At 71.9% G+C, this 42,932-nt stretch carries 45 protein-coding genes (1 of these 45 cut by a window edge); 24 read left to right on the top strand and 21 right to left on the bottom strand.

The features are described 5' to 3' along the window. Positions 1-391: 391 nt before the first annotated feature. Both ACFY3N_RS13825 and ACFY3N_RS13820 read right to left on the bottom strand, forming a co-directional pair. Positions 392-1,117, bottom strand: a complete 726-nt coding sequence (locus tag ACFY3N_RS13825; protein WP_390816857.1) for a class I SAM-dependent methyltransferase — start codon at positions 1,115-1,117, stop codon at positions 392-394. Positions 1,118-1,220: 103 nt separating this feature from the next. Continuing rightward, positions 1,221-1,832 (bottom strand): DNA-3-methyladenine glycosylase, encoded by a 612-nt coding sequence (locus ACFY3N_RS13820; protein ID WP_390816856.1) that lies wholly within the window; start codon positions 1,830-1,832, stop codon positions 1,221-1,223. Positions 1,833-2,105: 273 nt separating this feature from the next. Here ACFY3N_RS13820 and ACFY3N_RS13815 point away from each other — a divergent pair, with 273 nt between their 5' ends. The 3 genes from ACFY3N_RS13815 to ACFY3N_RS13805 all read left to right on the top strand — a co-directional run bounded on the left by ACFY3N_RS13815 (position 2,106) and on the right by ACFY3N_RS13805 (position 4,176). After that, a complete protein-coding gene (locus tag ACFY3N_RS13815) occupies positions 2,106-2,888 on the top strand; it encodes a sporulation protein (protein ID WP_390816855.1) in 783 nt (260 codons plus the stop codon). A 42-nt stretch (positions 2,889-2,930) separates the two neighbouring features. Continuing rightward, complete coding sequence (locus ACFY3N_RS13810; protein ID WP_390816854.1) at positions 2,931-3,470, top strand: YbhB/YbcL family Raf kinase inhibitor-like protein; 540 nt, start codon at positions 2,931-2,933, stop codon at positions 3,468-3,470. Positions 3,471-3,669: 199 nt separating this feature from the next. After that, positions 3,670-4,176: an HNH endonuclease gene (locus ACFY3N_RS13805; protein WP_390816853.1), complete on the top strand. Its 507-nt coding sequence runs from the start codon at positions 3,670-3,672 to the stop codon at positions 4,174-4,176. A 137-nt stretch (positions 4,177-4,313) separates the two neighbouring features. Here ACFY3N_RS13805 and ACFY3N_RS13800 read toward each other — a convergent pair whose 3' ends face one another. The 3 genes from ACFY3N_RS13800 to ACFY3N_RS13790 form a co-directional block, all read right to left on the bottom strand. Continuing rightward, positions 4,314-5,261, bottom strand: coding sequence for an SPFH domain-containing protein (locus tag ACFY3N_RS13800; protein WP_390816852.1), 948 nt, complete (start codon positions 5,259-5,261; stop codon positions 4,314-4,316). A 148-nt stretch (positions 5,262-5,409) separates the two neighbouring features. After that, the gene (locus ACFY3N_RS13795) at positions 5,410-5,841 is read right to left on the bottom strand and encodes an NfeD family protein (RefSeq protein WP_390816851.1); all 432 of its coding nucleotides are present in this window, start codon (positions 5,839-5,841) and stop codon (positions 5,410-5,412) included. A gap of 93 nt (positions 5,842-5,934) precedes the next feature. Continuing rightward, entirely contained in the window at positions 5,935-6,732 is a 798-nt protein-coding gene (locus ACFY3N_RS13790; RefSeq protein WP_390816850.1) for an ABC transporter ATP-binding protein, read from the bottom strand. Between the two features lie 162 nt (positions 6,733-6,894). Here ACFY3N_RS13790 and ACFY3N_RS13785 point away from each other — a divergent pair, with 162 nt between their 5' ends. Continuing rightward, the gene (locus ACFY3N_RS13785; RefSeq protein WP_390816849.1) at positions 6,895-7,683 is read left to right on the top strand and encodes a hypothetical protein; all 789 of its coding nucleotides are present in this window, start codon (positions 6,895-6,897) and stop codon (positions 7,681-7,683) included. Positions 7,684-7,972: 289 nt separating this feature from the next. Here the strand turns inward: ACFY3N_RS13785 and ACFY3N_RS13780 are convergent, their stop codons facing one another. From ACFY3N_RS13780 to ACFY3N_RS13770, 3 genes are all read right to left on the bottom strand, one after another. Continuing rightward, entirely contained in the window at positions 7,973-8,218 is a 246-nt protein-coding gene (locus ACFY3N_RS13780; RefSeq protein WP_390816848.1) for a chaplin, read from the bottom strand. Positions 8,219-8,376: 158 nt separating this feature from the next. Beyond that, on the bottom strand, positions 8,377-9,018 hold the full coding sequence (locus ACFY3N_RS13775) for a response regulator (RefSeq protein ID WP_390816847.1): 642 nt from the start codon (positions 9,016-9,018) through the stop codon (positions 8,377-8,379). Beyond that, entirely contained in the window at positions 9,011-10,156 is a 1,146-nt protein-coding gene (locus ACFY3N_RS13770) for a GAF domain-containing sensor histidine kinase (protein WP_390816846.1), read from the bottom strand. Before ACFY3N_RS13770 ends, ACFY3N_RS13775 begins: the two co-directional genes overlap by 8 nt. 251 nt (positions 10,157-10,407) lie before the next feature. Between ACFY3N_RS13770 and ACFY3N_RS13765 the strand changes: the two genes are divergently transcribed. The 3 genes from ACFY3N_RS13765 to ACFY3N_RS13755 all read left to right on the top strand — a co-directional run bounded on the left by ACFY3N_RS13765 (position 10,408) and on the right by ACFY3N_RS13755 (position 13,221). Beyond that, positions 10,408-11,106, top strand: a complete 699-nt coding sequence (locus tag ACFY3N_RS13765) for an SDR family NAD(P)-dependent oxidoreductase (RefSeq protein ID WP_390816845.1) — start codon at positions 10,408-10,410, stop codon at positions 11,104-11,106. Beyond that, positions 11,103-12,146 (top strand): S-adenosylmethionine:tRNA ribosyltransferase-isomerase, encoded by a 1,044-nt coding sequence (locus ACFY3N_RS13760; RefSeq protein WP_390816844.1) that lies wholly within the window; start codon positions 11,103-11,105, stop codon positions 12,144-12,146. The genes ACFY3N_RS13765 and ACFY3N_RS13760 overlap by 4 nt, the downstream gene beginning before the upstream one ends. 340 nt (positions 12,147-12,486) lie before the next feature. Further along, complete coding sequence (locus ACFY3N_RS13755) at positions 12,487-13,221, top strand: transglycosylase SLT domain-containing protein (protein ID WP_390816843.1); 735 nt, start codon at positions 12,487-12,489, stop codon at positions 13,219-13,221. Positions 13,222-13,311: 90 nt separating this feature from the next. On the opposite strand, the gene ACFY3N_RS13750 is transcribed toward ACFY3N_RS13755, so the two are convergent. Then, positions 13,312-15,867 carry an FHA domain-containing protein gene (locus ACFY3N_RS13750; protein WP_390816842.1) on the bottom strand — a complete coding sequence of 852 codons (2,556 nt, stop codon included), beginning with the start codon at positions 15,865-15,867 and terminating at the stop codon, positions 13,312-13,314. A gap of 240 nt (positions 15,868-16,107) precedes the next feature. On the opposite strand from ACFY3N_RS13750, the gene ACFY3N_RS13745 reads away from it, so the two are divergent. Both ACFY3N_RS13745 and serB read left to right on the top strand, forming a co-directional pair. Continuing rightward, positions 16,108-17,454, top strand: coding sequence for a streptophobe family protein (locus tag ACFY3N_RS13745; RefSeq protein ID WP_390816841.1), 1,347 nt, complete (start codon positions 16,108-16,110; stop codon positions 17,452-17,454). A gap of 94 nt (positions 17,455-17,548) precedes the next feature. Next, positions 17,549-18,757, top strand: coding sequence for a phosphoserine phosphatase SerB (serB, locus tag ACFY3N_RS13740; protein ID WP_390816840.1), 1,209 nt, complete (start codon positions 17,549-17,551; stop codon positions 18,755-18,757). 78 nt (positions 18,758-18,835) lie between these two features. On the opposite strand, the gene ACFY3N_RS13735 is transcribed toward serB, so the two are convergent. The 4 genes from ACFY3N_RS13735 to ACFY3N_RS13720 all read right to left on the bottom strand — a co-directional run bounded on the left by ACFY3N_RS13735 (position 18,836) and on the right by ACFY3N_RS13720 (position 21,611). Beyond that, positions 18,836-19,354, bottom strand: a complete 519-nt coding sequence (locus ACFY3N_RS13735; RefSeq protein WP_390816839.1) for a SixA phosphatase family protein — start codon at positions 19,352-19,354, stop codon at positions 18,836-18,838. Positions 19,355-19,418: 64 nt separating this feature from the next. Beyond that, on the bottom strand, positions 19,419-19,625 hold the full coding sequence (locus ACFY3N_RS13730) for a hypothetical protein (protein WP_390816838.1): 207 nt from the start codon (positions 19,623-19,625) through the stop codon (positions 19,419-19,421). Positions 19,626-19,779: 154 nt separating this feature from the next. Next, positions 19,780-19,896 carry an SGM_5486 family transporter-associated protein gene (locus ACFY3N_RS13725; protein ID WP_006132620.1) on the bottom strand — a complete coding sequence of 39 codons (117 nt, stop codon included), beginning with the start codon at positions 19,894-19,896 and terminating at the stop codon, positions 19,780-19,782. Between the two features lie 416 nt (positions 19,897-20,312). Further along, positions 20,313-21,611 carry a CynX/NimT family MFS transporter gene (locus ACFY3N_RS13720; protein WP_390816837.1) on the bottom strand — a complete coding sequence of 433 codons (1,299 nt, stop codon included), beginning with the start codon at positions 21,609-21,611 and terminating at the stop codon, positions 20,313-20,315. A gap of 82 nt (positions 21,612-21,693) precedes the next feature. On the opposite strand from ACFY3N_RS13720, the gene ACFY3N_RS13715 reads away from it, so the two are divergent. Further along, positions 21,694-22,386, top strand: coding sequence for a FadR/GntR family transcriptional regulator (locus ACFY3N_RS13715; RefSeq protein ID WP_390816836.1), 693 nt, complete (start codon positions 21,694-21,696; stop codon positions 22,384-22,386). Positions 22,387-22,489: 103 nt separating this feature from the next. Here the strand turns inward: ACFY3N_RS13715 and fabI are convergent, their stop codons facing one another. The 4 genes from fabI to ACFY3N_RS13695 form a co-directional block, all read right to left on the bottom strand. Beyond that, positions 22,490-23,257 carry an enoyl-ACP reductase FabI gene (gene fabI / locus ACFY3N_RS13710; RefSeq protein WP_390816835.1) on the bottom strand — a complete coding sequence of 256 codons (768 nt, stop codon included), beginning with the start codon at positions 23,255-23,257 and terminating at the stop codon, positions 22,490-22,492. A gap of 6 nt (positions 23,258-23,263) precedes the next feature. Beyond that, a complete protein-coding gene (fabG, locus tag ACFY3N_RS13705; RefSeq protein ID WP_390816834.1) occupies positions 23,264-23,968 on the bottom strand; it encodes a 3-oxoacyl-[acyl-carrier-protein] reductase in 705 nt (234 codons plus the stop codon). A 220-nt stretch (positions 23,969-24,188) separates the two neighbouring features. Then, on the bottom strand, positions 24,189-24,320 hold the full coding sequence (locus ACFY3N_RS13700) for a hypothetical protein (RefSeq protein ID WP_390816833.1): 132 nt from the start codon (positions 24,318-24,320) through the stop codon (positions 24,189-24,191). 84 nt (positions 24,321-24,404) lie between these two features. Further along, a complete protein-coding gene (locus ACFY3N_RS13695; RefSeq protein WP_390816832.1) occupies positions 24,405-24,878 on the bottom strand; it encodes an ATP-binding protein in 474 nt (157 codons plus the stop codon). 167 nt (positions 24,879-25,045) lie between these two features. Between ACFY3N_RS13695 and ACFY3N_RS13690 the strand changes: the two genes are divergently transcribed. The 5 genes from ACFY3N_RS13690 (at position 25,046) to tyrS (ending at position 30,601) form a co-directional block, all read left to right on the top strand. Further along, the gene (locus ACFY3N_RS13690; RefSeq protein ID WP_390816831.1) at positions 25,046-25,906 is read left to right on the top strand and encodes a helix-turn-helix domain-containing protein; all 861 of its coding nucleotides are present in this window, start codon (positions 25,046-25,048) and stop codon (positions 25,904-25,906) included. Then, the gene (locus ACFY3N_RS13685; protein ID WP_390816830.1) at positions 25,903-26,103 is read left to right on the top strand and encodes a DUF397 domain-containing protein; all 201 of its coding nucleotides are present in this window, start codon (positions 25,903-25,905) and stop codon (positions 26,101-26,103) included. Before ACFY3N_RS13690 ends, ACFY3N_RS13685 begins: the two co-directional genes overlap by 4 nt. A 162-nt stretch (positions 26,104-26,265) precedes the next feature. After that, the gene (locus ACFY3N_RS13680) at positions 26,266-27,789 is read left to right on the top strand and encodes a TldD/PmbA family protein (protein ID WP_390816829.1); all 1,524 of its coding nucleotides are present in this window, start codon (positions 26,266-26,268) and stop codon (positions 27,787-27,789) included. Between the two features lie 82 nt (positions 27,790-27,871). Further along, the gene (locus ACFY3N_RS13675; RefSeq protein ID WP_390816828.1) at positions 27,872-29,266 is read left to right on the top strand and encodes a metallopeptidase TldD-related protein; all 1,395 of its coding nucleotides are present in this window, start codon (positions 27,872-27,874) and stop codon (positions 29,264-29,266) included. Positions 29,267-29,332: 66 nt separating this feature from the next. After that, positions 29,333-30,601, top strand: a complete 1,269-nt coding sequence (tyrS, locus tag ACFY3N_RS13670) for a tyrosine--tRNA ligase (RefSeq protein ID WP_390816827.1) — start codon at positions 29,333-29,335, stop codon at positions 30,599-30,601. 66 nt (positions 30,602-30,667) lie between these two features. On the opposite strand, the gene ACFY3N_RS13665 is transcribed toward tyrS, so the two are convergent. Beyond that, the gene (locus tag ACFY3N_RS13665) at positions 30,668-30,949 is read right to left on the bottom strand and encodes a GlsB/YeaQ/YmgE family stress response membrane protein (RefSeq protein WP_390816826.1); all 282 of its coding nucleotides are present in this window, start codon (positions 30,947-30,949) and stop codon (positions 30,668-30,670) included. Between the two features lie 228 nt (positions 30,950-31,177). Here ACFY3N_RS13665 and ACFY3N_RS13660 point away from each other — a divergent pair, with 228 nt between their 5' ends. Together ACFY3N_RS13660 and ACFY3N_RS13655 are read left to right on the top strand one after the other, a co-directional pair. Next, entirely contained in the window at positions 31,178-31,576 is a 399-nt protein-coding gene (locus tag ACFY3N_RS13660) for a DUF3099 domain-containing protein (RefSeq protein ID WP_390816825.1), read from the top strand. A 224-nt stretch (positions 31,577-31,800) separates the two neighbouring features. Further along, the gene (locus ACFY3N_RS13655) at positions 31,801-32,025 is read left to right on the top strand and encodes a hypothetical protein (protein WP_390816872.1); all 225 of its coding nucleotides are present in this window, start codon (positions 31,801-31,803) and stop codon (positions 32,023-32,025) included. A gap of 5 nt (positions 32,026-32,030) precedes the next feature. Here the strand turns inward: ACFY3N_RS13655 and moaA are convergent, their stop codons facing one another. The 3 genes from moaA to ACFY3N_RS13640 form a co-directional block, all read right to left on the bottom strand. Then, a complete protein-coding gene (gene moaA, locus ACFY3N_RS13650; RefSeq protein ID WP_390816824.1) occupies positions 32,031-33,020 on the bottom strand; it encodes a GTP 3',8-cyclase MoaA in 990 nt (329 codons plus the stop codon). Positions 33,021-33,179: 159 nt separating this feature from the next. Next, positions 33,180-34,808, bottom strand: coding sequence for a cation acetate symporter (locus ACFY3N_RS13645; protein ID WP_390816823.1), 1,629 nt, complete (start codon positions 34,806-34,808; stop codon positions 33,180-33,182). Next, positions 34,805-35,161: a DUF485 domain-containing protein gene (locus ACFY3N_RS13640; protein ID WP_390816822.1), complete on the bottom strand. Its 357-nt coding sequence runs from the start codon at positions 35,159-35,161 to the stop codon at positions 34,805-34,807. Before ACFY3N_RS13640 ends, ACFY3N_RS13645 begins: the two co-directional genes overlap by 4 nt. Before the next feature lie 268 nt (positions 35,162-35,429). Here ACFY3N_RS13640 and ACFY3N_RS13635 point away from each other — a divergent pair, with 268 nt between their 5' ends. From ACFY3N_RS13635 to ACFY3N_RS13605, 7 genes are all read left to right on the top strand, one after another. After that, complete coding sequence (locus tag ACFY3N_RS13635) at positions 35,430-36,959, top strand: S8 family serine peptidase (protein WP_390816821.1); 1,530 nt, start codon at positions 35,430-35,432, stop codon at positions 36,957-36,959. A gap of 60 nt (positions 36,960-37,019) precedes the next feature. Continuing rightward, positions 37,020-38,552, top strand: coding sequence for a S8 family serine peptidase (locus ACFY3N_RS13630; RefSeq protein ID WP_390816820.1), 1,533 nt, complete (start codon positions 37,020-37,022; stop codon positions 38,550-38,552). 69 nt (positions 38,553-38,621) lie between these two features. Then, complete coding sequence (locus tag ACFY3N_RS13625) at positions 38,622-40,007, top strand: CoA transferase (RefSeq protein WP_390816819.1); 1,386 nt, start codon at positions 38,622-38,624, stop codon at positions 40,005-40,007. Between the two features lie 289 nt (positions 40,008-40,296). Then, positions 40,297-41,283 (top strand): CopD family protein, encoded by a 987-nt coding sequence (locus ACFY3N_RS13620; protein ID WP_390816818.1) that lies wholly within the window; start codon positions 40,297-40,299, stop codon positions 41,281-41,283. Positions 41,284-41,390: 107 nt separating this feature from the next. Beyond that, positions 41,391-42,374: a DEDDh family exonuclease gene (locus tag ACFY3N_RS13615; protein ID WP_390816817.1), complete on the top strand. Its 984-nt coding sequence runs from the start codon at positions 41,391-41,393 to the stop codon at positions 42,372-42,374. Between the two features lie 97 nt (positions 42,375-42,471). Beyond that, positions 42,472-42,705, top strand: a complete 234-nt coding sequence (locus ACFY3N_RS13610) for a hypothetical protein (protein ID WP_145825068.1) — start codon at positions 42,472-42,474, stop codon at positions 42,703-42,705. A gap of 51 nt (positions 42,706-42,756) precedes the next feature. Beyond that, positions 42,757-42,932 carry the start of an SURF1 family protein gene (locus ACFY3N_RS13605; RefSeq protein ID WP_390816816.1) on the top strand. The gene runs 676 nt beyond the window's last position, so the window shows 176 of its 852 coding nt (coding positions 1-176); its start codon is at positions 42,757-42,759; its stop codon lies off the right edge, out of view.

Raw genomic sequence — 42,932 nt, 5'->3', positions numbered from 1 at the left:
CCCGATTTCCTCGGTGCTTTCCGGGTTCCCGCTTCCGCGTTTCCCTTTCCGGCGGTTCCGACTCTATCAGATCCTTTCGGGCCTGATTCCCAGTCGACGGGATTCGCCGTTGGCCTTCGGCTTTCGCCTGTCGGCCTTTCGACATTCACTACGTTAACCGATTCCCCCGCTCGATTCATAATCGGGCTCCGCGGTTCGGAATTCAGGCATGCGGACATGACGAATTCGGCCCCGCTGAGGGGTGATCGTAGGTAGTGGGTTGGCCGCTTCCGGCTGCAGGCGATCGCCGTACCCGGTTCAAGCGGCTCGGACTACCTTACGCACCTCCCAGGGGCGAGTCAACTTCGGCGGCGGCGCAGGCGGCCGCGCCGTCGACGCCGGGAGTCGACGATCAGGGACGTCGTGCCAGGAAGACGAACTCCTTTCCCGGACGGTCGGGCGCATCGCGAACGTCATCCACCACGTACCCGTGCGCGACCAGGTCCTGCTCGACTTCCTCCCGCTCGCGGAAACGCAGGGTCGAATCCGACGTCAGCACCTGTCCGTCCGCCGCGAACCCGTAGGTCCAGCGGAACGTCACCAGGGGCCGGCTCACCTCGATCAGCTGGACCCAGGTCTCGACGGAGCCGGCACCGGGGATCTCCGTCACGCGGTAGGAGTTCTCGCGGGTCCACTCCTCCCAGGCGCGTCGGGCCGGATCGCGTGTCTCGAAGACCAGATGTCCGCCGGGCCGCAGCGCCTCGAAGGCTCCCCGTAACGTCCTCCGCCACGTCCGCGGATCGGCGATGGCCTGGGCGACGTTCGCCGTCATCGTCGCAAGGTCGACCCGCAGCGGCGGGAGGTCCGTCGCGTCACCGCGGATCCAGCGCACTCGCTCACCGCCCGGTTTGGCCCGGGCGACCTCGATAGACGCCGACGCGGGATCGACACCGACGACCTCGATCCCGCGGTCGGCCAGGAGAAGTGCGAACACCCCTGTTCCGCAGCCGATGTCCAGCACTCGGCGTGCCCCGAACTCCTCCGCGATCCGAAGGTAGGCATCGAGATCGCTGCGGTCGGGGTCGAGCGGATCGTAGATCGCGGCGAGCCGTGGATGCGCGAAGCAGTCGTCAGTCATGCGGTCGAACGTAGGCAGGGCCGGGCCCGAGCGGGTACTGGGTTCTGCCGACGATTCCCCCGCGCCGACTCGCCGGTGGGCCGTGAGCGGGGTGCGCAGCGGCTCAGGCTCCGGTGGGCGGCTTGGCTCTCGGGCTCAGCCGGTACGCCGAGACCGTGGGATCACCGGCGAGGTAGAAGCGGTGCTGCCAGTCGTGGGCTTTGCTCACGCCGACCCGAGGACCGACCCTGATGAGGGCGGCGGGTACCGGCTCACCCTCGGACAGCACGACCGAGGTGCCTGCCAGGAGCTCTGTGCCGTTGTGCTCCGCCGTGATGCCGAGCGCCCGGCAGAAGTTCCCCGGACCCCGCGCAAGGCGTGCGCTCTCGACCTTCTCCCCTCGCCGCTTGCGTGCCAGGTCCTCCCCTTCGACGACCCTGCCCGCCCGGATGAGGACGGCCGAAGCGGTGCCGTCCGTCCCGGTGACGACGTTGGCGCACCAGTGGAGACCGTGGGACCGGTACACGTACAGGCGCCCCGCCGGTCCGAACATGACGGCGTTGCGGGGTGTCTCGCCTCGGTAGGCGTGGGAAGCGGGGTCGGCCGCACCGGAGTACGCCTCGGTCTCCGTGATGCTGATGCTCACGGTTCCCTCGGGGGTCTCGTGGGTGAGGACGGCACCGAGCAGCTTGGGGGCGACCTCTTCAGCGGTGTGCGCGAGCTTCTCGATGTTCACGCCGCCCGCCTGGACATGCCGCGGGGGCCGGGGCGGTCGAAGGACTCTCCGGGCAGGGGCGTACGGTCGGGGGTCGCGATCATGCCGTCCGAGGGTACTGGAGACGGACGGTGCCACGAGGTGGTCGGCGGGCTCCGCGGTTGTCGGGGTGGGGGGACGCGGAACCGGCCACGGCCGGATCGCGTTGATAGGGATCAAGGGTCCATACGTACGACTCGACGCAGGACGACGGATCAGGTGTGGCCCACGGGGGTCGCCTGGAGAGGGAGAGACATGGCGTTCAAGAAGCTGCTGGCGAGTCTGGGTGCCGGCGGGGCCTCGGTCGAGACGGTGCTGCACGAGGTCAACGTGGTTCCGGGCGGTGTCGTCCAGGGCGAGGTGCGGATCCAGGGCGGGTCCGTCAACCAGCAGATCGAGGGGCTGTCGGTCGGGCTGCAGGCCAAGGTCGAGGTGGAGAGCGGCGACCAGGAGTACAAGCAGGACATCGAGTTCACGAAGTCGTCGCTGGGCGGTGCCTTCGAGCTCCAGGCGGGCGCGGTGCACACGGTGCCGTTCGGGCTGGAGATCCCGTGGGAGACGCCGATCACGATGATCGACGGGCAGGCGCTGCGGGGCATGAACATCGGGGTGTCCACCGAGCTGGCGATCGCCCGGGCCGTGGACTCCAGTGACCTGGACCCGGTCAACGTGCACCCGCTGCCGGCGCAGAAGGCGATCCTGGACGCGTTCGTCCAGCTGGGCTTCCGGTTCAAGAACGCGGACATGGAACGGGGCCACATCCGCGGAACCCGGCAGAAGCTGCCGTTCTACCAGGAGATCGAGTTCCTCCCGCCGCAGCAGTACCGGGGACTGCACCAGGTCGAGCTGAGCTTCGTGGCCGATGAGCAGGCCATGGACGTCGTGCTGGAGATGGACAAGAAGCCGGGTCTGTTCAGCGAGGGCAGCGACACCTTCCGTTCCTTCAAGGTGGGGCTGAACGACTACCAGGGCACCGATTGGGCGGCGTACCTCAACCAGTGGCTGTCGGAGGTCGGCAGCAGGCGCAACTGGTTCTAGGCTCGGCCTGCGACTGAACGCAATCGATCAGGAGGTACCGAGGTGACCGAGCTCAAGCGGCGGCCGCTCCCCCACGACTTCCATCCGCCCGTGCCGTCGTTCACGGTGTCGAGCGAGGACGTGCAGGAGGGGGCGACGCTCAAGGAGACTCAGGTCCACGCGGCCGGCAACACCTCGCCACACCTGCGGTGGGAGGGGTTCCCGCCGGAGACCAGGAGCTTCGCCGTGACCTGCTACGACCCCGACGCCCCGACGGGCAGCGGGTTCTGGCACTGGGTGCTGTTCGACATCCCGGCCACGGTGACCGAACTGCCGGCCGGTGCGGGGAGCGGCACGTTCGAGGGGTTGCCCGAGGGCGCGGTCCACGCGCGCAACGACTACGGCAGCAAGGACTTCGGCGGTGCGGCGCCGCCGCCCGGGGACGGGCCGCACCGGTATGTGTTCACGGTGTACGCCGTGGACCAGGAGAAGCTCGGTCCGGACGCGGACGCGTCTCCCGCCGCGGTGGGCTTCAACCTGCGGTTCCACACGCTGGCGCGTGCCCAGCTGATCGGTGAGTACGAGGTGCCCGCGGGATCCTGAGCGGTCTCGGGGATTCACGGAACGTTTGCCCGCCCCTGGTCTTGGAATTGATCAGGGGCGGGCATTTTTGTTGCCGGGGGTCGCGGGGGTCACCTCCCGCAGGAGCAGCAGATATTGCGTTGTCCATCCCGGCGTGCCCGGCCAGAGTTGATCCCAGCCCGCCGAGGGGTGGGCCGGTGCACACGGGAGGTGGGCTGGTATGCGGGACACGCTGGTACTGAACGCGAGCTTCGAGCCGTTGTCGACGGTGACGCTGAACCGAGCCGTCGTTCTGGTGCTTCAGGACAAGGCCGTCGTCGAGCAGGCCCACCCCGAACTGCGGATGCGCGGAGCCGCGGTCGACATACCGGCGCCCCGGGTGATCAGGCTCTGCCAGTACGTGAGGGTGCCGTTCCGAAGACAAGCGCCGTGGTCGAGGCGGGGTGTCCTGGTGCGGGACCGGCACCGGTGCGCGTACTGCGGGCGGCGGGCGACGACCGTGGACCACGTGGTGCCGCGGTCGCACGGTGGGCAGGACACGTGGCTGAACACGGTGGCGTCCTGCGCGGAGGACAATCACCGGAAGGCGAACCGGACGCCCGAGCAGGCGGGGATGCCGCTGTTGCGGCGGCCCTTCGAGCCGACGCCGGCCGATGCGATGCTACTGGCGCTGGGCTCCGAGGAGTTCGAGGCGTTGCCCGAGTGGCTGACGCTGGACGCGGCGTGAGGGCTTCGCCGTAGGGACGTGGGCCGCTGCCCGGTCGCGGGTGCGTCGTGGCGTGTCGCGCCCACGCGGCGGAGCCGCACATCGCCAGGGCCCCGCGCCCCTGAGGGGGTGCGGGGAACCCGTGTTCCAAGAGGCTCTCAGTCGATCGAGGGCTTTTCGCGGCGTTCCTGGGAGGGGACGTTGGCGGTTCCCGAGGTGCCGTTGCCGCCCATCGCGCCGAAGTTGCCCATCGCGCCGGAGAGGCCCTTGAGGGCGTCGCCGATTTCGCTGGGGACGATCCAGAGCTTGTTGGCGTCGCCCTCGGCGATCTTGGGGAGCATCTGGAGGTACTGGTAGGAGAGGAGCTTCTGGTCGGGGTCGCCGGCGTGGATGGCCTCGAAGACCGTACGGACGGCCTGGGCCTCGCCCTCGGCGCGCAGGGCCGCTGCCTTGGCCTCACCTTCGGCGCGCAGGATCTGGGACTGCTTCTCGCCCTCGGCGCGCAGGATCTCGGACTGCCGGACGCCTTCGGCCTGGAGGATCGCGGCGCGCTTGTCGCGGTCGGCGCGCATCTGCTTCTCCATCGAGTCCTGGATGGAGGTGGGCGGTTCGATGGCCTTGAGTTCGACGCGGTTGACGCGGATGCCCCACTTGCCGGTGGCCTCGTCGAGGACGCCGCGCAGGGCCGCGTTGATCTCCTCGCGGGAGGTGAGGGTCCGCTCCAGGTCCATGCCGCCGATGATGTTGCGCAGGGTGGTGACGGTGAGCTGTTCGATGGCCTGGATGTAGCTGGCCACCTCATAGGTGGCGGCCCGGGCGTCGGTCACCTGGTAGTAGATGACGGTGTCGATGTTGACGACCAGGTTGTCCTGGGTGATCACCGGCTGCGGCGGGAACGGGACGACCTGTTCGCGCAGGTCGATGCGGTTGCGGATGGTGTCGATGAACGGGACGACGATGTTGAGGCCCGCGTTGAGCGTCCGCGTGTAGCGGCCGAAGCGCTCGACGATCGCGGCGCTGGCCTGTGGGATGACTTGGATCGTCTTGATCAGGGCGATGAAGACCAACACCACCAGGATGATCAGGACGATGATGATCGGTTGCATCGTCGGTTCCCCGAACCCTTCTTCGCCTCGGCGCCTACGGCAGGCACGGTGCCTGCGGAAGATCTTGCGGTTGAAGATCTTTCTGGTCGAGTCTGACAGACCATCGGTGTAACTGGGGGGTTGTTCGCCCCAGTTGCGTCGTGCGCGGTCACATGATGATGGCGGTGGCTCCCTCGATGTCCACGACGTCCACTTCCTGGCCTACGTCATAGGTGTGGCCGGCGTCGAGTGCGCGTGCCGACCAGACCTCGCCTGCCAGCTTGATCCGGCCGCCGGAGCCGTCGACGCGCTCCAGCACGACGGCCTGTTTCCCTTTGAGGGCGTCCACGCCGGTGGCGAATGGGGGCCGCTGGGCCCGGTGTCTGTTCGCGATGGGCCGTACGACTGCGATGAGGGCGGTCGAGACGACGGCGAAGACCGCGACCTGGGCGACGGCGCCGCCGCCGAAGATGCCGGAGACCACTGCCGCGGCGACGGCACCCACCGCGAGCATGCCGAGTTCGGGCATCGCGGTGATCACGAGCCCGATGCCGAGTGCCGCCGCGCCGATCAGCCACCACAGCCATGCGTCGATGTCCACGTGGTCATGGTAGGACCGTGCACCCGGTCGCCGACAGGGCGCCGATCAGTTTGAACGCGCCTTTCGGCTCCGGGTCTTGGGCTGCGGGAGGGGTCAGGACATCGGGAGGCCCTGGGCGGTGAAGCGGTCGCCGACCTGTTCGACGACGAGCGGCAGGCCGAAGCAGAGGGAGAGGTTGCGGGAGGTGAGTTCGAGCTCCAGCGGGCCGGCTGCCAGGACCCTGCCCTGACGGATCATCAGGACGTGGGTGAAGCCCGGGGCGATCTCCTCGACGTGGTGCGTGACCATGATCATGGAGGGGGCGATCGGGTCGCGGGCGAGCCGGCCGAGACGGCGTACGAGGTCCTCGCGGCCGCCGAGGTCGAGTCCGGCGGCGGGCTCGTCGAGGAGCAGCAGTTCGGGGTCGGTCATCAGGGCGCGGGCGATGAGGGTGCGCTTGCGCTCGCCCTCGGAGAGCGTGCCGAACCTGCGGTCCAGGTACTCGGACATGCCGAGGCGGTCGAGGAAGGCGCGGGCGCGCTGCTCGTCGATGTCCTCGTACTGCTCCTGCCAGCCGGCGGTCATGCCGTAGGCGGCGGTGAGCACGGTCTGCAGGACGGTCTGGCGCCTGGGGAGCTTGTCGGCCATGGCGATGCCGGCCATGCCGATGCGGGGGCGCAGTTCGAAGACGTCGGTGCCGGGGGTTCCGAGGGTCTCGCCGAGGATGCCGACGGTGCCCTTGCTGGGGTACAGGTAGCTGGACGCGATGTTGAGGAGGGTGGTCTTGCCGGCGCCGTTGGGGCCGAGGATGACCCAGCGCTCGCCCTCCTTGACCGACCAGGAGACCTGGTCCACCAGAGCCCGGCCCTCACGGACCACGGATACGTCCTGAAGCTCCAGAACATCGCTCATGAGCGCGTTGTCTCCCCTTGCAGTGTGGCCGGTCTCGGCTGTCGCGTACGCCTGTGGGTCGGTCCGCCGCACCCGTGGGCGCAGCCCATCATGAAATCTACGCCACCGGTCGACCCGGACATTCCTCCGGTCCGGTTCTTGGGCTCTGTCTAGGGTGTACGCATGCTCTCGGAACCTCGCTCTGGACGCCTCGCCGCTTGGGGAAACGCCCTTCTCGCCGGACTTGTCTCACCGGACGACGCCGTGCTCGCGATCGTCGGGGAGGACGCGGTGCACCGGGTGGAGGGGTTGCCGGGTGAGCCGGCGCCCGTGGGGCTCACGCTGGCGCTGGGGCGGCTGCGGGCGCTCGGGGTGACCGGGCTGCGGGTGGCGCTGCCGGCGCCGGGGCATCCGCTGGGGCTGAGCGGGCCGCCGGAGTTCAACGCGCGGGCGCTGGAGGCCGAGGAGGCGGTGGTCTGTTCCGGGGCCGCGCTGGGGCTGGTGCCGGAGACGTACGAGGCCGGGCCCTCGGGTGACGTGCACGTGGAGGTGGTCTGGCACTGTCTGCCGGTGCGGGAGGCTCCGCCCGCGGATGTGCCGTCGCTCGGGGAGGCGGAGCGGGAACTGGCGGAGGCGCTGCGGGAGGCCACCGAGGTGCTGACACGGCTGGATGTGGCCGGGTCGGGGCCGGTGGCGGAGGCGGCGATCGACGCGTACCGGGCGCGGGCCTCGGGCTCGCGGGGGCGGGATGTGCTGGCGCCGGGGTATCCGCCTCGGGCGGCGCGGGTGTTGGAGCTGGCCCAGCGGGTGGGGGTGCTGGTGTCGCTGGCGGGGGCCGGGGGGCACGGGGGTGCGGTGAGCGCGTCGGAGATGTCGGGGCGGGCTGCCGCGTTGCGGCCCGTGGAGCGGACGGCTCGGCGGGCGCAGGTGGCGGCGTACAACTCCGTTGTGGAGGAGCGGGGGGTGGGGTGAGGTCTGTTCGCTCGGTGCCGGGGTGGGTGTTGAGCGGGGGTGGCCTGTGTGATCCGGCGTTGGTGCCGACCGGGGGTGGATGGCGCAGCCCGGCGCCGACGGGGTGCCTCCCCCAGAGGGGGTACCCCCAGCGCCCACCCTCCCCCACTCTCGGCTTCGCTCGAGCGGGGGGACCCCCATCGCCCCAGCGGCACGACTGCCCGCGGTGGGCGAGGCACCACTGCGCGGCAGTGCTGAGCCCCGGGCGCCTGGGTGGGGGCCGGGCGGCCGGGGCTTGGCGGTGGGGGCGTCAGTGGTTGACGGCGGTGTTGCCGAAGGCCGGGTTCAGGACGCCGATGACGTTGACGCTGTTGCCGGACACGTTGACCGGGACGTCGACCGGGACCTGGACGACGTTGCCGGAGACGACGCCCGGGGAGCCCGCGGCCGTGCCGTCGGCGTGGCTGCCGTCGGTGGCGGAGGCCATTCCCGTACCGGCCGCGAGCAGACCGCCGGCCACCATCGTCACGGCCGCTGCCCTCTTCAGGTTCTTCACTTTCCGAGCCCTCCTCGCGATGACCGCGGCAGGCGCCGCGGTACGCACTGGAGAACGGCGGACACCGACCAGGGATACGGCCATCCGGGGGACATTCCCCCTACGGTATGAATCTCGCATCGGACGGGAACCTTCCGTGGGGCCCGCGGCGTCGCGGGTCAGCCGCTCAGGCCATGGCGTACGGCCCACAGGGCGGCCTGGGTGCGGTCCGCGAGGTCGAGTTTCATCAGGATGTTCGAGACGTGGGTCTTCACGGTCTTCTCGGAGAGCACCAGGGCGCGGGCGATCTCCCGGTTGGCGCGGCCGTCCGCTATGAGCCCGAGGACTTCGCGCTCCCGTTCGGTGAGGGAGCCGGCGCGTCCCTGCCCCGATCCGGTCTCCTCCTGGGAGAGCAGCGCGCCGGCCACCTCCGCCTGGAGCAGGACGTGCCCGGCGTGCACGGAGCGGATGGCTCCGGCGAGCGCGTCGGGGTCGACGTCCTTGTACACGTAACCGGCGGCGCCCGCGCGGAGGGCGGGGACGACCGTGCGCTGCTCGGTGAAGCTGGTGACGATCAGCACGCGCGCGGGGTGGTCCAGTTCGCGGAGCCGGCGCAGGGCGTCCACGCCGTCCATGCCCGGCATCTTGACGTCCATGAGGATGACGTCGGGCCCCAGCTCCCCCGCCCGGGCGACGCCCTCGGCACCGTCCGCGGCCTCGCCGACCACCTCGATGTCGTCCTGCACCTCGAGGAAGGTGCGCAGACCCCGGCGTACCACCTGGTGATCGTCGACCAGCAGCACCTTGATTGCGTCAGCCACCGGGGACCTCCATCTCGATCGTGGTGCCCTTGCCGGGCGCCGATTCCACGGTCAGCCGGCCGCCGACCCCGCTCGCCCGGTCCCGCATGGAGACCAGGCCCAGATGGCGGCCCGCGCGGCGGACGGCCTGCGGGTCGAAGCCGCCGCCGTCGTCACTGACCCGCAGGACCGCCCCGCCGCCGCGGCGGTCCAGGGTGACGTCGACGTGGTCACCGCCGGAGTGCCGCAGCGCGTTGTGCAGCGCCTCCTGGGCGACGCGCAGCACCGCCTCCTCCTGGGCGGCCGGGAGGGCGCGCACGCCGTGCCCGGTGAAGGTCACGCGCGCGGTGTGGGCACGGTCGAGGACCTGGATCTGCGTGCGCAGCGTGGCGACGAGGCCGTCCTCGTCGAGGGCCGCGGGGCGCAGCTCGACGACCGCCGCGCGCAGTTCGTCGGCGGCCTCGGCGGCCAGGGCGGCGACCTGCTGGAGTTCGCCCTTGGCGCGGGAGGGGTCGCGGTCCACGAGGCGGGCGGCGGCCTGGGCGGTGAGCCGGAGGGAGAAGAGTTTCTGGCTGACGGCGTCGTGGAGCTCGTGGGCGAGACGGGAGCGTTCCTCGGCGATGGTCAGTTCACGGCTGCGTTCGTAGAGCCGGGCGTTGGTCAGGGCGATCGCCGCGTGCTGGGCGAGGATGCCGAGCAGTTCCTCGTCGTCCTCGGTGAAGCCGCAGGTGCCCTCGGGTTTGGGGCACTTCTTGTTGGCGAGGAACAGGGCGCCGATGACCTCGTCGCCGTCACGGATGGGCAGGCCCAGGAAGTCGGCCAGGTCGGGGTGGGCACTGGGCCAGCCCTCGAAGCGGGGGTCCCGGCGCACGTCGGCGAGGCGCTGCGGGGCGGCCTCGTCGAGCATCGCGGCGAGGATGCCGTGCCGGCGCGGGAGGGGGCCGATGGCCTTCCACTCCTCGTCGCTGACGCCGTCGACCACGAACTGGGCGAAGCCGCCGTGGTCGTCGGGCACGCCGAGGGCGGCGTACTGCGCGTCGAGGAGTTCGCGGGCCGAGGCGACGATCGTCTTGAGGACGTCGCGCACCTCGAGGTGCCTGCTCATGGCCAGCAACGCGGAGCTCACCGCGGCGAGGCCGGACCGGGGGCCGTGGCTCATGTCCTCACCGTACCGGCGGGCCGTGACAGCGGGATCGGACGTGTGTCGGCCGTCGGCCGGGCCGGTGGTCCTAGGTCGGAGGTCCCCCGGTTCCCGTCGGTGGCCCAGGTCCCCGGGCCCGGTGACCGCGGCGTAGGACGAAGGGCCCCGGGGCGCTGCGTCCCGGGCCCGAGGCGGTGGCGGTGGGCCGGTCCCTAGGTTGAGGGCACGCCGATCGAGCGGCGTCGACGACGACGAGGGGACGGGTCAGCATGCCGGTTGCGATCATCACGGGGGCTTCGAAGGGGCTCGGGGAGGCGCTCGCCCGGGCGCTGGCGGCGCGCGGCTGGGACCTGGTGCTCGACGCGCGGGGGCCGGTGCCCCTGGCGGAGGCGGCCGGGCTGGTGGCGGCGCACGGCACGCGTGTGACGGCGCTGCCCGGGGACGTCGCGGACGCCGCGCACCGCGCGGAGCTGGTGGCGGCGGCGTGGCGGCTGGGCGGGGTCGATCTGGTGGTGCACAACGCGAGCGCGCTGGGCGCCGAGCCGCTCGTCAGGCTGGAGGAGCTGCCGCTGGAGGGGCTGCGGCGGGCGCTGGAGGTGAACCTGGTGGCGGCACTGGGCCTGGTGCAGGAGGCCCTGCCGCTGCTGCGGTCCGCGGCGGCCGGGGCGGTGCTGGTGGTCAGCTCGGACGCCGCGGCGGAGGCGTATCCGACGTGGGGCGGGTACGGGGCGTCCAAGGCGGCCCTGGACCAGCTGGCGGCGGTGCTGGCGGTGGAGGAGCCGGGGCTGCGGGTGTGGGCGGTCGATCCCGGCGACATGGCGACGGACCTGTACGCGGCGGCCGTACCGGACGACGACGGTCCGCGGCCGGAGCCGGCCGGTGTGGTGCCCGCCTTCCTGCGGCTGCTGGACGAGCGGCCGGCGAGCGGCCGCTACGGCGCCGCGGAGCTGCTGGAGGAGCGGCGATGACCGTGGTCGTCAAGGTTCCGGAGGAGTTGTCCGCGCGGGTGCCGGTGGAGCAGCGGGGCCCGGGGCTGGAACGGGACTCGGTGCGGCTGCTGGTGTCACGGGGCACGGCGGTGTCGCATCACGCCTTCGTGGAGCTGCCGCGGCTGCTGCGGGCCGGGGACCTGCTGGTGGTGAACACCTCGCCGACGCTGGCGGCGGCCGTCGGGGGGTGGATCGGGCCCGCGCGCGTGGTGGTGCACTTCTCCACGCGCGGTGACGACGGCCGCTGGGCGGTCGAGCTGCGGGATCCCGATGGACGCGGCACCACGCGTGCGCGCGCGGGTGCGCCCGCGGGTACAGAGGTGCGGCTGGCCGGTGGTGCGCGGCTGGTGCTGGAGGAGCCGCTGAGCGCGCGGGGCGAGCGGCTGTGGTGGGCGCGGGTGTCGCGGGACGTGTTCGGGGTGCTGCGGGAGCACGGGCGGGCCATCCGGTACGCGTACACGGAGCGGGACCAGCCGTTGTCGGCGTACCAGACGGTGTTCGCGCTGCCGTCGCCGGACGGGGCGGGGAGTGCGGAGATGCCGAGTGCGGGGCGCCCGTTCACCACGCGGATGGTGGCCGAGCTGGTGAGCCGGGGGGTGCAGTTCGCCCCGGTCACACTGCACACCGGGGTGGCGTCGGGTGAGGCGCACGAGCCGCCGTATCCGGAGCGGTTCGTGGTGCCGGAGGCGTCGGCGCGGCTGATCGGGGCGGTGCGGGCGGGGGGCGGCCGGGTGATCGCGGTGGGGACGACGGCCGTACGGGCGGTGGAGTCGGCGGCCGGTGCGGACGGTGCGGTGCGGGCCCGCGCGGGGTGGACCGATCTGGTGGTGACCCCTGAGCGGGGGGTGCGGGTGGTGGACGGGCTGCTGACCGGGCTGCACGAGCCGGAGGCCTCGCATCTGCTGATGCTGGAGGCGGTCGCGGGGCGGGCGGCGATCGACCGGGGGTACGAGGAGGCGCTGCGCGGGCGCTATCTGTGGCACGAGTTCGGTGATGTGCACCTGGTTCTCCCGGAGTGACCGAACCCCCTCACGCAGGGCATTGCTCCAGCAACTTTCGGTGAGGCCGGGAGGTGGTGGATGTGAGGCCGGACATAGGGCGCACATCACGTACGAAGAGGATTAGGAGAGACATACCGTCCACGTGAGCGGGACATATGACCCTCTCTGCCCCGATTCACCCCTCCCTGATCCACTACCCGGCTTCGTACGTCACACCTTTGCCCCGCCATTTTGCGGCCGCTAAGAATGGCTGCGTCGCTCAGCGCCGCGGGTCTCTCCCCGCGGCGTTTGTGCCGAAAGCACCTGTCCCCACCGGACGTTGAGCGACCTCCGCGCTATTCGAAGAGGTCCGTCACGCATGTCCAAGAACATCTTCACCCGTGGCCACAGTCGTGCCCTGACCCGTCACCACAAGATCGCCGCCGCCGGTGTCGCGGCCCTCGGCGCCGCCGCCATCGGTTTCTCGGCCATCCCGAGCAACGCGTCGACGACCACCACGACCGAGACTGCCGCCCCGACGGCGAAGGTGGCGTACAGCACCGAGCAGATCGCGGACGTCCACGCCGGCATCACCGACCAGCTGGCCGGCGCCAGCCTCAAGGCCGAGCAGATCGCGGCGAGGAAGCAGGCCGCCGCGGAGGCCGCCGCCGAGAAGAAGGCGGCCGCTGCCGCCGCGAAGGCCGAGGCGGAGAGGGCCCGCCAGGCCGAGGAGGCCGCCGGCCGCGCCGCCGAGCGCGCCGAGGTGAAGAAGGCCGCCCCGCAGAAGACCTACAGCGACACCCTGGACGGCTGGATCCGCGAGTCCCTGGACATCATGCGGAAGCACGGCATCCCGGGTTCCTACGAGGGCATCCACCGCAACATCATGCGGGAGTCCTCGGGCAACCCGAAGGCGATCAACCTCTGGGACATCAACGCCCAGAACGGCATCCCGTCCAAGGGCCTGCTGCAGGTGATCCCGCCGACGTTCGAGGCCTACCACGTCCCGGGCACCCCGAAGGACATCTACGACCCGGTCGCCAACATCACCGCCGCCTGCAACTACGCGGCCGACAAGTACGGCACCATGGACAACGTCGACAGCGCGTACTGAGGTCGGCGCGGACCTCTTCTCGCGGACACGGACGCCGAAGGGCGGCACCCTCCTGACGGGGTGCCGCCCTTCGGGGCCGTACGGCGCGGACTACTTGCGCATGACCTCGGGCTCGTGGCGGCGCAGGAAGCGGGCCACGAAGAAGCCGCAGATCACGCCGAGCACGATCAGCGCGCCCATGTCCAGCGCCCAGGCCCCGACCGTGTGCTCCCACAGCGGGTCGGTGTCACCGGCCGTCTCCGGCGGGCTGATCCTGTTGAAGTCCAGCGTGGCGCCCGCCGCGGCGACCGCCCAGCGCGAGGGCATCAGGAACGAGAACTGGTTGACGCCGATCGAGCCGTGCAGGGCGAACAGGCAGCCGGTGAAGACGACCTGGATGATCGCGAACATCACCAGCAGCGGCATGGTCTTCTCCGCGGTCTTCACCAGCGAGGAGATGATCAGACCGAACATCATGGAGGTGAAGCCGAGCGCCATGATCGGCACGGAGAGCTCCAGCAGCGTGAAGCCGCCGAAGACCAGACCCTCCTCCGGGATCTCCCGGCTGGAGAAGCCGATCACGCCGACCAGCAGGCCCTGCAGCACGGTGATCATGCCGAGCACGAACACCTTGGACATCAGGTACGCCGAGCGGGACAGGCCGGTGGCGCGCTCCCGCTCGTAGATGACCCGTTCCTTGATCAGCTCACGCACGGAGTTCGCCGCGCCCGCGAAGCAGGCGCCCACCGCGAGTATCAGCAGGACCGTGGTCGCCGTGCCGTTCGGGATGATCCGGCCGGTCTGCGGGTTCGGCGGGTTGGGCAGCAGGCCCCGGTCCGCGTCGATGAGCAGGCTGACCGCGCCGAGGACGGCCGGCAGGATCACCATCAGGGCGAGGAAGCCCTTGTCGGAGACGATCACCGAGACGTAGCGCCGCACCAGTGTGACGAACTGTGACATCCAGCCCTGCGGCTTCGGCGGTTTCATCGCCTGCATCGCCGGGACCTGTACGGACTGCGGCGCGACCGCGTCGATGTCCGCGGCGTACATCTGGTAGTGCTGCGAACCCTTCCAGCGGCCCGCCCAGTCGTAGTCGCGGTAGTTCTCGAAGGCGGAGAAGACGTCGGCCCAGGTGTCGTAGCCGAAGAAGTTCAGCGCCTCCTCGGGCGGGCCGAAGTAGGCGACGGAACCGCCGGGCGCCATCACCAGGAGCTTGTCGCAGATCGCCAGCTCGGCCACCGAGTGCGTGACGACGAGCACCGTGCGGCCGTCGTCGGCGAGGCCGCGCAGCAGCTGCATGACGTCGCGGTCCATGCCCGGGTCGAGGCCGGAGGTCGGCTCGTCCAGGAAGATCAGGGACGGCTTGGTGAGCAGCTCCAGGGCGACGGAGACGCGCTTGCGCTGGCCGCCGGACAGGGACGTGACCTTCTTGTCCTTGTGGATGTCCAGCTTGAGCTCGCGCAGCACCTCGTCGATGCGGGACTGGCGCTCGGCGGCCGTGGTGTCGGCGGGGAAGCGGAGCTTGGCCGCGTACTTGAGGGCCTTCTTGACGGTCAGCTCCTTGTGCAGGATGTCGTCCTGCGGGACCAGACCGATGCGCTGGCGCAGCTCGGCGAACTGCTTGTAGAGGTTCCGGTTGTCGTAGAGGACCTCGCCCTGGTTGGCGGGGCGGTAACCGGTGAGGGCCTTGAGGAGCGTGGACTTGCCGGAGCCGGACGGGCCGATGACCGCGATCAGCGACTTCTCGGGGACGCCGAAGGAGACGTCCTTGAGGATCTGCTTGCCGCCGTCGACGGTGACCGTCAGGTGGCGGGCGGAGAAGGAGACCTCACCGGTGTCGACGAACTCCTCGAGCCGGTCGCCGACGATCCGGAACGTCGAGTGACCGACGCCCACGATGTCGGCGGGGCCGAGCAGTTGGGTGCCGCCCTTGGGGATCGGCTGACCGTTGACGTACGTGCCGTTGTGCGAGCCGAGGTCGCGGATCTCCATGCGGCCGTCGGGCGTCGCGTGGAACTCGGCGTGGTTGCGGGAGACCTGGAGGTCGGAGACGACCAGGTCGTTCTCCAGGGCACGGCCGATGCGCATCACGCGGCCGAGGGAGAACTGGTGGAACGTGGTGGGGCTGCGGTCGCCGTGGACCGGCGGCGCCCCCGCGCCGCCGCCGGGACCCTGCTGCTGCGGAATGTGCGGTGCGGGCTGCCGCGCTGCCGGCTGCTGCCGGCCGGGCGGCTGCTGCGACGCCTGCTGGGACCAGCCGGCGTTCGCGCCCTGGGCCGCGTACGGCTGCTGCGGCTGGGCCTGCGGTGCGGCGGCCGGGGCCGCGGCACCGGCTCCCGCGCCCACTGCTCCCGCGCCCGCGCCCGCGCCCGCGCCCGCGCCGGACAGCGTCACGCGCGGGCCGTCGGTCGCGTTGCCCAGGTTCAGCGCCGTGTCGGAGCCGAGCTCCAGGTGGTGGATCCGCCGTCCCTGCACGAACGTGCCGTTGGTGCTGCCGTGGTCCTCGATGACCCAACCGCGCCCGTTGAAACTGATCGTGGCGTGGCGCCAGGAGACCCTGGCGTCGTCCAGCACGACGTCCCCCTGCGGATCACGTCCGAGGGTGTAGGCCCTGGACGGATCGAGCGTCCAGGTACGTCCGTTTGATTCCAGTACGAGTTCCGGCACTCCATGCCCCACTGAGTTGTCCCCCGAATTTCCCCCGTCGCAGGGAGTCTAGGGATGTCGAACATCGGGGGAACTATTTCAGGCCCGGCCCTCTGACCGAAAGTCGGGCCTTGTCACGAGCGCGCACCAAGGTGTTCACCGGTTTTCGTCGGCGGGGTCGAAATCGTCCCGGAGAGTGGTAAACCACGTGAGGGGGACATGCGCGGCCATCACGCCGCGTCGCGGATCGGGGGGTCTGCCATGAGCACTGCCACGGACGTCCGCACCGCGGAGCGGGGCGGACGCGTGCCCTGGGCCGACGTGGTGATGTCCGCGGTCGCCGCGGTGAGCTGGGCGCTGATCGGGATGGCGGGGACGGCGGCGCTCGGGCTGCGGCTGCTGGACGCGGACGCGGCCGGTTCCCTGGGCCCGATGACCGCCGCGGTGGTGGCTCTGGGGGCGGGCGGTTCGGCCACACCGTCCGGTGACGGGTCCGCCTTCGGCCTGTCGGGCGCGGAGGCCGGCACGGCCGTGGAGGTCACGCCGCTGGGGGTGGGCCTGGTGGGTGCGCTGCTGCTGTCGTACTTCTTCCTGCGGTCCTTGCGGGCGGCGGGAGTTGTGGTCTCCGGCACCGAACTCCTGGCGCGTGCGGGCGCGGTGGTCGGGCTGTTCGTGGCGATGACGGGCGGGCCGGCCCGGGCGGGAGACGACGTCGTCACCGTCGACGGGGGGCTCGTGGGGACTGGACGGCCTGCCGGGGACGGGCGGTGGCGGGGTCGAGATCCCGGGGCTGGGCGATGTCGGGGGCTGCTGCCGGACCGGGTGGGCGATCTCGTCGACGCGGAGGCGGCGGTGGGGTTCACCGTCGACACGGTGCCGACGCTGTTCGGTGGCCTCGGCTGGGCGGCCGGTGTCCTGCTCGTCGCGCTGCCGGCGTCCCGCCGCACTCCCCTGCCGCGCGGCTGGGACGCCGTGCACCGTGCCGTACGGCCGGCGGTGTCCGCCCTCGTCACGGTGGGGCTGGTGGCGGTGGCGGCGAACGCCTCGCTGTCCGTGCTGGGCTTCGACGTGTTCGGTGCCGGCATCGAGCTGCGTGGCCGGCTCGGCGCGGCGTTCCTGCTGGGCGCGGTGTGGGGCGCGGGCGCGGGCGCCGCGGGGGCGCTGCTGGCATGGGCGAGCGGGGCGGCGGGGGTGCGGGCGGCGCCGCCGGCACGGGGTGACACGAGGGCGGCCGGGGAGTGGCGGCCCGCGCCGACGGCCGAGGACCCGGGCGGAGCACCGGCTCCCGGGCCGTACGGACCCGGGGTCCCTCACCGGCCCCCGAATCCGGACACCAACCCGTATCTGCGGGTGGGACGGGGGGCAGGGGCGCCCCGGGAGCCACGGGAGCCGGAGGACGCGGCGCCGGGCGGTGCGCCGGGCGCCGGTGACCCGCACGCGTCCGGAGTCCGCGACGTCCACGGGGCGCCCACGGTGGCCGGGCCGGTGAAGCCGCCCCGGCCGGGGCCCGGACCGCGGGGCCGGGACCGGTCGTCGCTGTGGCCGGACGAACCCACGCCACCGCCTCCGTCACCGCCTCCGTCGCCGCGGAAGCCGGACGGCTCGTAAACTCCGGTACGCCCTGGTGACAGCCAGTGTTCGCTGTCCGGCTGGCGGACCTCGGAGGCGCGGGGCACTGGGTGCCGGATACGGTGGGAACACCATGAGCGCATCGCAGACCCCCGACGTTCCCACCCTCCTTGTCAAGATCTTCGGCAAGGACAGGCCGGGCATCACGGCCGGCCTCTTCGACACCCTCGCCGCCTACTCGGTCGACGTGGTCGACATCGAGCAGGTCGTCACCCGTGGCCGCATCGTGCTCTGCGCGCTCGTGACCGAGCCGCCCAAGGGGCTGGAAGGGGACCTGCGGGCGACCGTCCACAGCTGGGCGGAGTCGATGAAGATGCAGGCGGAGATCATCTCCGGCATGGGCGACAACCGTCCGCGCGGGCTCGGCCGCTCCCTGGTCACCGTGCTGGGCCACCCCCTCACGTCGGAGGCGACGGCGGCGATAGCGGCGCGGATCACCCGGGCCGGCGGCAACATCGACCGTATCTTCCGGCTCGCCAAGTACCCGGTGACCGCCGTGGAATTCGCGGTGTCCGGCGTGGAGACGGAGCCGCTGCGCACCGCGCTGGTGACCGACGCGGCGAGGCTCGGGGTCGACGTGGCCGTGGTCGGGGCGGGGCTGTACCGGCGGGCGCAGCGCCTGGTCGTCATGGACGTGGACTCCACGCTCATCCAGGACGAGGTGATCGAGCTCTTCGCCGCGCACGCCGGCTGTGAGGACGAGGTCGCCGAGGTGACGGCGGCCGCGATGCGCGGGGAGCTGGACTTCGAGCAGTCGCTGCACGCGCGCGTGGCGCTGCTGGAGGGGCTGGACGCCTCCGTGGTGGACAAGGTGCGCAGCGAGGTGCGGCTGACGCCGGGCGCCCGCACCCTGATCCGTACGCTGAAGCGCCTCGGCTATCAAGTGGGTGTGGTCTCGGGCGGGTTCACCCAGGTCACGGATGATCTGAAGGAGCGGCTGGGGCTGGACTTCGCCCAGGCCAACACCCTGGAGATCGTCGACGGGAAGCTGACGGGCAGGGTCACCGGTGAGATCGTGGACCGGGCGGGCAAGGCCCGGCTGCTGCGCCGGTTCGCCGCCGAGGCGGGCGTGCCGCTGTCGCAGACGGTGGCGATCGGTGACGGCGCGAACGATCTCGACATGCTGAACGCGGCGGGGCTCGGTGTCGCCTTCAACGCCAAGCCGGTGGTGCGCGAGGCGGCGCACACGGCGGTGAACTTCCCCTTCCTGGACACGGTCCTGTATCTGCTCGGCGTCACCCGCGAAGAGGTCGAGGCGGCGGACACGCTCGACGTGGGCTGAGCCGCCCGGACCGGGGCACGGAGACGGGCGGGCCCGGCACCGGCGGACGCCGGTACCGGGCCCCTGCCGTGCCGGGTGTCACTCGGCGGGCGCCCAGTAGTCGGCCAGGGTGCCGACGCCGGGTTCGAGGGACTTCCAGGACCCGGTGAAGGACAGGACGGCGAAGGCGGCGGCCGGGTAGCCGCGCCGGCTCATGCGCTCGCGGGCGTCGCCCTCGGCCGCGCCGGCCAGGATGTCGGCGAGTCCCTGGACGCCCGGGTTGTGGCCGACCAGGAGAACGTTCTGCGCGTCGTCGGGGGTTTCGTTGAGCAGGGCGATCAGCTCGCCGGGCGAGGCATCGTAGATCCGCTCCTCGTAGACGGTTTTCGGCCGCTGCGGGAACTCGTGGACCGCGAGCTTCCAGGTCTCGCGGGTCCGGACCGCGGTGGAGCACAGGGCCAGGTCGAAGGCGATACCGGTGTCGGCGAGCTTGCGTCCGGCGACGGCGGCGTCCATGCGGCCCCGCTCGGCGAGCGGGCGCTCGTGGTCGGAGACCGGGGGCCAGTCGGCTTTCGCATGCCGGAAAAGGACAATCCTGCGGGGTTCTGCGACGCTCATGTGACCCAGCTTCGCATGAAACAGGCCATGGGGCGCAGGGAGTTGACCGGCGCTTCCGGGGTGTTCAGCGGGCTATGAGCTGCTGTGCGCGCTCGACGAGGTGGGTGAGCGCGGGCTCACCGGCGGCCGCGTGGGCGTCGGAGGGGTTGAGGACCAGGGTGAGCAGGGCGACGAAGGCGAGGGTGGGCAGGGCCAGGGCCCACCAGGGCAGCCGGGTGTCGACGCCGCCCCGGGGGGCCGGGTGGGGCCGGGTGTGCGTGCGCGCCGACATGGGGCCTCCGCTCTTCGCATGGTCCGTGGTCCGCCGTTCGCGGCCACATCTCGAAGGTACGGATTCCCGGGGTCCCAACCCATCCGGTGATCCACCCACTTGACCCTGAGCCTGGCCCCCTAGGGGATGGGGGTGCCAGCACCACCCCGGGCCGTCACGGCGCGAGGACGGTCGCGATCACGCCGATGACGATGAAGATGGCGAAGAACGCGCCGAAGACGAGCAGCATCTTCTTCTGGCCGTTCTGCGGATTCGGGTCGAGGACTGGCATACGGCAAGTCTCGCACCCCGCTCGCCTGCGGCGGGCTTCGGGGGGCCGCGTGGCGCGGGTGGCCTGCCCGGGCAGGCGGGGAAACTCCACGGCCGCCTCGGTGGCCCGGGCGAGGGGAGCTGACCGGCGGGACGTCGGCGGTGCACCGACCGGGCGGTGCCGGTGCGGGGATGCCGGTGCGGGGCGGGGGTGTGCCGGTGCGGGGGTGTGCCGGTGCGGGGGTGTGCCGGTGCGGGGCGGGGGGTGTCGCGCAGCCCGGCGCCGACAGGGTGCCGTCGCGCCCACCCGTGCCGCCCCAGCGGCACGACTGCCCGCGGCAGGCGGCAGGCGGCAGGCAGCTGGCGGCAGGCGGCAGGCGGCAGGCGGCGGTGCGTGCAGGTGGGCGGTGCGTGCAGGTGGGTGGTCGGCCGGGACCGCTAGGGGGTCGTCGCCTCGTCCTCCACCGTGCGGTCGCGGCCCGCCAGGACGCCCACGATCATCTGCGGGATCATCAGACCGGCCATCAGCGCGATCGGCAGTCCCCAGCCGCCGCTGTGCTGGTAGAGCACGCCCACCAGGAGCGGCCCGGGGATGGAGATCAGATAGCCGGTGCTCTGCGCGAAGGCCGACAGCTGGGTGACGCCCGCGCCGGTCCTGGCGCGCAGCCCGACCATGGTGAGCGCCAGCGGGAAGGCGCAGTTCGCGATGCCCAGCAGCACCGCCCAGAGCCAGGCGCCGGCGGCCGGAGCGAGGTACAGGCCCGCGTATCCGACGAGGCCGCTGACGCCCAGCGCGAGCACGATCGGGCCCTGGTGGGGCAGCCGGGTGGCGAGGCGCGGGATGACGAAGGCCAGCGGTACGCCCATCACCATGGTGACCGCGAGGAGCAGCCCGGCGGTGCCGGCGGGGACGCCCGCGTCCCGGAAGATCTGCGCCATCCAGCCCATGGTGATGTAGGCGGCGGTGGCCTGGAGCCCGAAGAAGACGGCCAGCGCCCAGGCGGTACGGCTGCGGGTGACGCGCAGCGCGGGCCCCCCGGCGGAAGCGGCCCGTGCGCCGCCCCGTACCCCGTCCGGCTCCCCTTCCCGTCGCCGCACGAACGGCAGCCACGGCAGTACGGCGGCTGCCGCCAGGGCCGCCCACACGGCGAGGCCCGCGTGCCAGTCCCCGCCCAGCGCGCCGGTCAGCGGCACGGTCACGGCCGCCGCCGTGGCGGTGCCCAGGGCGAGGGCCATCGAGTACAGACCGGTCATGGAGCCGACCCGGTCGGGGAACCAGCGCTTGACGATGACCGGCATCAGGACGTTGCCGACGGCGATGCCCATCAGCGCCAGCGCGCTGGCGGCCAGGAACGCCGCCGTGCCGCCCGCGTACGGGCGTATCAGCAGACCGGCGCCGATGGCGGCCATGCCGGCGCAGACGACCGCGCCCGCACCGAACCGGCGGGCCAGCCGCGGCGCGGTGACGCCGAAGACGGCGAAGCACAGCGGGGGCACGGAGGTGAGCAGTCCGGCCACGCTCCCGCTCATGCCGAGCCCGTCGCGGACCTCCTCCAGCAGCGCGCCCAGGCTGGTGATGGCGGGGCGGAGGTTGAGTGCGGCCAGCACGATGCCGAGGACGAGCAGCCGCGTCCGCCACGCGCGTGCGGCGCCGGCCCGGGGGACGGTCCGGGCCTCGGACGCGGCCGGTGTGCGCACGGTCGTGGACGTGAGGGTCCGGGTTTCCTCGCCAGTCATGAAGCCCATCATAGAATCATGGGACGATTGGTTGTCCATGCCGAGGCCTCCGTGCGGCGCCGCTGTCGTGGGAAGATGTGCCATGCCGCTGAGCCATCCCCGTCGTTCGGCCCTGTCCGAACAGGTCATCGCCGCTCTACGGGCCCAGATCACCTCGGGCGAGTGGCCGGTCGGATCGCGCATTCCCACCGAGCCGGAGCTGGTGGAGCAGCTGGGGGTGGCCCGCAACACGGTCCGCGAGGCCGTGCGCGCGCTGGCGCACAACGGGCTGCTGGACATCCGCCAGGGCTCGGGCACCTATGTGGTGGCCACGAGTGAGCTGGCGGGCGTGATGCACCGCCGCTTCGCCGACGCCGACCCCCGGCACATCGCCGAGCTGCGTTCGACCCTGGAGTCGGCGGCGGCGCGGCTGGCCGCCGAGCGGCGTACGGAGAAGGACCTCAAGCAGATCGACACCCTGCTGCTGCGCCGCGAGGAGGCCTGGGAGTCGGGCGAGGCGGAGGCCTTCGTGGCGGCGGACGCCACGTTCCACCTGGCGGTCGTGGCCGCCTCGCACAACGACGTGATGACCGCGATGTACGCGGACCTGAGCGAGGTGCTGCGGGACTGGCTGCGCGGTGACGTGGGCGGGGGCATGTCCCCGGAGACGCACATGGACCACGGGCGGCTGGTGGACGCGATCCGCGCGGGTGACGCGGCGACGGCGGCGGCGGAGGCCGCCGCCTATCCGTTCGTGTGCCGTCCGGGGCTGTCCGGTCCGCCCCCGGGCGACTGACCCGCGGCGCGGGCCGGCCGCGCTCCGGCGGCGTCCGCACCGCTCCACAAAAACGCGGGGGCCCGCACCCCGTACGGGATGCGGGCCCCGGCAGGGCGTCCGGTCAGGCGCCGATGGCGTGCAGACCGCCGTCGACGTGGACGATCTCGCCCGTGGTCTTCGGGAACCAGTCGCTCAGCAGGGCGACGACGCCCCGGCCGGCCGGCTCCGGGTCCTTCAGGTCCCACTCCAGCGGGGAGCGGCTGTCCCACACGGAGGCCAGCTCGCCGAAGCCCGGGATGGACTTGGCGGCCATGGAGCCGATCGGGCCCGCGGAGATCAGGTTGCAGCGGATGTTCTGCTTGCCCAGGTCACGGGCCATGTAGCGGCTGGTGGCCTCCAGCGCGGCCTTGGCCGGGCCCATCCAGTCGTACTGCGGCCAGGCGTACTGCGCGTCGAAGGTGAGGCCGACGACCGAGCCGCCGTTCTGCATCAGCGGCAGGCAGGCCATGGTCAGCGACTTCAGGGAGTACGCCGAGACGTGCATGGCGGTGGCGACCGACTCGAACGGGGTGTTCAGGAAGTTGCCGCCGAGCGCGTCCTGCGGGGCGAAGCCGATGGAGTGGACCACGCCGTCGAGGCCGCCGAGCTCCTCGCCGACCACGTCGGCCAGGCGGCCCAGGTGCTCCTCGTTGGTGACGTCGAGCTCGATGACCTTGGTGGGCTTCGGGAGCTTCTTGGCGATGCGCTCGGTCAGGGTGGGCCGCGGGAACGCGGTCAGGATGATCTCAGCGCCCTGCTCCTGGGCCAGCTTGGCGGTGTGGAAGGCGATGGAGGACTCCATCAGCACACCGGTGATCAGGACACGCTTGCCCTCGAGAATTCCGCTCATGGTGTTTCAGTGACCCATTCCCAGTCCGCCGTCAACGGGAATGACGGCTCCAGTGATGTACGAGGCCTCGTCCGAGGCGAGGAACCGCACCGTCGCGGCGATCTCCTCGGGCTGCGCGTACCGGGCGAGCGGCACCTGCGCGAGGATCTTCGTCTGCTGCTCCTCGGTGAGCGCCTTGGTCATGTCGGTGTCGACGAAACCGGGCGCGACGACGTTGAAGGTGATGTTGCGCGAGCCCAGCTCACGGGCGAGGGAGCGCGCGAAGCCGACCAGGCCGGCCTTGGAGGCGGCGTAGTTCGCCTGCCCCGCGGAGCCGAGCAGTCCGACCACGGAGGAGATCAGGACGACGCGGCCCTTCTTGGCGCGCAGCATGCCGCGGTTGGCGCGCTTGACGACCCGGAAGGTGCCGGTGAGGTTGGTGTCGACGACCGAGGTGAAGTCGTCCTCGGACATGCGCATCAGGAGCTGGTCCCTGGTGACGCCGGCGTTGGCCACGAGCACCTCGACGGTGCCGTGCGCCTCCTCGATCTCCTTGTAGGCCTGCTCCACCTGCTCGGGGTCGGTGATGTCGCACTTGACGGCCAGGAAGCCGGCCGGCGGCTCCCCCGAGCGGTACGTGATGGCGACCTTGTCGCCGGCGTCGGCGAACGCGCGGGCGATGGCGAGGCCGATGCCCCGGTTGCCTCCGGTGACGAGAACCGAGCGGCTCAACGGATCACCCTTTCGATAGCGGTCTGGTGCACCGCCCGGACACCTGGATGACAGGCGGCTACCCCGAGAACCTATCGGTCCCGGTCCGCCGCGGGGCAATGGGGCACCGACAGTGGCGCCCGTGGCCTCCTGTCGGGTTCCTACAGTTCGCGGTCCCGCTCAGTCCGCCGTGCCCGGTGCGTGAGCGGACAGTTCTTCGGCGCGGACGCGTCCAGGTGGGTCAACGGCCGTCCTCTTCGCGCTCGGCCAGGAGCACCGCCAGAGGATCGACGTCCTCCGCCACCCCGTAGTGCGGCATGCCGTCCCGGTCGGCGGCGGTGACCGGCTTCGGCCTGTCCTTCTCCTGCCCCACCAGGTGCGCGCACCTCTCCGTGGAACTGCCCGCCGGTGACAGTACGCGATCACGTAGCGGGTCGCAGCTGAAGGTGATCGTCACCTACGGCTGAACGGGGCACGGGTCGTCCGGGACGCGGACCACGCACTCCGCCCACACGGTCTTGCCCGGCCCCGTCCGCCCGGCCACGCCCCAGCGGTCGGCGACGGCTTCGACGAGGAGCAGACCTCTTCCGCCGTCGCTGTCCGCAGAGGGCCGGCCCGCCGGCCCGGGGAGTTCCGGGTGCCCCGGGTGGGTGTCGGACACCTCGACGCGGACGAGGCCCGCGGACCGGTCGTACGTGAGCCGCAGCTCGAAGTCGCGCCCCGGAACGCGGCCGTGGAGGGCCGCGTTGGCGGCGAGTTCGGCCACGACGAGGGTGACGGTGTCGGAGGCCGGGCTGCCGTACGGCAGGTGCCACAGGTCGAGCCGGTGGGTGGCGAGTCTGCGGGCCAGCCGCGCGCCGCGGCGGGTGGCGGAGAAGCGCTGGGCGAACACACTTACGGTTACGGCCTCTCGGGCCCGTGATGCTGGCATGCGGCCAGCGTTCCGGGGCGGTCCCGGCCCTCAACAGGGACGACACCCATACACGCGCGACTGTATCGGTGCACACTCTGGACTGGGTGGGTAACTCCCCGTGACCCTGGGCCGGCCGGGCGGGGTTGAGTGAGGCGTGGAGACGCGGACACGGGAGGCACGCGACGATGAGGACGGACCACGGCGGAGGCGGGAACGGCGGCGCGAACGGCACGGAGGCGGAGCTCTCCGACAGCTTGAAGACCTTCGGCGCGGTCCTCAAGGCCCTGCGCGACGAATCCGGCCTGACGCAGGAGGAGTTCGCGGTGCGGGTGCGGTACTCGGCCGCGTACGTGGCCAAGATCGAGCAGGGGAAGCGGTTCCCGCCGGCGGACCTGCCCGCGCGGGCGGAGGAGGCCCTGGGGCCGGTCGCGGTCAAGGTCCTCACGGCGGCGGCGAGGAGCCTGACGAGGAGGGCGGGGCTGGCGTCGTGGTTCCGACAGTGGGCGGGGATCGAGGAGGAGGCGATCTCCTTGTACGCGTATGAGTGCCGGGCGGTTCCTGGGCTGTTGCAGCCGGAGGGCTACATCCGGGCGGTGTTCGATCGGCGCTTGCCGCCTGTCTCCGAGGAGCAGATCGAACGCGAGGTCGCAGCTCGGCTCGACCGCCAGCAGCTCATCTCCACCAGGCAGAACACCGCGTTCAGCTTCGTCGTTGAGCAGAGCATCCTGGTGCGGCGCATGGGAGGGGGCGATGTCACCAGGCAGGTCATCGACCACCTTCTTGAGGTGGGCACCCGCCGTAATGTCGAGATTCAGGTCATGCCCAGCCTCCAGGAGGACCACTGCGGCATCGACGGTCAGATGTACCTCGCCGAGACACCAACTCACCAGTGGGTCGGGTACACCGAAGGACAGCGGTCAAGCACGTTGATCTCTGCGCCCAAGGACGTAAGTGTCTTGCTCCAGCGCTATGGCAAGCTGCGTTCACAGGCCCTGGACTGCCGGGCTACCGTGAAGCTGCTGGAACAGATGCGAGGAGCGCTATGAGCACTATCGATAAGCCGCACTGGTTCAAGAGCAGTTACAGCGGCAGCGAGGGCGACAACTGCGTCGAGGTCGCCGTACGCCCCGAGGCCGTCCACATCCGCGACTCCAAGGACAAGCGCATCCGCCCCCTCGTCGTCACGCCGACCGCCTGGGCGGCGTTCGCGGAACTCGCGGCCGGGGCGTCCCTGGACGGCTGAGTTCGCGCCCTACGTGACGTCGGCGGGCGGATACGGAACTCGTTCCCGTATCCGCCCGCCGGCCTGCGCCGTCGGCTTCTCCGGCGGAGCCCGGGGAGCGAGACGTGGTTCACTGCCTCCGACGGTCACCACTGGCAAGCGCCCGAAGGGATCTCTCCAACCGTGCCCCATGAAGTCGATCAGTCGTTTCTGGCATTGCCCCTGCGCGCCCTCGCCGACGCCGCGCTCGCGCGGGCGCGGGCGCTGGGGGCGGAGCACGCGGACTTCCGCCTGGAGCGGGTGCGCAGCGCGTCCTGGCGGTTCCGGGACGCCAAGCCGGCCGGGTCGTCGGACACCACCGACCTCGGCTACGCGGTGCGCGTGGTGCACGGTGGGACCTGGGGGTTCGCCTCCGGGGTGGACCTGACCCTCGACGCCGCCGCCAAGGTCGCCTCGCAGGCCGTGGCGATGGCGAAGCTGTCCGCCCAGGTGATCCGGGCCGCCGGCTCGGACGAGCGGGTGGAGCTGGCCGACGAGCCGGTGCACGCGGACAAGACCTGGGTCTCCTCGTACGAGATCGATCCCTTCGCCGTGCCCGACGAGGAGAAGACGGGCCTGCTGGCCGAGTGGAGTGCGCGGCTGCTGGCGGCGAACGGGGTGGACCACGTCGACGCCTCGCTGCTCACCGTGCACGAGAACAAGTTCTACGCCGACACCGCCGGGACCGTGACGACGCAGCAGCGGGTGCGGCTGCACCCGGTGTTCACGGCGGTGTCCGTGGACGACTCCAGCGGTGAGTTCGACTCCATGCGCACGATCGCGCCGCCCGTCGGCCGCGGCTGGGAGTACCTGACGGGCACCGGCTGGGACTGGGACGACGAGCTGGGGCGGATTCCGGAGCTGCTCGCCGAGAAGATGCGGGCGCCCAGCGTCGAGGCGGGGCTGTACGACCTGGTGGTGGACCCGTCCAACCTGTGGCTGACCATCCACGAGTCCATCGGGCACGCCACCGAGCTGGACCGCGCGCTCGGCTACGAGGCGGCGTACGCCGGGACCTCGTTCGCCACCTTCGATCTGCTGGGCAGGCTGAAGTACGGCTCCGAGCTGATGAACGTCACCGGCGACCGCACCGCCGAGCACGGGCTCGCCACGGTGGGCTACGACGACGAGGGCGTCGAGGCGCAGTCCTGGGACCTGGTGAAGGACGGCACGCTGGTCGGCTACCAGCTGGACCGGCGGATCGCGAGGCTCACCGGGTTCGAGCGGTCCAACGGGTGCGCGTTCGCGGACTCCCCCGGCCATGTGCCGGTGCAGCGGATGGCCAACGTGTCGCTGCGGCCGGATCCGGCGGGGATGTCGACGGAGGACCTGATCGGGGGCGTGGACCGGGGCATCTACGTCGTCGGTGACCGGTCGTGGTCGATCGACATGCAGCGGTACAACTTCCAGTTCACCGGGCAGCGGTTCCACCGGATCGAGAACGGGCGGCTGGCGGGGCAGCTGCGGGACGTCGCCTACCAGGCGACGACCACCGACTTCTGGGGTTCCATGGCCGCCGTCGGCGGTCCGCAGACGTATGTCCTGGGCGGCGCCTTCAACTGCGGCAAGGCCCAGCCGGGACAGGTCGCGGCGGTCTCGCACGGCTGCCCGTCCGCCCTCTTCAAGGGAGTCAACATCCTCAACACCACGCAGGAGGCCGGGCGATGAGCCTCAGCACCGGGATCGGCCGGGGGTCCGGGGGTCGTCCCCCGGGAAAGCACAGTCTCAACACCACGCAGGAGGCCGGGCGATGAGCGCGCGCACCACCAAGCCGCACGAGATCGTCGAGCGCGCCCTCGAACTGTCCCGGGCCGACGGCTGTGTCGTGATCGCCGACGAGGAGTCCAGCGCCAATCTGCGCTGGGCCGGCAACGCGCTCACCACGAACGGTGTCACGCGCGGGCGCACGCTCACCGTGATCGCCACGGTGGACGGCGCGCAGGGCACGGCCTCCGGGGTGGTGTCCCGGTCCGCGGTGACCGCGGACGAGCTGGAGCCGCTGGTGCGGGCCGCCGAGGCCGCCGCGCGGGGCGCGGGTCCGGCCGAGGACGCGCAGCCGCTGGTCACGGGGGTGGCCCCGTCGCCCGGGTTCACGGAGGCGCCGGCCGAGACCTCCTCCGCCGTGTTCACCGACTTCGCCCCGGCGCTGGGCGAGGCGTTCGCCCGCGCGCGGGCCGGCGGCCGGGAGCTGTACGGCTTCGCCAACCACGAGCTGGTCTCCAGCTACCTCGGCACGTCGGCGGGGCTGCGGCTGCGGCACGACCAGCCGAACGGCACCCTGGAGCTGAACGCCAAGTCGCCGGACCGCACGCGTTCGGCGTGGGCGGGTCGCTCCACGCGGGACTTCAAGGACGTCGACCCGGCGGCGCTCGACGCCGAGCTGGCCGTACGGCTGGGCTGGGCCGAGCGGCGGCTCGAGCTGCCCGCGGGCCGGTACGAGACGCTGCTGCCGCCGACCGCGGTGGCGGACCTGCTGATCTACCAGCTGTGGTCGGCCTCGGGGCGGGACGCGGCCGAGGGGCGCACGGTGTTCTCCAGGCCGGGCGGCGGCACCCGGGTCGGTGAGCGGCTGACCGAGCTGCCGCTGACCCTGCGCAGCGACCCGGACGAGCCGGGTCTTCAGTCGGCGCCGTTCGTGATCGCGCACTCCTCCGGCGGCGACCAGTCGGTGTTCGACAACGGGCTGCCGCTGGCGGCCACGGACTGGGTGCGCGAGGGCGAGCTGAACCGGCTGACGACCAGCAGGCACAGCGCGGGCCTGACCGGGCTGCCGACGGCCCCCGCGATCGACAACCTGATCCTGGACGGGGGCGCGGACCGCTCGCTGGAGGAGATGGTCGCGGCCACCGGACGGGGGCTGCTGCTGACCTGCCTGTGGTACATCCGCGAGGTCGATCCGGCGACGCTGCTGCTCACCGGCCTGACCCGGGACGGCGTCTACCTCGTCGAGAACGGCGAGGTCACCGGTGAGGTGAACAACTTCCGGTTCAACGAGTCGCCGGTGGACCTGCTCGGCCGGGCCACCGAGGCGGGCCGCACGGAGAAGACGCTGCCCAGGGAGTGGGGCGACTGGTTCACCAGGGCCGCGATGCCCGCGCTGCGCGTCCCCGATTTCAATATGAGCTCCGTCAGCCAGGGCGTATAACCTCGTAGGCGTTCACCCTCGGCCGTCACCCGACCGGCCGAAGACCATCGAGGAGACACGAGAACCGTGACGGACATCGTCGACGAGCTGAAGTGGCGTGGCGTGATCGCCCTGTCCACTGACGAGGACGCATTGCGCAAGGCGCTCGCGGACGGTCCCGTCACGTTCTATTGCGGTTTCGACCCGACCGCGGCCAGCCTGCACGTCGGCCACCTGGTCCAGGTCCTCACCATGCGCCGCCTCCAGCGGGCGGGCCTGCGCCCGCTGGCGCTGGTCGGTGGCGCGACGGGGCAGATCGGCGACCCGCGCCCGACGGCCGAGCGCACGCTGAACGACCCGGAGACGGTCGCGAACTGGGTGACCCGGCTGCGCGCGCAGATCGAGCCCTTCCTGTCGTTCGAGGGCGACAACGCCGCGACGATGGTGAACAACCTCGACTGGACCGCCGGCCTGTCGGCCATCGAGTTCCTGCGGGACATCGGCAAGCACTTCCGCGTCAACAAGATGCTGACGAAGGAGTCGGTCGCGCGGCGTCTGGAGTCCGCCGAGGGCATCAGCTACACGGAGTTCAGCTACCAGCTGCTGCAGGGCATGGACTTCCTGGAGCTCTACCGGCGCCACGGCTGCACGCTCCAGCAGGGCGGCAGCGACCAGTGGGGCAACCTCACGGCGGGTCTGGACCTGATCCACCGGCTCGAGCCGCACGCCAGTGTGCACGCGCTGGCGACCCCGCTGATGACCAAGGCGGACGGCACCAAGTTCGGCAAGACCGAGGGCGGCGCCGTCTGGCTCGACCCGGAGATGACGACGCCGTACGCGTTCTACCAGTTCTGGCTGAACGCGGACGACCGCGACATCTCGTCGTACATGCGGATCCTGTCCTTCAGGTCCCGCGAGGAGCTGGAGGAGCTGGAGAAGCAGACGCAGGAGCGTCCGCAGGCCCGGGCGGCGCAGCGCGCGCTGGCGGAGGAGCTGACGACGCTGGTGCACGGCGCCGACCAGACGGCCGCCGTGATCGCCGCGTCCAGGGCCCTCTTCGGCCAGGGCGAGCTGGCGGAGCTGGACGACCGCACGCTGGCGGCGGCGCTCTGCGAGGTGCCGCACGTCAAGGTGGCCGAGCTGGGTACGGTGGTCGACCTGTTCGCCGAGGTCGGCCTGGTGGCGAGCAAGTCGGCCGCGCGGCGCACGGTGAAGGAGGGCGGCGCCTACGTGAACAACGTCAAGGTCACCGCCGAGGACGCCGTCCCCGCCGAGGAGGACCTGCTGCACGGGCGCTGGCTGGTGCTGCGCCGGGGCAAGAAGAACCTGGCGGCGGTGGAGGTCACGGCCGGCTGAACCGGCGGCTTCGTCCAGGGGCGGTCTCCGGCGGGCGCCGGGGGCCGCCCCTTCGTCGTGTCCGGGTCAGACCCGCCGCTCGGCTCCCCTGCGCTTCACCGAGGTGTACATCATGTCCACGAAGAAGACGACGACGACCGCCGCGACCAGCTGGAAGATGTGCCGGCCCCAGTCGATGCCGCTCGTCTCCTCGATCCCGAAGCCCCGCGCGACGGCGTTGCCCACGACGGCGCCGATCATGCCGCAGATGGTGGTCAGCCACAGGGGACTGTGCTGCTTGCCCGGAATCAGCGCCTTGGCGATCAGGCCGAGCACGAACCCCACGATGATCGCCCACAACCAGCCCATGGCTGCCTCCTCGTACGGCTCGACGCGAGCATTACGGCCAGTGTCGGCCGAGACGCGGTACGCCGCATGTCGGACGTGCCGTGCACACCACGCCGCGGGCGGGGTGACCCGCCCTCGTGACCCGGCGGGGTGCGGCGTAACGTGGACATGTCCGGACCGGTGTCGTGGAACGGGGCACCGGCCGGTCGGGTACGGGGAAGGTCCGATGCGGGCGGATGGTGAAGTGCGATGCGGAAGCGGCATGGCGGCGGCAACGTCCAGGTGTTCCGGATCACCGGTGCCCGGACGGGCCTCCAGGAGGACGTACGGGGGCGGCAGCGCCGGTACGTGATCTCGATGATCGTCCGTACGATCTCGGTCATCCTCGCGGCGACGCTGTGGAACGTGGAGCGGCACGTCGCGATCGTGGCGCTGGTGCTCGGGGCGGTCCTGCCGTACATCGCGGTGGTGATCGCCAACGCCGGGCGCGAGAACGCGCCGTCCTTGCCGTCGACCTTCGTGACGACGCCGATGAAGCCGATGATCGCGTCCGCGCGGACGAATGACGGTTCCGCGGAATCCGACGCGGAAGATGTGGCGTCACCGGCGGCGCCGGGCGCACGAACGGAGCGGCCCGAGCGGTCGTGAGGAACGGGGCGTGGGAGGGAACCGCGCCGAGCGGAAGGCACTTACCCGCCAAGCTCGGGAAGAGCTCAGATCAATCATGTTGTTCCGGTGCCGGGCGCGGGGTGACCCGTGACATACTTCGTACGCGCTCCGCATCCCCCGTCGGAGCGACGGACCGACGCCGGGCAGCTCCCCCCGTGGCTGCTCGGCGTCGCCTTTTCCCGTCGGGTTAGGGTCGGCGTGTGATGGTCCCTGATCCCGAGACGCCGATCTGCTCCGCCAAGGGGTGCCGTGCCGCCGCCGTGTGGGTGCTGGCCTGGAACAACCCCAAGGTGCACACGCCGGAGCGCCGTAAGACCTGGCTCGCCTGCGAGGAGCACCGCGAGCATCTGTCGCAGTTCCTGGGGGTCCGGGGGTTCCTGAAGGACGTCGTCCGGTTCGCGGAGTGGGAGGCTCCGGAAGGCGCCTAGTCCGCTCAGCCCCCGATGGCGGACATCGGCCGGTCCGGCTGGACGAAGGTCGGGTCGTCCAGGCCCGCGCCCGCCTTCTTGCCCCACATGGCGAGCTTCCAGACGCGGGCGATCTCCTCGTCGGGGGCGCCGGAGCGCAGGGCCGCGCGCAGGTCGGTCTCCTCGGTGGCGAACAGGCACGTGCGTACCTGTCCGTCGGCGGTGAGGCGGGTGCGATCGCAGGCCGCGCAGAAGGGGCGGGTGACGGAGGCGATGACGCCGACGCGGTGCGGGCCGCCGTCGACCAGCCAGCGCTCGGCCGGTGCGGAGCCGCGCGCCTCGTCGCCCTCGGGGGTCAGCTCGAAACGGGTGCGCAGGGAGGTCAGGATGTCCCCGGCGGTGATCATGCCCTCGCGCTTCCAGCCGTGCTGGGCGTCCAGGGGCATCTGCTCGATGAAGCGCAGCTCGTAGTCGTGCTCCACGGCCCAGGCGAGGAGGTCGGGGGCCTCGTCGTCGTTGAGCCCCGGCATCAGGACCGAGTTGACCTTCACCGGGGTCAGACCGGCCTCGCGGGCCGCGTACAGGCCGTCGAGGACGTCCTGGTGGCGGTCGCGGCGGGTGAGGGTCTTGAAGACGTCCGGGCGGAGCGTGTCGAGGGAGACGTTGACCCGGTCCAGGCCCGCCTCCTTCAGGGCGGGTGCGACCCGCCGGAGCCCGATGCCGTTGGTGGTGAGGGACATCTGCGGGCGGGGCTCCAGGGCGGCGACGCGCTCGACGATGCCGACCAGTCCGGGGCGGAGCAGCGGCTCGCCGCCGGTGAAGCGGACCTCCTCGACGCCGAGGGAGGTGACGGCGATGCCGACGAGGCGGACGATCTCGTCGTCGGTGAGCAGGTCGGGCTTGGCCAGCCACTGCAGCCCCTCCTCGGGCATGCAGTAGGTGCAGCGCAGATTGCACCGATCGGTCAGCGAGACCCTCAGGTCGGTGGCCACTCGGCCGTAGGTGTCGATGAGCACGCGGCCCCCTCCGTCGGCGCGGATCACTTGTGCCCGGCTACCCGCGAGCCTACGTGACGCCACCGACAACCCATAGCGACCCGGTGCGACGAGATGACGAACGGCCGCGTCGCAGGGACCTATGGGGTCCCTTGCGACGCGGCCGCGGCGGGGTGCGGATCAGTGGGCGCCGGTCCCGGTCAGGGACCGGACCTCCAGCTCCGCGTACTTCTTGGCGTCGGGCTCCTCCTTCGACAGGACGGTGCCGAGCCAGCCCATCAGGAAGCCGAACGGGATGGAGATGATGCCCGGGTTCTTCAGCGGGAACCAGGCGAAGTCGACGTCGGGGAACATCGCCTTGGGGTCGCCGGACACCACGGGCGAGAACAGCACCAGGCCGACGGCGACGACGAGACCGCCGTAGATCGACCAGAGCGCGCCCTGGGTGGTGAACCGCTTCCAGAACAGGCTGTAGAGGATGGTCGGCAGGTTGGCGGAGGCGGCGACCGCGAAGGCCAGTGCGACCAGGCCGGCCACGTTCAGGTCACGGGCGAGGGCGCCGAGCGCGATGGAGACGACGCCGATGAGGACGGTCGCCCAGCGGGCCGCCCGCATCTCCTCCTTCTCGGTGGCCTGCCCCTTGCGGATGACGTTGGCGTAGATGTCGTGGGCGAAGGAGGACGACGAGGCGAGGGTGAGTCCGGCGACCACGGCGAGGATCGTCGCGAAGGCGACCGCCGAGATGGTGGCGAGCAGGATCGCGCCCCAGGCCGAGTCGACGCCGCCGAGGTGCAGGGCGAGCAGCGGGGCGGCCGTGTTCCCGGACGGGTTGGAGGCGATGATCTCGTCCTGGGAGATCAGCGCGGCGGCGCCGAAGCCGAGGGCGATGGTCATCAGGTAGAAGCCGCCGATGATGCCGATGGCCCAGTTCACGGACTTACGGGCGGCCTTGGCGTTGGGCACCGTGTAGAAGCGGATCAGGATGTGCGGCAGACCGGCGGTGCCGAGCACCAGGGCGATGCCGAGGGAGATGAAGTCCAGCTTGGTGGTGCCGTCGGCGCCGTACTGCAGGCCGGGCTCGAGGAAGGCGTCGCCCTTGCCGCTGTTCTCGGCGGCGCTGCCCAGCAGGTCGGAGATGTTGAAGTCGAACTTCAGCAGCACCAGGAACGTGATGAGGAGCGTGCCGCCGATGAGCAGCACGGCCTTGACCATCTGGACCCAGGTGGTGCCCTTCATGCCGCCGATGGAGACGTACACGATCATCAGGACGCCGACGAGGGCGACGATGAGGATCTTGCCGGCGTCGGAGGTGATGCCGAGCAGCAGCGAGACCAGGACGCCCGCACCCGCCATCTGGGCCAGCAGGTAGAAGATCGACACGACGATGGTGGAGGTGCCGGCGGCGGTGCGCACGGGACGCTGGCGCATGCGGTAGGCGAGGACGTCGCCCATCGTGTAGCGGCCGGAGTTCCGCAGGGGCTCGGCGACCAGGAGGAGGGCGACCAGCCAGGCGACCAGGAAGCCGATGGAGTACAGGAAGCCGTCGTAGCCGAAGAGGGCGATGGCGCCCGCGATGCCGAGGAAGGACGCGGCCGACATGTAGTCGCCGGAGACGGCGAGTCCGTTCTGGAAGGCGCTGAACTGGCGTCCGCCGGCGTAGAAGTCGGCGGCGTCCTTGGTCTGCCGGCCCGCCCAGACGGTGATGCCGAGGGTGGCGAGGACGAACAGCGCGAACAGTGTGATGATCAGCGTGCGGTGTTCGCTGGCCTCGTTCGCGGCGAGCGTGACATGGGTGATCGCGGGGCTCATGCGCCGCCCTCCATACGGGTCTTGATGGCCTCGGCCTTGGGGTCGAGCTCGGCGGCGGCGTGCCGGGAGTACCACCAGGCGATGAGGAAGGTGGTGACGAACTGCAGGACGCCGAAGACGAAGGCGACGTTGATGTTGCCGAACAGCTTGGCGCCCATGAAGTCGCCCGCGTAGTTGGAGAGCAGGACGTACAGCAGGTACCAGGCGATGAAGGCGATCGTCAGCGGGAAGGCGAAGGAGCGGTGGGAGCGGCGCAGTTCACCGAACTCGGCGCTCTCCTGCACCGCGGTGAACTCCTCGGGGGTGGGGAGTGTGCGTCGTTCCGTCGAGGGGGGCGGTGCTTCGGCGGCCACGGAGTCTCCTCGCGTTGCGGTTGGGGTCGGGCGGGGACGAAAGGCGAGTGTCCTCGCGCTTCCTGCCCAAGGGCACGGCGCCACGCGAGGACCGGTTCAACTCTCCGCCGTTCTTTCCCGCGGCGTTTTTCGAAGACGGTCCCGGCAAAACATTGCTGGCCAGCGAGAGCGCGGGATAGTTTCACCCTGCACCACCCCGTCATGTACCTGCCCGAGCACCACCCCTGTGCCTCGGGCCGGTTTCGTTTCCGGATGATGTGGAGACCCCATGGCTCATCTGCGTTCCAGACGCCGGTTCGCCCTCGCCGTGCCCGTCGTGCTGTCCCTGACCGCCTCGCTCGGCTTCCTCCCGGCGGCGGCCTCGGCGGCCCCGCGGACGGTGTCGGCCGGGCAGGCGGCGGACGCGCCCGCCCTGGCGTACGTCGTCAACACCGAGGCGGACCGCCGCACGATCGCCTCGGTGAAGCGGGCGATCGCCGCGGCCGGCGGGACCGTCGTGGTCTCGTACGACAGGATCGGCGTGATCGTCGTCCACTCGGCGAACCCCGGTTTCGGCGAGGAGATCCGCGAGGCGCGCGGCGTCGTGTCGGCCGGCGCCACCCGCACCGCGCCGCTGACCGCGGCCGGGACGACGGACGAGGGCGCCGCCGACTTCGTGACGGCCGCCGAGGCCGCGCGGACGGAGGCCGCCTCCGCGGAGGTCCCCGGCAGCGAGCCGCTCGAGGCCGACCAGTGGGACCTGCGGGCCATAGGCGCCGACAAGGCCGCGAAGATCAACCCGGGCAGCGGCAGGGTGACCGTCGCCGTGATCGACACCGGCGTCGACGACACCCACCCGGACCTCGCCCCGAACTTCTCCGCCGCCCAGTCGGCCAACTGCGTCGGCGGCAAGGCGGACACCAGCGAGGGCGCCTGGCGCCCGTACACGGCCGACGACTACCACGGCACCCATGTGGCCGGTGAGATCGCCGCGGCCCGCAACGGCGTCGGCGTCGCCGGTGTCGCACCCGGCGTGAAGGTGGCCGGCATCAAGGTCAGCGACCCGGACAACGGCCTGTTCTACCCGGAGAACGTCGTCTGCGCGTTCGTGTTCGCCGCCGACCACGGCGTGGAGATCACGAACAACAGCTACTACGTCGACCCGTGGCTGTACAACTGCATGGACGACCCGGACCAGAGGGCGATCGTCGACGCGGTCAACCGGGCCCAGCTGTACGCGCAGAAGAAGGGCACGCTGCACCTCGCCTCGGCCGGCAACTCCAACCACGACCTGGACTCCGACGCCATCGTCGACGACTCCAGCCCGGACGACTCCACGCCGGTGACCCGCACCATCGACCCGCACGAGTGCTTCGACGTGCCGACCCAGCTGCCGGGCATCGTCACGGTCAGCGCGACGGGCGTGCAGAACCTCAAGTCGTACTACTCCTCGTACGGCAAGGGCGTCGTCGACGTCGCGGCGCCGGGCGGCGACCGCCGCTACCAGCTGCCGGACACGCCGTCGAAGGACGGCCGCATCCTGTCGACCATGCCGAACGGCGCGTACGCCTTCCTGCAGGGCACCTCGATGGCCTCGCCGCACGCCGCCGGTGTCGCCGCGCTGCTGAAGTCCGAGCACCCGCGGGCCACGCCCGCCCAGCTGCAGGCGCTGCTGAAGGCCCAGGCCGACAATCCGGGCTGCCCGGAGTCCTACGACCAGGACGGCGACGGCGCGCAGGACGCCACCTGCGAGGGCGGCAGCCGGGTCAACGGCTTCTACGGCTTCGGCGTCGTCGACGCGCTGCGCGCCGTCAAGTGACCCGCACGGCACCGCACTTCCCGCCCGTCCGACCGCATTCGTGAACGAACTGGAGACTCCATGACCGCGTCTCACCCGCGTCACCGCCGCGCGCTCGTCGTCCCGGCCGGGATGGCCATGGCGACGGCACTCGCCTTCCTGCCGAACACCGCGGCCACGGCCGCCCCGGCCGACGCGCCGCGGGCCGCGGCCTCCGCCGACGCGACCCCGCTCAGCTACGTGGTCAACGTCAAGGGCGGACACGCCACGTCGGCGCACGTGAAGAAGGCGATCGGCAAGGCCGGTGGGACGATCGTGACGTCCTACGACAAGATCGGCGTCATCGTCGTCCACTCGTCGAACGCCGATTTCGCGCGGACCATCCGCACGGTGCGCGGGGTGCAGTCGGCCGGCGCCACCCGCACCGCGCCGCTGCCGTCGGCGGCCACCACGGACATGGGCACCCCGAAGGTGCTCGGCGCCTCCGAGATCGCCCGGGCCGAGTCGGCCGCGGCCGAGGGACAGGACCCGCTCCAGGCCCTGCAGTGGGACCTGCCCGCCATCAAGGCGGACAAGGCCCACGAGAAGTCGCTGGGCAGCTCCGCGGTGACCGTCGCCGTCATCGACACCGGTGTGGACGACACCCACCCGGACATCGCGCCCAACTTCGACCGGGACGCGTCGGTCAACTGCGTGTCGGGCAAGCCGGACACCACCGACGGCGCCTGGCGGCCGGGCGCGCAGGAGAGCCCGCACGGCACGCACGTCGCCGGTGAGATCGCCGCCGCGAAGAACGGCGTCGGCATGACCGGTGTCGCGCCGGGCGTGAAGGTGTCGGGCATCAAGGTGTCCAACCCGGACGGCTTCTTCTACACCGAGGCCGTGGTGTGCGGCTTCGTGTGGGCGGCCGAGCACGGGGTCGACGTCACCAACAACAGCTATTACACCGACCCCTGGTACTTCAACTGCACGGACGACCCGGACCAGAAGGCGCTCGTCGAGGCCGTCACCCGGGCGTCGCGGTACGCGGAGCGCAAGGGCGCGGTGAACGTGGCCGCGGCCGGCAACGAGAACTACGACCTCGCGGCCGACGAGATCACCGACCCGGTCTCCCCGAACGACTCCACCCCGTCGGACCGGGTGATCGACCCGTCCGAGTGCTACGACATCCCGACCCAGCTGCCGGGTGTGGTGACGGTGGCGGCGACCGGCGCCAAGGGCCTGAAGTCGTCGTTCTCCAACTACGGCCGGGGCGTCGTCGACATCGCCGCGCCCGGCGGTGACTCGACGAGGTACCAGACGCCCGAGCCGCCCGCCACCAGCGGTCTGATCCTGGGCACGCTGCCCGGCGGGTCGTGGGGCTACATGGCGGGTACGTCGATGGCGTCCCCGCACGTCGCGGGCGTCGCCGCGCTGATCAAGTCGACGCACCCGCACGCCTCGCCGGCCCTGGTGAAGGCCCTGCTGTACGCGGAGGCCGACGCCACCGCGTGCACGGACCCGTACGACATCGACGGCGACGGCAAGGTCGACGCGGTGTGCGAGGGCCCGAAGAACCGCAACGGCTTCTACGGCTGGGGCACGGCCGACGCGCTGGACGCGGTGACGCGGTAGCAGCGCGGGAGGTGTGAGCGGCGGGGGCCGGGCGATCGCGTCCGGCCCCTTTCGCGGCATAGTGCGGGCATGACCGATCTCGCCTCCGTCTGGTCCGCCCTGGGCGGCGACCCCGCCCTCCTCGCCCGCGTGTCGGCCGTCGAACGGCCCGGTGCGCTCCCCGCCCGCCTGCCGGTACGGGAGTCGGCGCGCGCCTGTGTGGGCGCGTGCGCGCTGGCCGCCGCCGAGCTGGGGGCGCGGCGGACGGGCGGCGGGGTGCCGGCGGTGCGGGTGGACGACGGGGCGGTGGCCACGGCGTTCGCCAGCGAGCGGCACCTGCTGGTCGGCGGGCGGGCCGCGGAGACCTTCGCACCGCTGTCGCGGTTCTGGCGCACGGCCGACGGGTGGGTGCGCACGCACGCCAACTACCCGCACCACCGGGCCCGGCTGCTGGCCGCGCTGGACGTGCCGGAGGACCCGGAGGCGGTGGCGGCGGCGCTCGCGGAGCGCTCCGCGAGCGAGGTCGAGGAGACGGTGTACGCGGCCGGGGGTCTCGCCGTCGCCCTGCGGACGCCCGGGGAGTGGGCGGCGCACGCACAGGGCGTGGAGGCGGGGAAGCGGCCCCTCGTGGAGTGCGAGCGGCTGGATTCGGCCCCCGCGCGGGTGCTCACCGCGGTGGGCCGGGATCCGCTGCTGCCCGCGGCGGGGCTGCGGGTGCTGGACCTCACACGGGTGATCGCGGGGCCCGTCGCCACCCGCACGCTCGCCCTGCTCGGCGCGGACGTGCTGCGCGTGGACGCGCCGGGGCTGCCCGAACTCGCCGACCAGCACACCGACACGGGTTTCGGGAAGCGGTCGGCGCTGCTGGACCTCTCGGCCGGCCGGGACGTGTTCGAGGAACTGCTCGCGACGGCGGACGTGGTGGTGACGGGGTACCGTCCGGGCGCCCTGGACCGCTTCGGGCTGACGCCCGGTGCGCTGGCCGAGCGGCGGCCGGGGGTGGTGGTGGCGCAGTTGTCGGCGTGGGGCGCGTACGGACCGTGGGGCGGCCGGCGCGGCTTCGACAGTCTGGTGCAGGTGGCCACGGGGATCGCGGCGGTCGAGGGTTCCCCGGCGGGGCGGCCGGGGGCACTGCCGGCGCAGGCGCTCGACCACGGCACGGGGTACCTGCTGGCGGCGGGGGTGCTGCGGGCGCTCGGTGAGCAGGTGGAGGCCGGGGGGAGCAGGGTGGTGCGGGTGGCGCTGGCGCGGACCGCGGGGTGGTTGCTGGAAGGTGCGGCGGCCGGGCCCGCCGGGTCTCCCGGGTCTCCCGGGTCTCCCGGTGACGTGTTGCCCGTCGGGCGGTGGCTCGCGGAGCGGGAGAGTGCGCTGGGGAGGTTGCGGTACGCCTTGTCGCCCGTGGTGTTCGACGGTGGGCCGCATGACTGGGCGCGTCCGCCCGGTCGTTGGGGAGACGATCCGGCGCGGTGGGTCTGAGGGGCCGTGCGGGGGTGTCACTTGCCGGCGTCGGCAGGGTGCCTCCCCCACTCTCGACTTCTCCCCCATGGGCGGGGGCCCCGCCGCCCACCCGTGCCGCTCCGGGGGTACCTCCCAGGCCCTTGAGGCACTGGGGGGGCACGACTCTGCCCGCAGCTGGGGGGGCATCGCCGAGCGGCACGACTGCACGCAGTTGGGGAGGGCGCCGCCCGGTGGCACGGCCGGTCGCGGCCGGGTCACGGACTTGCCCGATTCTGTGGGACCTTGTGAAGATCCTGGGGTGAGTTCGATGAGGACCGTGGTCGGGGCGGACGAGGTGCACAGGGGCCGGCGGGGGCGGGCCGGCGTCGTGCTCGTGCTGGTGGGGCTCGGGGCGGTGATACCGCTGTTCGGGCCGGCGCCCGCGTTGCACGGCACGGGGGAGGCCGACGCGCCCGGCACCGGTGGCATAGCCCTGTTGCGGACGGTGCTGTTCGCCGCGCTGTCCGTACCCGTCGGCGAGTTGCTCGTGCGGCGGCTGGCGCGTTCCGTGCCCGGCGCTCCTCCCGCCGTGCCACGCGGCTGGTCCACCGCGGCGAACTCCGTCGGCTTCGTGGCCGCCCTCGGACTCGCCTCCGTCGTGGCCACCGGAAACCTGGTGCCCGGCGGCCTCGCCGACGTCGACGTCGGCGGTCTCTACGGCTCCAGGGACGGCAAACTCGCCCTCCTGGAGGTCAACGCCTTCCTGGCGGCGGCCCTGTGCGCGGCGTCCGGCCGTCCCGGCACCCAGGTGTGGCCGCTGGCCGCGGTGATGGCCGCGGAGGCGCTGCGCGCGCATCCGACGGCCGAGCACGGCCCGCTCGTCGGCTCCGGGCTGACCCTGGTGCACCTGGTCTGCGCGTCGCTCTGGGCGGGCGGGCTGCTGTACGCGCTGCGCACCCTGCGGCTGTGGGGGCGGGCGGAGGCGGGCGCCGTGCTGCTGGGGCGCTACGCGCGCGTGGCGGTCGTCCTGCTCGTCGCCGTCACCGCGACGGGCGTGTGCAGTTCGCTGCGCCGGATGCCGCCGGAGACGGTCCTGGAGCAGTTGACGGACACGGCGTACGGGCGTGTCCTGCTCGCCAAGGTGATCCTGATGGCCGGGGTGGCCGCCCTCGCCCTGTGGGCCCGGATCCGGCTGGCCCGCGCGAAGGACCCGCTGACCGCCTGCTCCCCCGCGCGGGCGGAGGTGTACGCGCTCGGCGTGGTGGTCGCGGTGTCGGGGCTGCTGACGGCGCTTCCGGTACCGATCCGCTGGTGAACGGGCTGCCGCGCCCCGTACGGGTGTTCCCGGCACCCGCGTGCGCGGGCCGTGCGGGAGGGCCTGGCGGTCGGCGCTGTCGGTCCCGGCCCGTATCCTCGTGAACCATGCTCGACGACCTCACGACCGCAGCGTCCTCCCCCCTCGTGTGGCCGGCCGCGTATCCGCAGGGATACGCGGTCGTCGACGTGGAGACCACGGGGCTGGCCCGGGACGACCGCATCATCTCCGCGGCCGTCTACCGGCTGGACGCCCGCGGCGAGGTCGAGGACCACTGGTACACGGTGGTCAATCCGGAGCGGGACCCGGGCCCGGTGTGGATACACGGCCTGACGAGCGACGTGCTCGAGGGGGCGCCCCTCTTCCAGGACGTCGCCGCGGAGTTCGCGGCCCGGCTGGAGGGCCGGGTGCTGGTCGCGCACAACGCGGTCTTCGACTGGCAGATGATCGCCCGGGAGTACGCCCGCGCGCGGAGCGAGGCCCCGGTGAAACAGCGGCTGTGCACCATCGCCCTCTCCAAGGAGCTGAGGCTCCCGCTGCCCAACCACAAGCTGGAGTCGCTCGCCGCGCACTTCGGTGTCGTCCAGCGGCGGGCGCACCACGCGCTGGACGACGCGCGCGTGCTGGCGGAGGCGTTCCGGCCCAGTCTGCGGGCCGCGGCGGCGGGCGGCGTACGGCTGCCGCTGCACGAGTGCCGGCCGCTGACCGAGTGGACGGACGGGCCCCGTACCGGACGGCAGGCGGGGCACGGCGGCCACCGGCCGGCCAGTTGGCGCCCGTCCCGCAAGCGGCCCGCGTGCCCGTACCCCAACCCGGGTCGGTACGAACCGGGCAAGCGGCTCAAGCAGGGCATGCGGGTGGCGTTCTCCGGGGACACCTCGACCGAGCGGGACCTGCTGGAGGACCGCGCGACCGAGGCCGGGCTGCACGTCGCCGGCAGCCTGTCCCGGCTCACCAGCCTCCTCGTCACCAACGATCCGGACTCGGGCACGTCCAAGGTGGTCAAGGCCCGGCAGTACGGCACCCCGGTCGTCGACGAGGCCGCTTTCGGCCAGCTCCTCGGAAACGTCGAACCGGCGTCGGAGGACTGACCGGAGCACCGGGCCCGACCGTACGGACGGGTGATTGACGGGCGACTCGCCCGCCGCCCGCTCGCCCGCGCCGGGCCGACGGCCCACCCTGTGCCCCATGGCGACATGCGAAGTCTGCGGCAACAGCTACGGAATGACCTTCGAGGTGCACGCGCAGGGCGCGGTGCACGTTTTTGACTGCTTCTCCTGTGCGATCCACCGCATGGCCCCGATCTGCGAGCACTGCCGGGTGCAGATCATCGGCCAGGGAGTCGAGGCCGACGGTCACTGGTACTGCGGCGCCCACTGCGCCCGCGCGGAGGGAAGGGCGGGGATCGTCGACCGGGTCTGAATGGACGTACCCGCCTCAAAGCACCCCGCGACCGAGTTGTACGGTCGTGGGGTGTACCGCTTTCTGTTGTCCCGCCAGTGGGTGATCATCACGCTGGTCGCCCTGGTCCTCATTCCCACGATGATCTGGCTGGGCTTCTGGCAGATGGACCGCCACGACGAGCGCGCCGCCCGGAACCGGCTGGTCGCCGAGGCGCTGGCGGCCGATCCGGTGCCGGTCGAGCGGCT

This window comes from Streptomyces sp. NPDC000348, assembly GCF_042898795.1.
GTDB lineage: Bacteria > Actinomycetota > Actinomycetes > Streptomycetales > Streptomycetaceae > Streptomyces.
This window is presented reverse-complemented; position numbering and strand designations above follow the sequence as displayed.

Coding starts and splice junctions, on each gene's coding strand:
- ACFY3N_RS13690 (WP_390816831.1), top strand. CDS start 25,046: ATGAGGACGGACCACGGCGGAGGCGGGAACGGCGGCGCGAACGGCACG.
- ACFY3N_RS13805 (WP_390816853.1), top strand. CDS start 3,670: ATGCGGGACACGCTGGTACTGAACGCGAGCTTCGAGCCGTTGTCGACG.
- ACFY3N_RS13825 (WP_390816857.1), bottom strand. CDS start 1,117: ATGACTGACGACTGCTTCGCGCATCCACGGCTCGCCGCGATCTACGAT.
- fabI (WP_390816835.1), bottom strand. CDS start 23,257: ATGAGCGGAATTCTCGAGGGCAAGCGTGTCCTGATCACCGGTGTGCTG.
- ACFY3N_RS13655 (WP_390816872.1), top strand. CDS start 31,801: ATGGTCCCTGATCCCGAGACGCCGATCTGCTCCGCCAAGGGGTGCCGT.
- ACFY3N_RS13730 (WP_390816838.1), bottom strand. CDS start 19,625: ATGTCGGCGCGCACGCACACCCGGCCCCACCCGGCCCCCCGGGGCGGC.
- ACFY3N_RS13785 (WP_390816849.1), top strand. CDS start 6,895: ATGCTCTCGGAACCTCGCTCTGGACGCCTCGCCGCTTGGGGAAACGCC.
- ACFY3N_RS13660 (WP_390816825.1), top strand. CDS start 31,178: ATGCGGAAGCGGCATGGCGGCGGCAACGTCCAGGTGTTCCGGATCACC.
- ACFY3N_RS13770 (WP_390816846.1), bottom strand. CDS start 10,156: ATGAGCCACGGCCCCCGGTCCGGCCTCGCCGCGGTGAGCTCCGCGTTG.
- ACFY3N_RS13610 (WP_145825068.1), top strand. CDS start 42,472: ATGGCGACATGCGAAGTCTGCGGCAACAGCTACGGAATGACCTTCGAG.
- ACFY3N_RS13755 (WP_390816843.1), top strand. CDS start 12,487: ATGTCCAAGAACATCTTCACCCGTGGCCACAGTCGTGCCCTGACCCGT.
- ACFY3N_RS13745 (WP_390816841.1), top strand. CDS start 16,108: ATGAGCACTGCCACGGACGTCCGCACCGCGGAGCGGGGCGGACGCGTG.
- ACFY3N_RS13630 (WP_390816820.1), top strand. CDS start 37,020: ATGACCGCGTCTCACCCGCGTCACCGCCGCGCGCTCGTCGTCCCGGCC.
- ACFY3N_RS13735 (WP_390816839.1), bottom strand. CDS start 19,354: ATGAGCGTCGCAGAACCCCGCAGGATTGTCCTTTTCCGGCATGCGAAA.
- ACFY3N_RS13800 (WP_390816852.1), bottom strand. CDS start 5,261: ATGCAACCGATCATCATCGTCCTGATCATCCTGGTGGTGTTGGTCTTC.
- ACFY3N_RS13625 (WP_390816819.1), top strand. CDS start 38,622: ATGACCGATCTCGCCTCCGTCTGGTCCGCCCTGGGCGGCGACCCCGCC.
- ACFY3N_RS13665 (WP_390816826.1), bottom strand. CDS start 30,949: ATGGGCTGGTTGTGGGCGATCATCGTGGGGTTCGTGCTCGGCCTGATC.
- ACFY3N_RS13815 (WP_390816855.1), top strand. CDS start 2,106: ATGGCGTTCAAGAAGCTGCTGGCGAGTCTGGGTGCCGGCGGGGCCTCG.
- ACFY3N_RS13765 (WP_390816845.1), top strand. CDS start 10,408: ATGCCGGTTGCGATCATCACGGGGGCTTCGAAGGGGCTCGGGGAGGCG.
- ACFY3N_RS13635 (WP_390816821.1), top strand. CDS start 35,430: ATGGCTCATCTGCGTTCCAGACGCCGGTTCGCCCTCGCCGTGCCCGTC.
- ACFY3N_RS13695 (WP_390816832.1), bottom strand. CDS start 24,878: ATGCCAGCATCACGGGCCCGAGAGGCCGTAACCGTAAGTGTGTTCGCC.
- ACFY3N_RS13675 (WP_390816828.1), top strand. CDS start 27,872: ATGAGCGCGCGCACCACCAAGCCGCACGAGATCGTCGAGCGCGCCCTC.
- ACFY3N_RS13790 (WP_390816850.1), bottom strand. CDS start 6,732: ATGAGCGATGTTCTGGAGCTTCAGGACGTATCCGTGGTCCGTGAGGGC.
- ACFY3N_RS13620 (WP_390816818.1), top strand. CDS start 40,297: ATGAGGACCGTGGTCGGGGCGGACGAGGTGCACAGGGGCCGGCGGGGG.
- ACFY3N_RS13725 (WP_006132620.1), bottom strand. CDS start 19,896: ATGCCAGTCCTCGACCCGAATCCGCAGAACGGCCAGAAGAAGATGCTG.
- ACFY3N_RS13715 (WP_390816836.1), top strand. CDS start 21,694: ATGCCGCTGAGCCATCCCCGTCGTTCGGCCCTGTCCGAACAGGTCATC.
- ACFY3N_RS13720 (WP_390816837.1), bottom strand. CDS start 21,611: ATGACTGGCGAGGAAACCCGGACCCTCACGTCCACGACCGTGCGCACA.
- ACFY3N_RS13685 (WP_390816830.1), top strand. CDS start 25,903: ATGAGCACTATCGATAAGCCGCACTGGTTCAAGAGCAGTTACAGCGGC.
- ACFY3N_RS13645 (WP_390816823.1), bottom strand. CDS start 34,808: ATGAGCCCCGCGATCACCCATGTCACGCTCGCCGCGAACGAGGCCAGC.
- ACFY3N_RS13615 (WP_390816817.1), top strand. CDS start 41,391: ATGCTCGACGACCTCACGACCGCAGCGTCCTCCCCCCTCGTGTGGCCG.
- serB (WP_390816840.1), top strand. CDS start 17,549: ATGAGCGCATCGCAGACCCCCGACGTTCCCACCCTCCTTGTCAAGATC.
- ACFY3N_RS13760 (WP_390816844.1), top strand. CDS start 11,103: ATGACCGTGGTCGTCAAGGTTCCGGAGGAGTTGTCCGCGCGGGTGCCG.